Source organism: Halosimplex salinum (assembly GCF_003730195.1).
GTDB lineage: Archaea > Halobacteriota > Halobacteria > Halobacteriales > Haloarculaceae > Halosimplex > Halosimplex salinum.
Genome location: NZ_QWGG01000015.1, coordinates 1 through 56,224, shown reverse-complemented (window position 1 = coordinate 56,224; position 56,224 = coordinate 1). Strand labels below are relative to the sequence as shown.

The following is a 56,224-nucleotide window of genomic DNA, read 5'->3' as shown; positions in this document are numbered from 1 at the left end:
TGCACTTCTACGTCGAGGCGGCGTCGCTCGCCTTCCTCTTCAACGTCGCCGAACTGCTGGAGCGCTACTCCGTCGACAGGGCCAGAAACTCGCTCGAGGAACTGCTGACCCTCTCGCCGGACGTCGCGACAGTCCGCCGGGCGGACGAACGGGTCGAAGTCCCGGTCGAAGACGTGCGAGTCGGCGAGACAGTCCTCGTCGAACCGGGGGAGAAGATCCCGATGGACGGGACGGTCGTCGAGGGCGCGAGCGCGGTCAACCAGGCGCCGATCACCGGCGAGAGCGTCCCCGTCGACAAGGCCGTCGGCGACGAAGTGTTCGCGGGGACGATCAACGAACAGGGCTTTCTGGCAGTGGAGACGACGGCGCTGGCGGGCGACACGACCATCGACCGCATCGTCGAACTCGTCGAGGACGCCCAGGCGAACAAGACCGAACGCGAGCAGTTCGTCGAGCGCTTCGCGGACTACTACACGCCCGTCGTCGTGGCGGCGGCCCTGCTCGCCACGTTCGTCGCGCCGCTCGTGTTCGGCGGCGGGTGGGCGACGTGGTTCGTCCGCGGCATCTCCCTGCTCGTCATCGCCTGCCCCTGCGCGTTCGTCATCTCGACGCCCGTCACCGTCGTCTCCGGCGTGACCAGCGCGGCGAAGAACGGCGTCCTGATCAAGGGCGGCAACCACCTCGAGTCGATGGGCGCCGTCGACGCCGTCGCCTTCGACAAGACGGGGACGCTCACCACCGGCGACCTCTCGGTGACCGACGTGGTCGGCCTCGACGGCAACAGCGAGGCGGACGTCCTCCAGTGCGCGCGCAGCATCGAGCGCCGGAGCGAACACCCCATCGGCGACGCCATCGTCGCCCACGCCGACGAGCGCGGCGTCCCCGACCGCGAGGTGACCGGCTTCGAGTCTATCACCGGGAAGGGCGTCCGCGCCGACCTCGACGGCCGGACCCACTACGCCGGCAAACCCGACCTGTTCGCGGGTCTGGGCTTCGACCTCGACCACGTGCATCTGACGGCCGAGGAGACGATGACGGACGGGGGTGTCGCGGTCGAGACCGCGAAGTCGCCCTGCGACGACCGCGACGACTGCGTCGACCTCTGGGAGACTATCCCCCGCCTCCAGTCCGAGGGGAAGACGGTCGTGCTCGTCGGGACCGAAGACGAGATCGAGGGGCTGGTCGCCATCGCCGACGAGGTGCGCCCCGAGGCGCGCCGTACCGTCGAGCGCCTCCGCGAGCAGGGCGTCGAGCACCTCGTGATGCTCACCGGCGACAACGAACGGACCGCCCGTGCGGTGGCCGAACAGGTGGGTGTCGACGACTACGCCGCCGACCTTCTGCCCGACGAGAAGGTCGCACGCGTCGAGGCGCTCACCGAGGAGCACGGCAGTGTGGCGATGGTCGGCGACGGGATCAACGACGCGCCCGCGCTGGCGACGGCTACCGTGGGGGTCGCGATGGGCGCCGCGGGCACCGACACCGCCCTCGAGACCGCCGACGTGGCGCTGATGGGCGACGACCTCTCGAAACTCCCCTACCTCCACCGCCTGGCGCGCACCGGGAACGGGATCATCCGGCAGAACGTCTGGGGGAGCCTCCTCGTCAAGGCCGCGCTCGCCGTCGCCATCCCGCTCCCGTTCGTCGCCGTCCCCCTCTGGTTCGTCGTCCTCGCCGGCGACGTCGGCATGACCACCGCCGTCACCGGAAACGCGATGCGACTCGCCCGGCTTCGCCCGGACACCGACACCCAGTGACACGCGCCGGCGAACCGAGTTGCCCGACCGCGGGAAGACTCCATCAACCAGACGTTTTCCTGTAGCACTACGAAATATATCACTTCGCCGCGATTCGAGGTGAATTTCGCATTTTCGGCCCAGTAGCTCTCTATCCAGCCATATAGAGATATTCGAGCAGTGGCCGGCGAGAATCGGATTTCGAAACGGGAACAGATACTTCGCCGGTAAAACCGCTACAGAAGCGATTTTTGGGATGATTTCTCCAATCGGGGAATCTCCGCCTCGTCAGAACTAACAAAAATAAATTATATATTAAAATCTGGAACGTCTCGTCGTTCGACCGGTCTGCGGGGGTGTCGATAGCCCGTGACGTGCGGTCTCGTCGGTCGGAAATTCGGTCACGACGGGCCGTCTGCGGCCCCGACGAACGGAAGACCTATCAGCGAGTCCGTGGTAGCCCGGAGTACATGACGAACCGACAGGACGAGCAACCGGACAACAAGGTCGACCGGGTCGTCGACAAGTACGACCTCGGTGACCTCGGCCGGGAACTGGAGCGGCGGTGGACCGGTGACGGGCGTGAGCGCCAGAGTCTGCGGGACCTGGCCCACTACTTCAACCGCCGAGTGCTGGAAAGTGCGATGGACGAGGCCGGCGTCGTGACACTCCAGGGGGAACTGGAGAACATCTACGACCTGCTGACAGGGGACGACGTGACCGAGGGGGCGCGGACGCAGGCCCGCAACAGGTTAGAGCGCGAGGGCATCGACGTCGACGACCTCCAGAACGACTTCGTGAGCCACTACGCGGTCCACACGTACCTCCGGGACCACCGGGACGCCGAGTACGAGGCGGGCGACGACGACAACCAGCGCGAGAAGTCCGTGGAGACGATCCAGCGGCTCACCAGCCGACTGAGCGCCGTCACGCGGCGCAACGTGGAGAACCTCCGCTCGACCGACCGGCTCGACATCGGCCCGGTCGACGTCATCGCCGACGTACAGGTCGTCTGCCAGGAGTGCGGCCGGCAGGAGGACCCGCTGGAACTCATCGAGCGAGGCGGCTGTCGGTGTCGCGTCGAAGAGTGAATCGCCTTACACTCGTATGTGTGTAATCGGGGAACTGGGTCTGTTCCGACTAGCGAAACGGTCGTCTAAGAACGGCGAACGAACGGATATATCGGGCGGTGACCGGAACATCATTGCAGTACATTTATGCATCGGAGACGGCCACGCATAGACATGGGAGCGACTGATAGTAAGGCGAAGCCTGTAGAGGTCGCCGTGGAGAACGTGGGGGGGATCGACAGGACCTCGGTCTCGTTCACCGCCGGAGTGACGATCCTGACCGGACGGAACGCGACCAACCGGACCTCGCTGTTACAGGCCATCATGGCTGGACTGGGTAGTGACAACGTCTCGCTGAAAGGCGACGCCGACGAGGGCCACGTCGAACTGACCGTGGGCGACGAGACGTACACGCGGACGCTCGAACGACAGAACGGGACTGTCGTCACGAGTGGGGACCCGTATCTGGACGACCCGGAGATCGCGGACCTGTTCGTCTTTCTACTGGAGTCCAACGAGGCTCGCCGTGCCGTCGAACTGACGGAGAACCTGCGAGACCTCATCATGCGGCCCGTCGACACGGGCGCCATCGAAGCGGAGATAGACGAGTTACAGAACGAACGCGACGAGATCGAGCAGCGCCTCGACGACCTGCAGTCGCTCCGGCACACCCTGCCGGACCTGGAGCAGCGTCGCCGGGAGCTCGAGGACGAGATCGAGGCGAAGCGCGAGGAACTCGCCGAGAAGAAAGAACAGATCGAGGAGGCCGACCAGGACGTGGGGACCACCCGCGACCAGAAGGCCGAACTGGAGGACGCCCTGCAGTCGTTCCGCGAGGCCCGCTCGGACCTGGAGGACGTCCGCTACAACCTCGAGAGCGAGCGCGAGAGCATCTCGGCGCTCGAATCGGAGATCGAAGAGACGGAGGGAGAGCTCGACGAGCTCCCCGAGGAAGTGACGGGCGACGTGACCGAGGTCGAGGACCACATCGAACGCCTGCGCGACCAGCGCCAGGCGCTGGACTCGACGGTCAACGAGCTCCAGAAGGTGATCCAGTTCAACGAGGAGATGCTCGAGGGCACGAGTTCCGACGTCGTCGCCGCCCTCCGTGGCGACGACCCGGACCAGGTCACGGACCGCCTCGTCGACGACCAGGTGGTCTGCTGGACCTGCGGGAGCGAGGTCGACCAGTCCGACATCGAGTCGACGCTCGACAGCATCCGCGAACTCCGTCAGGAGAAACTCGCCGAGCGTCAGGACCTCCAGTCTGAGATAGACGAGCTGAAGACCGAGAAGGCGACCTACCAGGAACAGCAGCGCCAGCGCTCGCAGCTCCGGGACCGTCGCAGTCGAGCGGAGTCCGAACTCGAGCGCCGACGCGATCGCGTCGGGGACCTCGAGCGAGAGCGCGACCGGCTCGAAGAGCGCATCGACGACCTCGAGAGCGAGGTCGAACAGCTCCAGGACGAGACCCAGAGCGACCTGCTCGACCTCCACCGCGAGGCCAACGAACTGGAGTTCGAGATCAGTCGCCGCCAGGACGACCTCGAGGACGTCTCCGACGAGATCGAACACATCGAGTCCGAACTCGACCGGCGCGAGGAACTCCAGGACGAACGCGAGGAACTTCAGGAGGAGATCGAAGACCTGCGCACCCGCATCGACCGGATCGAGGTCGAGGCCGTCGAGCAGTTCAACGAACACATGGAGACGGTGCTCGAGATGCTCGGCTACGAGAACCTGGAGCGCGTCTGGATCGAGCGCAAACAGCAGCGCGTCAAGGAAGGGCGCCGCCGCGTCGAGAAGTCCGTCTTCGACCTCCACGTCGTCCGTAGCACCGAGGACGGCACGACGTACGAGGACTCGATCGACCACCTCTCCGAGTCCGAACGGGAGGTCACCGGACTCATCTTCGCGCTCGCGGGGTATCTCACCCACGACGTGTACGAGGTGTGCCCGTTCCTCCTGCTCGACTCCATCGAGGCGATCGACTCGGACCGGATCGCCCGCCTCGTCGACTACGTCTCCGAGTACGCCGAGTACGTGGTCGTCGCCCTCCTCGAAGAGGACGCACAGGCCCTGGACGACGCCTACCAGCGCGTCACCGAAGTCTGAGCGGCTCCGACGCCTCCGTACCGGCCCCTTTTTTCGCCGCCGCCTCTCGGTGACCACCCGGACGCTCGTCGCACCGCATCACCGCCGAGACCGGGACGCCGATCCGCGCCGACAGGCCGATGTTCCGAGCCGCGACCCACATATTTACTCGCTCCGTAGTAAATGTTTGACATTGGAGACCTCGAAGATAGTATAACAGTACTGTTAATTTATGGGAAACGCGAGGCCTCGACCTCCCCGCGAGGTCGGGAGGCCCCGATATCCGCCGTTTCAGCGATTGAACCGTCTACTTTCTGCCATACGGTTCCGGATCGCACGCTCGGTCGGTGGACCGCGCGAACGGGCCGGCGACATACCGGTTCGAACGGCGTTTCCGCATATGTCCCCACTAACGCCGCTTTCGCGCTCACGAATGGGTTGTTTCCCTCGCCGAGCAGATGCGTACGATCGTATTTAATACCAGAATAATAACTATATATACAATCAGACAATATCTCGGGGTCGCGTCCGGAGCGGAGGCTCCGCTGTGTGGGCAGAGAACGGAGACAGGCGGCCGCTGACTCAGGGCGACCGGAGTCCGCGGAGGATCGAGCGCGCCCGACGGACGGGTGCGTAGGCGGACCAGTGTAGTTCGACGCTGGCCCAGGAGAGGGCCGTCAGGAGGGCGAGCGCGCCGAAGGCGAGGTCGGTGAAGCGAACCCAGGACGGGGCCGCGTACAGCAGTCCGTTGACGACGATGCTCGGCGCGAGCCGTTTCAACGGCGCCCAGACGGCCTCCGCGGGGCCGCGGTCGGGGTGTGTGATCCGACCGGCCGGCGGCACCGCGCCGGCGTCGCCGGCGTCGTTCGCCGGCTGGAAGAGCGGGACGCCGACGCCGGAACGGGACCCCGAGCCGTCGGTCGTTCCACGCGTCGCCCGGATCGAGCGCATGCTCGACCCGCCGGCGCTCTCGTCGCCGGTGGCGAGTCGCTCGACGTCGTACGGCATGCCGACGGTGACGCTCCAGTTCACGGCCCCGTCGGGCGCGACCTCGGCGATGCGGTCGCCGTGCGTGTCGACGACGAGCGTGTTCCCGCTGGGCAACCGGTCGGCGTCACGGGGCCACTGGATGCGGCTATCGCGCCACCCCCAGGAGCGGCGCCACTCGCCGTCCGCCGCGGTCGTGGTGTTGCCCGTGTCCGGGTCGACGCGCTGGTACTCCAGGACGCGCCCGTTCTCGGAGTCGGCGACGGTGATCGCCGGTCCCCCCTGTTCGGGCGGGATGTAGTCGGGATTGTGCTGTTCGTAGAGGATATCGTAGTCGTCCTCCGCACCCAGCGTCCAGTCCGCGTCGACGCCCTCGCCGGGGTCGACGAACACCACACGGTCCATGTTTCGGACGCTGACCATGAACCGGCCGTCGTCGAGCACTTCGACGTCGTTGATGTGCGTCCAGTCGCCGTCGGCGCCGCCGACCTCGCTCGGGAAGTGGCTGGTCGCGTTCCACTCCCAGACGGTCTCGTCGGTCGTCGTGTTCACGACGCGGACGCTGTCGCGCAGGATGTCCGCGACGGCGACGTGCGTGTCGTTGATCCGGTCGATGTCGTGCCAGCGCGCGGAGTAGATGCGCGGCGTCACCTCGCCGTACACCTCGCGCTCCTCGCCGGTCGTGAGGTTCACTCGATTGAACACGTTGTACGTGCACCGTTCGGTGCTGACGTTCGCACAGGCCTCGCCGTCGAGGTGTTTCGACGCCAGGTACTCGACGGTGTAGTCGGTCCCCTCGACGGGGTCGACGTCGAAGTACACACGGTAGCTGTCGTCGTAGTACGCCACGTCTCCCGACCGGTCGAAGGCGACCAGTTCCGCTCGCTCGTCGGACGCGTAGAACCCCTGCGTCCCGACGACGGTGAGGTTCTCGGGGTCGTGCTCGGCGGGGTCGACGAGCACGCGCCCGTCGGTCTCGCTCGCAGCGCCATCGGGCCGGCCGTCGCCCGTGTCGGTCAGGCGAGCGCCGTCCCCACCGGCGGCGGAGATCGCGCCGTCCGGGCGGTCGCTCGGGGCCGCGACGCCGGTCTGACCGGGCGATGCGGAACCGTCGGTCGCGTCCAGCGAGCCGTACGTCTGTGCGACGTTGGGCTCGGCCGTGGCGTAGCTGCTCGCGACCGCTCCCGCCGCCAGGACCAGGACGACGGTGAACAGCGCGCGAGCCGTTCGTTTGGAGGGCCCGTCCATACCGAACTACTGCGCGAGCGCTCGTTAAGTTTCTTTAGATCCGCCGAGGAGTCGCGGCGGTCGGTGAGGTACTGTCCGTGACCCGGTCCGTGGGGTACTGTCCGTGACCCGGTCCGTGGGGTACTGTCCGTGACCCGGTCGTCGGGGACGGCGTTACTCCGGCGTGACGAACACGTCGCTGTCGAGTCGGTCGGTGACGTGGTCCGCGAGGGCGCGCAGGTTCTCCGTGTCGTCGCGGTTGTACGAGACGAGCGTCTCGAGCGCGCGCTCGTCGCCGCGCTCGTACTCCCGCCAGAGGCGGACGGCGTCCTCGCCCGAGAGGTCCGGCCGGTCGCGGTCGATCCCGGTCTCTTTCTCGATCGCTTTCAGCCCGCCCGTGAGGTCGAGTCGGCGACACGGGTACATCAGGTCGACGTGGGGCATCTCGACGTCGACGTCGAAGGCAGTCTCGAGGAAGGGCACGTCGAAGCGCTTGCCGTTGAACGTCACGAGGAGCTTCGCGTCGTCGAGGCGCCGCTGGAGGCGCTCGGCCGTCAGGTCCCGTCCGGCGACGAGGACCTCCGTCTCACCCGGGGAGTGGACGCCCACGACGGTCACGTCGTGGCGGTGCTGGTCCAGCCCGGTGGTCTCGATGTCGAGGAAACAGGCGTCCTCGCGGAAGTTCTCGTAACACCGCCAGTGGCTCCCCGAGGGGAACTGCTCGCGGAAGAAGGCGGCGTCGCCGTCGTCCAGGTGCTCGGCCGCGCGAGCGACGAACGACTCGATGTTCTCGGCCTGCCTGGCACCGACGGCCGACGGGTCGAACGCGTCCCAGTGGGTCACGCCCGACTCCCAGAGGGACCGCTCGGTCCGTTCGCCCACGCCGTCGGCCGGTATGAAGCTGTTCTCGATGCGCACACTGGCTGATTCGCCCCCGCGGTCTTGGCCTTTTCGTTCACTCCGCGACCGACCTCGCCCGAGCCGATCGGACCCCGCCACGTCGCTTATGTGGGGCTCGTCCCTACTCCCGACAATGGTCCGACGGATCGCGGTCGTCGTGGCGCTCGCGGTGGTGCTGGCCGGCTGTAACGCTATCGGACCGTCAGCCGACGGCGATCCACAGTCCACGCAGACGGTGACGCCCCTCCCCGTTCTGACCGACACCGACGGTCCCGACGAGACGCGGTCGCTCCCACCGGGCGTCGCCGCCAACGGGTCGCTCGATCCGGGGCCGCTGGTCGACGCGCACTACCGCGCGCTCGACGGGCGGTCGTTCACCTGGACGTACGACTACGAGCGCACGGTGTCCGCCGGGAACGGCTCCGTCGCCGCCGTCCGGAAACGCATGTCCGCCGCGGCCGATGGGTCGTATCGCCTCGATCAGAACCTGTCCACGGGGCAGCGTGCGACGCTGTACGCCGACGAGACGGGGCGATACCTCCGGAGTTCCTTCGACGACGCGTCCGAGCGCCGGTCGCTCGGCGGGCCGGTCGACTACAGCCACTACCTGTCGGTCCGTGAGACGGTCGGTCGATTCCTCTCGGTGAACAACGCCAGCGTCTCGGTGGTCGAGCGCTCCGGTCAGACGTACGTCCGGGTCCACGTCACGCACCCGCCGACGACGCTCCGGAACGGGCACGTGAAACAGAGTATCGGCAACTACACCGCGACGGCGTACGTGACGCCCGAGGGCCTGATCCGGACGATGGTCGTCGAGTACGACTACACGCTCCGGGGCGAGCACGTGCGCGTGTCACTCCGGAGCGGTTTCGACGCCCTCGACGCGACGACGGTCGAGCGCCCCGCGTGGGTCGACACACTCGCGGAGAACGGCACGGCGACGCCCGCCGCGACCGACGGGACGCCGTCGACGGAGTCGCCGACCGACTCGACCCCCGAGTCGGGGGTGACCGACCGATGAGTTCGCGCGGCGGTCGGCTTCTGATCGTCGTCGCGGCCCTCGCGCTCCTCGCCGGCTGTAGCGCCTTCGCGGTTGGCGAGGAGTCCACGCCACGCGAGACGCTGACCCCCGCCCCGGTGCCGGACGACGGAGTCGGCGAGACCGCCACGCCGTCGTCGACTACCGACGCGTTCGGGGCCTACTCGTCGATCTCGGCCACCGGTTCCGTCGACGCCGACAGACTGTACGCATCGCACATCAACTACCTGTCGAGCAGGTCGTACACGGTCGGGTGGGAGCGACGGACCGCCGGCGGCTCCGGCCCGATCACCCGCGAGTATCGGCGCCACGTCGCGGTTCAGGACGACGAGACCTACCTCCGCCGGGCCGAAGGATCGGCGTCCGACAACGAGACACTCACCTACGCCACGCCGGAGGGGACGTATCGTCGCGTCCTCGGACCCGACGGGACCACCGTCTCGCGAGTGGTACCCCGGAACACGGGCCCGGCGCGCGAGCGATTCGCCAAGACGATCACGTTCGAGGCCCTCGCGTTTCTGCGGAGCGGCTACGACGAGATCGACGTCGTCGAACGCGACGGACGGCACTACGCGCGGGTGATCTCGGAACACCCGCCGACGCAGATTGTCGAGACGTACGCCGCGTACGCGGTCCACGACTTCACTGCGACAGTGTGGATCGCACCGGAGGGGTACGTCCGTGCTATCCACTACGAGTTCGACCTGATCAACGTCGACGAACGCATCGCCGTCGAGTGGCGCTACGACTACACCGACGTTGGCAAGACGACGGTCGAGCGCCCGGCGTGGGTACCCGGTACCGCCACGGACGCCGGACCGGCCGGGACGAACGGAACGGCGGCGCCCTCTGAGCGCGCTCCCGGGACGGCGACCCCCACAGCCGATCCGTCGCGCGTCCCGCCGCCCACGGCCGTGAACGTGACTACCGCTGATTGACGCCGCTACCTCCCTTCCTGCACCACCACCGTTCTCCCCGGCACCGCCACCGTTCTCCTCGGCACCGTCCCCTCTGCCACCGCCACCGTTCCCCCCGGCACTGCGACCGTTCCCCCCGGCAACGTCCCCTCCTCTACCGCCACTGTTCTCCCCAGCACCGCGACCGTTCCCACCGGCACCGCTACCGTTCCCACCGGCACCGCGACCGTTCCCCCCGACACCGTCTCCTCCGCCACCGCCACCGACCTCGCCGTCACCACTACCGCCACTGTCGTCGCTCCGGGCAGACTGGACAGAACCAGGCCACGCCCCCTGATCGGGGTCATCCCTTCGCCCCGTGGTACTCCGTGACATTCCCAGCGTCAGCCCCTCACGTGGCGGAACTTCTTTTTCGGTTGTGAGTTAATTTCTCGAAAAATATCGTGAAAAGAATTATAGCCGTTCCCGGAGAACGGGTAGACATGCTCAAGGTCGGCGTCAACGGGTACGGAACAATCGGGAAGCGCGTCGCGGACGCGATACGCGCCCAGCCGGACATGTCGGTCGCCGGCGTCGCCAAGACGAGCCCGAACTTCGAGGCGAAAGTCGCACTCGAGCGGGGTTACCCGCTCTACGTGGTCGGCGAGGACGGGACCGACGCGTTCGGGGCCGCCGGGTTCGACCTCGCTGGAACCGTCGACGAACTCGTCGCGGAGAGCGACGTTGTGGTCGACGCCACGCCCGCCGGCATCGGCGCCGAGAACGCCGAGCTCTACCGCGAGCACGACACGCCCGCCATCTTCCAGGGCGGCGAGGACGCCGACGTGGCCGAGGTGAGCTTCAACGCTCGCTCCAACTACGAGGCCGCGCGCGGCGCCGAGTACGTCCGCGTCGTCTCGTGTAACACGACGGGCCTCTCGCGCCTGTTCGCGCCCATCCTCGAGGAGTACGGCGTCGAGAAGGCCCGCGTCACGCTCGTCCGCCGGGGCGGCGACCCGGGCCAGACGAACCGCGGCCCGATCAACGACACCATCCCGGACCCCGTCGAGATCCCCTCCCACCACGGGCCGGACCTGAACACCGTCTTCCCGGACATCGAGGTGGACACGATGGGGATGAAGGTGCCCGCGACGCTGATGCACACCCACGCGGTCAACGTGACCCTCGAGTCCGAGGCCGACGCGGAGTCGGTCCGGGAACTGCTCGACGCCGAGTCGCGCCTCTACGTCCTGCCGCCCGAACTCGACATCGACGGCGCGGGCAAGCTCAAGGAGTTCGCGCAGGACGCCGGACGGCCGCGCGGCGACTGCTGGGAAAACTGCATCTGGGGCGACTCCGTCACCGTCGAGGGCCGTGATCTGTACCTGTTCCAGGCGATCCACCAGGAGGCCGACGTGGTGCCCGAGAACGTCGATGCCATCCGCGCCATCGCCGGCACCGCCGACCGGGCCGAGAGCATGACGCTCACGGAGGACGCGCTCGGCCTCGACGGCCAGATCGGCCGGTCGATGCGCGACCCCGTCCCCCAGCCGCCCACCGTCACCGACGGCGGTCGCGACGACGCGGAATAGAGCGGCCGAGACGACAGTTCCTCCGACCGACCTGTCAGGGCAGTTCGTACCGTTCGAACGCGCCGGTTTCCGTCTCGAGGACGACCGCGTAGTGGGCGCCCGGCGCGCCCTCGAACGGGATGCCACCGGGGTTGATCCGCACGGTGTTCTCGCGCTCCTCGTGAGCGAACTCGTGGGTGTGGCCGTGGAGCACGTAGTCGTAGCGCCCGCAGTCCACGAGCGCGTCGACGATCGGAGCGGCGGTGCCGTGGTACACCGCGAACTCGCGCCCGTCGAGCGTCAGTTCGCCCAGTTCGCCGTGGTAGGTGCCGAAGTCGTCGACGGTCGACCCGAGCGCCCACTCGCCGTCGTTGTTGCCGCGGACGGCGTGGAAGTCGAACGAAGCGTCGAACGGCGTCGCCGAGAACGGGGCGACGAAGTCGCCGCAGTGGACGACGGCATCGCACCCCTCGCGTTCGAAGACCGCGACCGCTCGTTCGACCGCGTCCAGGTCGTCGTGCGTGTCCGAGACGATTCCCAGTTGCATGGCTCGACGTTCGACCACTCGCTCAATCAAGGCTTCCCCTCGCGCGGACGATCCGGGTGACGGGTTCGAGGGGGCTCCCCGGACGGGGTGACGGGTCCGAGGGGACTCCCCGGACGGGGTGACGGGTCCGAGGGGACTCCCCGGGCAGGGTGACGGGTTCAAGGGGGTTCACGCCGAATCGGTCGCATGGACGTACTCATCACGGGCGGCGCGGGCACGATCGGGACGGCGATCACCGACCACCTCGGCGGCGGGGACCACTCGTTCACGAGTCTCGACGTCGAGGAACACCCCGACGAATCGGTCGAGTCGGTCGTCGCCGACGCCACGGACGAGGCGCTCGTCCGCGAGCACGTCGCCGACGCCGACGCCGTGGTCCACCTCGCGCGGGTCCAGATGGAGACGGGCGGCACCGACGACCAGACCGTCGTCTGGAGCGAGGAACACCTCGAGAACCTCCGGCTCCACGCCTCGGTGTACAACGCCGCCATCGAGACGGGGCTGGACACCTTCGTCTACGCCTCCTCGAACCACGCCGTCGGGATGTACGAGGTCGAGAACGCGCCGGACATCTACTACGGCTCCAACGTCGAGGTCGACCACACCGTCCAGCCCCGGCCCGACTCGATGTACGGCGTCGAGAAGGTGTACGGCGAGGGACTGGGCAGACTCGCCGCCGAGTCCTCGGAGATGTCCGTGTACGCCCTCCGGATCTGCGCCGTCCGCGACGCCGAGTACGACCACCCCTACGGCGACGCGGAACGCGGCGTCGACCACGGCTGGTTCGAGCGCGACTCCGACGACTATCACGAACAGATCGCGCGCATGCACTGCATGTGGCAGTCCCGCCGCGATATCGCCCAGCTGGTCGAGCGCTGCCTCGACGACGGGACCGTCGAGTTCGGCGTCTTCTACGGCGTCAGCGACAACGAGAATCGCTGGTTCGACATCGACCACGCCCGCGACGTGCTCGGCTACGAGCCCCACGACTCCGCCGACGAGTGGGACGCCCCGCCGTCCTGATCCGCCGGCCACGGCCACGCTCCCCCGCCAGCCGAGAGATTAACTCGCCGCCGAGTTACTTTATTTCAGAACCCAGAGAAAGAAATTTAGTCACAGCCGCCTAACCGTGGGTATGGGAGACACCGACGGCGACTGGACGCGGCGGCACGCGCGGATCGCGGAGGACGGGGGCGTCGACACCGCGGCGGCCGACGAAGGGGAGAAGAGCGGGCGGGTCGTCCGGGCGGACCCGCCCGCCGACGACTGGCACGCGAGACACGCCTGGTGCGAGCGGTCGTAACGCTGCGTTTCGGCTAGCGCTGGTCCTGTAGCACTTCGACGCCGACGAGTCGCTCGCCGGTGAGCGCGCGGATGTACGCGCCGCCGGCGATGGAGACGTGGCCGAAGTCGTCCTCGCTCATCCCGTACAGCTCGATGGCGCGGGACGTGTCGCCGCCGCCGACCACGGAGAAGCAGTCCGTCTCGGAGATTGCTTCGAGGACACCGACCGTCCCGTCCGCGAAGCGCTCGTCCTCGAACAGGCCCAGCGCCCCCTTCACGAAGACGGCGTCGGAGTCCTCGATGTAAGCCGCGTACTCGGAGACCGTGTTCGACCCCACGTCGAGGAACGCGCGGTCTTTCTCCTCGATGTCGCCGACTTCGATCTCCGCGCGCTCGTCGTCCTCGTCCTCGTAGGCCAGGTCGAGCGCGAGCGTGATCTGGTCGCGGCGCTCGTCGAGCAGGCTCTCGATGGTCTCGCGGTTCGCCGCCCACTGGTCGTCGAACAGGTCCATCCCCTCGAGGTCGCGACCGACGGGGACGCCGTCGGCTCGCAGGAACAGCTCGCCGGCGATCCCACCCAGCAGGAAGTCGTCGACTTTGTCGCCGAGGGCGGTCATCACGTCGATCACGTCGGTCGCTTTCGTCCCGCCGACGACCATCGTCACCGGGCCGTCGAACTCCCGCTCGGCGATGGCGCTGTTGGCTTCGTACTCGGTCTCCATGACCCGCCCGGCGTAGGCGGGGAGCGCGAGCGGGAACCCGACCAGCGAGGCGTGCGAGCGGTGGGCCGCCGAGTAGGCGTCGTTGACGTAGGCGTCGAACTCCGGTGCGAGCGTCGTCACGAACTCGGTGTCGGCCTTGACGGACGGCTCCTCCTCGGGGAGTTCCTCGTCGCACATCCGGGTGTTCTCCAGCAGGAGGACGTCACCGCCGTCGAGGTCGTCGATCGCCGACAGCGCCGCCTCGCCGAACGTGTCGGCGACGAACTCGACCGGGTGGTCGACGTGGTCACTCAGAATCTCGGCGTGCTGTTCGAGCGAGACGAAGTCGTCGCCGCCCGGTCGCCCCTGATGCGCCATGAGCGCGACGGCGAAGTCGCGGTCGGCGAGTTCGCGAACGGTCTCGGCGTGGCGGTCGAACCGGCGATTGTCCTGGACGACGCCGTCTTCGACCGGGGAGTTCAGGTCGAGGCGGACCAGGACGCGCTGTCCGTCGTCGAGGTCGTCGAGTGTCTTGAACGAAGGCATGAGTCTCGTCTGAACGCTCGCCCGGCGGCGAGAAAAAACCGCGTGGTCCGGTCGTGATCCGACCCGCTCGCGTCGACTCACCGCACGCCGACCGCGTCGCGCAACCGGTCGCGACGACGGACCCCGAGACTCACCGCGAGGGCCGCCACGAGGACGAACGCCGCCTCGACCGGCCACGGGAGCACGTAGAGTTCGTTCACCGCCATCGCGAGGAGCGCGGTCACCCCACCTGCGATCCCCGCCCGACGCGCCTCGGGATCCGCGAAGACCCCTTCTCGCCACCCAGCGACCACCGACCCGACCAGTAGCACCCCGATTCCCCCGGCTGCGAGGAGTTCGACGAGTGACTCCATAGGGGAAGAGGTTGGATTATCTACACAAAAACGTGTCGACAGTTCATCGGCGGACGCCGAGGGGCCGCGGAGTCTCGTCTACTGCTCGGTGACGTACTCGGCGACGTCGAGCATCCGGTTCGAGAAGCCGTACTCGTTGTCGTACCAGGTGAGGATCTTCGTCATCCCGCCGACGACGTTGGTCGACTGCAGGTCGACGTACGAGGAGTAGGGGGTCCCCTGGATGTCCGTCGAGACGACCTCGTCGTCGGTGACCCCGAGCACGCCCTCGAGTTCGCCCGACGCGGCCTCGCGGAACGCCGCGTTCACGTCCTCCTCGGTCACGTCATCGCCGAGGTTGGCGACGAACTCGGTGACCGAGCCGTTCGGGACCGGCACGCGGATGGCCATCCCGTCGAGTTTGCCCTCGAGTTCGGGCAGGACCTCCGTGGCGGCCTGTGCGGCGCCAGTCGAGGTCGGGACGATGTTCTCGGCGGCCGACCGGCCGCGACGGGTCTTGGCCTTCGGGCCGTCGACGAGGTTCTGCGAGCCCGTGTACGCGTGGACCGTCGTCAGCTGGCCCGCCTCGATGCCGAACTGCTCGTCGAGCACCTTCGCGACCGGCGTGATGGAGTTCGTCGTACAGGAGGCGTTCGAGACCACGTCCTCCCCGTCGTACTCGTCGTGGTTGACGCCGTAGACGATCTGTTTGACCGGCTTCTCGCCCTTCGGCGGCGCGGAGATGACGACCTTGTCCGCGCCCGCCTCCAGGTGCTTGGCCGCGTCGTCGTAGTTCCGGAAGATCCCGGTACACTCGAAGGCGACGTCGACGTCGAGGTCGTCCCACGGGAGCGCGGCCGGGTCGGTCTCCTCGTGGACGGAGGCGCCGAAGTCGGTGCCGGCGACGGTGAGGACGCCCTCGTCGAGCGTGACCCCCTCGAGCCGACCCATGACGGTGTCGTACTTCGCGAGGTACTCCATGTCGTCGTCGTCCATCACGTCGTTGATGCCGACGACTTCCACGCGCGGGTCGCCCAGCGACGCGCGGAAGACGTTCCGCCCGATGCGACCGAAGCCGTTGAGACCGATACGTACCGTCTCCTCGGAAGATTCACTCATGATCGAACCGTCTCCCGAGGCGAGTATAGGGTTTTCGAATACGAAACGCGCGCGCCTCGCGTTCAGCGATGTGGGACCGGAGGATCCGGCGAACCGGAGCCGGTAGCGACAGTTCACCGACCGATTCGGCGGCCTACGGACGGCCCTGGCGGACCGGGACGCGGCGGTCCCGTTCGGCCCGCGCCCGGAGGCGTTCGACCCGCTCGTCGGTCGCCGGATGGGTCGCCAGCAGCCGCGTGATCGACTCCTCCGCCCGGCCGTCGACGTACAGCGACGAGAGGAGCGACCACGGCGACTCGCTCACCCGCTCTATCTTTCGCAGCGCCCGCGCCAGCGCCAGCGGGTCGCCCGTCACCTCGGCGGCCCGGTCGTCGGCCGCGAACTCCCGTCGACGCGAGTGGGCCAGCAACGCCAGCGTCAGCGCGAAGAAGGTCAGCGACACCGCCCCACCGACGGCCCGCTGGAGCTTTCCCGGGAGCGTCTGTCCCCACGCCTCCGGCCGCCCGCGGATCAACGCCACGCCCCTGGCGACCCCGGCCGCGACGGCCAGCACCGGCGCGAGCACCAGGAACACGACGCCCGAGAGCGTCTGCAGGACGCTGTACCCGAACGTCTGGACCAGGCTGTCCTTGCGCTCGATGTGTGCCAGTTCGTGGGCGCAGATGGCCGACAGTTCCTCCAGCGTCAGGAGTCCGAACAGCCGCCGGTCGACGACGACGTGGCCCCGCCCGAACCCGCCGCCGAGCGCCAGCGCGTTCGGCCGCCCCATCTCGGCGACGAGCACGCCGGGCCGGTCGACGCCCATCTCCTCGCTGTAGGCCGTGAGCCGCCGATACAGCGCCGGCGCACGCTCCTCGGGCAGCTCCCACACCTGCAGGTCCCGCAGGATCTGGGCCGTCCCGACCCGGTAGCTGACGAACGCGAACACGACGGTGAGGACCGCCAGATACAGCCCGAGCGTCGACAGCGGCGGCCGGATCGCCCACACCGCCCGCGCGAACAGGTACACCAGATACGCGCCGGTCAGGTACACCGCCAGCGTGAGCACGCCGACGACGACCATCAGCCCACGGAGCACCCAGCGCATATCTCACTCTGCGTCTCCGACCCTGAAAACGCTTACCGGCGACCCGTCGAAGCGCGACCGGTGGTCATCGGCCGCGGACACGCCGAGCCAGCACGCTCATTTGGCTCCGGCAGAGACACGTACGCAATGGACGGGGACACGATGCTGAACCTGGTCGGTGCGGGGCTGGTAGCGGCGCTCCTCGTCGGACTCCTCGTGGTCGGACTGAACTTCGCCGGCGGGGCCTCGGAGAACGAGGCGCCCGACGTCGAGTGGTCGGTCGAACGGATCAACGACACCGCGGTCCGAGTGAGCCACGCGGGCGGTGAGCCCGTCCGGGCCGAAGAGGTCAGAGTCACCGTCGACAGCGTCGCGGGACAGACCGACTGGCCCGACCCGATAACGGAGGGCGACAGCGCGGTCGTCCAGGCCAGCGAGGGGTCGCTCGTTCGCGTCGTCTGGAACGGCGGCCGCGGCGACCGCGATATCATGCACAGCGAACGGCCCTGAGTGGAGAAAACGGCGGTCGTCTCAGTCGCCGCTGGTGAGGTTCGCCACCGTCTCGACGCCGTCCGGCGTGACGCGGTAGCGGGCGTTCGCGTCCACCTCGAAGGACGCCTCCTCGCCGTCGGGCCAGGTCACCGAGAGCGTCACCGTCTCGGCGTCGCCGGTGCCGACGTGCGTGACGGGCGACTCCTGCGAGAGGAAGCCGGTGCGGGCGTTCTGCCAGACGCTGGTCTCCGTGCCGTCGGCCTCGACGGTGGCGGTCGCGCCGAGCGCGGTGGCGCCGTTCCCGTCGACGACTTCGAACTGGACGGCGTCGGCGGCCTCGGCCGTGTTCTCGTAGACGGCGAAGTCGCCGTGGTAGCTGGCGATCACGACGTCCTGGTCGCCGTCGCGGTCGTAGTCCATCGTCACCATCCCGCGGCCGTCGTGCTCCTCGAACCCGCGCGCCGAGGCGTTCAGGCGGTCGAAGTCGTCGCCCTCGCGTTCCCAGATCATCGGGAGCGTGTAGACGGGGTTGTCCATGTCGAGGCGAACGACGATCTGCGTGGTGTGGAGCAGGTCGCGATCGCCGTCGTTGTCGAAGTCGGCGAAGCTGGCGGCCCAGCCCCACCCGCCCTGTCGGACGCCGTACGCGGGCGCCTGATCGTCGAACCGCCCGTCGCCCTCGTTGACGAGCATCGTGTTCCCCTTCGTCCGCCCGGAGTGGATCACGAAGTCGAGGAACCGCTTGAGGCGGTCGAAGCGCTCGGCGGACATGTTCTCGCGGGAGACGGGGATGTCGATGTTGGTGACGAACACGTCCGGTCGACCGTCGCCGTTCACGTCCCCGATCTCGGAGGCCATCCCGTTGCGGGCCGTCGGACCGCCGAGCTGGCGCTGTTCGAAGGTGCCGTCACCCCGGTTCAGGTAGACGGTGTCGTTGTTGTAGTCGTTGGCGACGTGGACGTCGGGGGTGCCGTCGCCGGTCAGGTCGACGAAGCTCGCGGCCAGACTCCAGCGGTCGCCCTCGATGCCGGGGGCGTCAGCGCGCTCGAACCCGTCGCCGGTGTTCTCGTAGAGGACGTTCGGGTTGCCGTTGTCGTCGGCGATCGACCTGTTGGTGCTGAAGTAGCCGTCCGGCCGCTCGTCGGCCCAGTCGCCCGACTGGTAGACGAACAGGTCCCGGTCGCCGTCGCCGTCGTAGTCCGCGACGGTGGCGCCCAGCGGGTACGTGAGGTCGTCGAGACCGACGTCGTCGCGCTCGAAGGTCCCCTCGTCGTTGTGGAGCGCGACCGCTTCGCCGTCGTGGGCGAACAGGAGCAGGTCGCGCCAGCCGTCGCCGTCGTAGTCGACGAACGTCGCGCTCTTGAACGGGCGCTCGAGCGACGGGAGCGCGCCCGAACGGTCGAACTCGCCGCCGGTGTTGCGGTACAGCACGGGCCGCTCGCCGCCGATCGCGAGCAGGTCTTCCCAGCCGTCGTTGTCCACGTCGGCCGTGTAGACGCCGGAGTTCCCGTTGCCGGCACCGGTGCCCGTCCCCTCGTAGTCGAGGCCCGCCTCCCGCGTGACGTTCTCGAAGCCGAGTTCGGCGCTGTCGTCGGACTCCGAAGTGCCGCCGAAGGCGCCGGTACACCCCGAGACGACGAGGAGCGCGGCGACGGCGACGGTCATCGCCGCCCGACGCCCCGTCGGTGTGCCGGTCATGCGTCCACACCGGTCGGCAGCGCTCGTTCGTCACGGGGCGGGATCAGGAAGGTTCCGCGGTGCCTGGTCTCGAGGTAGTCGATGATACCGTGGTTCTCGGCGGGGACGTCGTCGTCGTACTCGTCGGTGTTCATCGCCTTGCGCGTCTCGACGAAGTCGTCGACGTGGCGCTGATGGCTGGTGAAGTTGAAGTCCGTCCCGCCGTCGAGGTCGGAGACGTCCGTCGCGATGCCCTCCGACCGCCGGAGGATCGTCGGCACGAACTCGTCGTCGCGGGCGGCCGCGACCTTCTGGGTGTGTCCCACGCGCCCGTACTCCTCCGCGTACGCCTCCACGTTCTCGGCGTTCTCCTCCGTGATCCTGCTCTCGGCGCCGAGCCGCTCGCCGATCTCGCCGATCTCGTCGGTGTCGTGGGCCGGACAGAACATCTCCGCGGCTCGCTCCTCGTGGGGCTGGTCGTACCAGCGTTCGAGGTCGATGTGGAGCCGGGACGCCGCCTGGGTCGTCCCACCGGCGAAGGGCCCCTCCTGGATAGTGACCCGGTCTTCGGAGGGCTGACTGTCTCTGAAGCCGGACTTGAACCCCATCGACAGCGGGGCGTCCTCCGGGATCGACTCGTTGTCGAGTTCCTCGGCGGGATTCCCCTTCCCGACGATCCCGGTCCGGCGTTCGGCCAGCGAGAACACGCCCTCCAGCGATTCGGATACTTCGACCCCGTTGACGACGGCGGCTTCGCCGAACAGCGCTTGCTCGGCGGCCATCACGACGGACCCGATATCGCTCGTCAGCAACAGGAGCGCGTCGAAGTCGTCGGCGTTCGACGGGTCTTCACCGACGGCCTCGAGGACTGCCTCGGGCGGTCTGAGCTGATCGGGAACGTCGCCGGTCCGCTCGAAATACTGCGGCGCGTACCCCAGTGTGAACAGCAGCCCGCGCGTGAACGACGCGGTCGGGTCCCCACCGGTCCCCCACTGGAAGGCGCGTTCGAGGGTCTGCAGCGCCGATTCGACCTGCTCGCGTTCCGCCTCGGTCGGCGGGACAGAGCCCTCGTAGGTGAGCCCGAGTAACACTTGCTGCTGGGGGATCACCGTGTTGTCGTGGGCGTCGTGGACGATGTACTCGTTCCAGGCGTGCTGACGCGCCGGGACCGCGTCCGGATCCCCCGACGGGACCGAGCGGTCCGCGAGCGCGTCTTCGGACTCGGTCGCCGTCGGGGACTCGGGCCCGTCACGGCCGTCGAGAAGCGACCCCTCGCGGTCGAGACACGCGGAGAGAGCGCTCGACCCACCGATAGCGACCGCCGCAGCGACGAAGTCCCTGCGGCTCAGGCCGCGGTCTCTGTCCGGTAGCATTCTCTGAGAGTTGTCGACTGCCACCCAAAACTCTTTCTACCGGGAGAATTCGGGCGGTCGGCGTGACCGATCGGTTCGGCTCAGCGAAACGGACGAAACGTTCTCCTTTCGAACAATAACTATCTTTCCAAACTTTTATGAACCCCCGCTAATAACCTATCAGAAGCATGTCTGACAGCACAAAAGAGTACAGCGACGTCATCGACCGGCGGAAGTTCCTGACACTGGCGGGAGCATCCGGCGCCGCTGCGCTCGCAGGGTGTGGTGGAGATGGCGGGGAGACAGATAACGAAGACGGCGGGTCCGACGGCAGCGACGGGTCCGACGGGTCCGACGGCAGTGACGGGTCCGACGGCGGCGACGGGTCCGACGGCGGTAGCACGACCGTCGTCGACCAGACTCACTCGAGTGGCCTCCAGGCCGACCCGACCAACCGGACGCTCAACAACCACAACACGCAGATCGCCTCCGAGCCGGCACGACGGCTGGCGTTCGACCGTTACGCAGCGTACTCCTTCGAGACCAACGAGTTCCAGCTCGCGGCGCTGGACGACTGGGAGTTCGAGAACGAGACGGTCACGCTAACCTTCCGCGAGGACCTCTCGTGGTCCGACGGCAGCGACGTGACCACCCAGGACATCGACACCCAGTTCCAGATCCTCGAGAAGACCGGCAGCGCCATCTGGGGCTACGTCGAGAGCACCGAGGTCGTCGACGACTACACGTTCCAGATGAACCTCACTGGCCCGACCAACCCCGTGATGGTCAAACACCAGCTGGGTAACATGTGGATCGACACGCCCCACGCGGCGTTCGAGCAGTTCCTCGACGCCGACGCCTCCGAAGTCCAGCAGTGGAACTGGGAGGACAGCGACACCGACGTCGTCACGAGCGGCGCCTGGCGCTACGTCGACAAGAACCAGCAGCAGTGGAACTTCGAGCGCAACGAGGAGTTCCACAGCATCGAGAACGTCAACTTCTCGGACTACCAGTTCGACGCCTATCAGGAAGCGTCGACGCCCCAGCAGGACTTCACGACCGGCGGCGGCCGGTTCGACAGCGTCTGGAGCATGTTCGCCGGCCCCGAGACGGTGGACGCGTTCCAGGACTACGTGATGGAGGTCCAGACCATCCCGGCCAAGTGGGGCTACGGGATGATCTTCAACCACGACGACCCGATCTTCGGCGACCGGGCCGTCCGACACGCCATCGCCTACGTCGTCAACCGACAGGAACTGGTCGACAACGCGGGCCCGCGCACGAAGTTCCCGGCCGAGATCCCCTGTGGGATCGCGCCGCGTAACATCGACGAGTGGCTCGGCGACACCAAGGGCCAGTTCAACGACTACGGCGTCGACGAGTCCGACCAGGAGACGGCGACCCAGATCCTCGAGGACGCCGGCTACTCGAAGGAAGGCGACACCTGGATGACTCCCGACGGCGAGGAGATCAGCGTCGAGTACCTCACGCCCGGTGGCTGGACCGACTGGACGGCGATGACCGAGACGGTCGTCGACCGCCTCAACGACTTCGGGTTCGACGTCTCCATTGCGACGCGCCCGACCAGCGACCTGTTCGGCGAGTACATCGAGGGTAACTTCCAGTTCGGCGGGTTCTTCTGGCTGCCCGGCCAGGCCCGTTCGACCTTCCCGTACTTCCCGCTGCGCCACCAGCTGGTGCTGGACGCGCTGGACGGCGGACACAGCTACGACACCGAGTCCGACCAGACCATCCCGGCGATGAGCGGCGACGGCGAGATGACGCTCAACCCGCTCGAGAAGGTCGAGGAGATCGGGACGGTCGCGACCACCGAGGAGGCCCAGCCCATCGTGCAGGAGGCCGCCTGGCACAACAACTACGACCTGCCGATGCTGTCGCTGGTCTCCAAGTTCGAGCAGTCCTGGGTGACCACCGACGACTGGAACGTCGACATCCAGGAGGGCGACCCCGAGCGCGGTATCAAGTGGCCGCCGTTCTGGCTGCCCCGCGCGGGCAAGCTGACCGCCAAGGAGTAACGGACTCCACGGCGGTCCGATCGTCCAGTTGAACAGACCGGTTTCGAACCGAACCGTTTCTGCCGACGCGAGTCGTCAAAGCTTAAAGTGCTGACGGAGAACATCGTCAACAGGACGCATGGTTAATTATTACGTGCGGCGGACAGCCAGGGTGTTCGTCACCATCTTTGCGGTGATGTCGCTCACCTTCGGCCTGATCCGTCTGCTTCCGGGAGGACCGTTCACGCAGTTGCGAGTCCAGTTGCTGAGACAGGGGTTACCGCCGGAGGAGGTCAACAAGCAGATCGCAAACCTGCAGAACGTCCAGCCGGACGCGCCGTTGTGGGTACAGTACTTCGACTACATGAGCGCGGCGCTCCAGCTCGACCTGGGTCAGTCGATCCACTACAGCCGTCCGGTCGTCGACATCGTCGCACGAGCGGCACCGTGGACTATCTTCATCGTCGTCGTCTCGACGGTGCTCATGTTCGCGGGGGGGATCGTGCTCGGGGCAATCCAAGCCTACTGGGAGGGGTCGAGGTTCGACACGGCCGTCTCTTCGGTCTCGATCGCGGGGATGTCGATCCCGTTCTACGTGCTCGCGATCCTGCTCCTGCTGTTTTTCTCGTACCGGTGGTCGCTGTTCCCCCCCTCGGGGACGGCCGACCCCAGTATCGAGAACCAGTGGAGTCTCGAGTACGTGATCAGCGTGATTCGCCACGGAGCGCTCCCCATCCTGTCGTACACTATCGTCGGGGTCGGCGCGCAGGCGCTGGCGATGCGTGGCAACAGCATCCAGGTGCTCGGTGAGGACTTCGTCGAGGTCGCACGACTTCGCGGCCTCTCCGACGGGCGGATCGCGACCCGCTACGTGGCGCGCAACGCCATCCTGCCGATGTACACCGGGTTCCTGCTGCTGCTCGGGTTCCGGCTGGGAGGGACGATCATCCTCGAACAGATCTTCAACTACCCCGGTCTGGGCCTCGAACTACTCAACGCCGTCAACAGGAACGACTACCCGATGATGATGGGCACCTTCCTCGTCATCACGGTGGCGCTGGTCGTCGGCGTGTACATCGCTGACCTGACCTACGGGAAGATAGACCCGCGCATCAGCAAAGGTGATTCCAGTGAAGCATACTGAATCGGACGCCCCGGCAGAGGGGCTCGACTGGCAGAGTGAGAGTTCGGGCGCGAACATGACTCGGGGGGACCGCCTCCGCGAGTTCTACGAGCGAAGCATCTACGAGCCCGGGGTCGTCGCGTGGTCGGACATGCGGACCCGGCTGGGCCTCCTGTTGCTCGGCGTCTACGTCGCGGTGGCGCTGGTGGCCGTCCTCGGGCTCTGGCGAGCGCCGAGTTCGAGTCAGGCGCCCCGGCTCCTCGGGATGTTCGAGAACTGGGCCTACCCGCTCGGGACGACGAACTCGGGTGTCGACCTGGCCGCCTCGATCATCCACGCGACGCCCGACGTCCTGCTCATGGTGCTTGCCGGCGGCGTCTGGGCGACCGGCGTCGCGGTCATCGTCGGGACCCTCGCCGGCTACAAGGGTGGGACCGTCGACACCGTCCTGATGTCCATCTCGGACTTCTTCATGGCGATCCCCGGCCTCCCGCTGGTGATCATCCTCGCAATCACGTTCAGTCCGGAGAATCCGATCTTCGTCGGGGTCATCCTGACGATCAACTACTGGGCGGGGCTGGGTCGGTCGCTGCGCTCGCAGGTGCTGACCATCCGCGAAGACAGTTACGTCGAGGCCTCCCGGACGATGGGGACCTCCACGGTCCGGATCCTCTGGAAGGACGTCATCCCGAACCTGATGCCGTACGTGACGGTGAACTTCGTGTTCGCCGCACGCTACACGATCTTCGCGTCGGTCGGGCTGTTCTTCCTGGGTGTGTTGCCCTACTCGGATCCGACCTGGGGCGTGACGATGTCGCGGGCCTACGAGAACGGGGCGCTGTTCGTCCCCGCGGCCGCCCACTGGATCATCGCGCCGATGATCGCCGTGGTCGGCCTCTCGCTGTCGATGATCCTGCTCGGGCAGGGCCTCGACCGGGTGTTCAACCCGCGGGTCCGTACCCGACTCGCCGGCGAGTCAGAATCGACTGCAGAGGAAGGCGAAGAGACGACGTCGAAGGGGATGGTCTAAATGGCAACCGATCAGCGAACGACGGCGGACGCGACGGTTCACTCCACGGTCGAGGACCCCGTCGTCGAGGTCAACAACGCGAAAGTGACCTTCGACGACGGCGAGACGTACGTCCTCGACGACGTGAGCATCGACATCGAACGCGACGAGGTGCTGGGGATCGTCGGCGAGTCCGGGTCGGGCAAGTCGATGTTCGCATCGGCACTGCTCGACTCGATCCCGGACCCCGGCAGACTCACCGGCGAGATCCTGTATCACCCGGAGAGCGGCGGGACGGTCGACGTCCTCGAACAGAGCGACGAGGAACTCCGGAAGTTCCGCTGGGAGGAGATCTCGATGGTGTTCCAGGGCGCGATGTCCTCGTTCAACCCGACGATGAAGGTCGGGGCCCACTTCCGGGACACCCTGAAGGCCCACGACAAGAACGTCGAGGAGGGGATGGTCTTCGCCCGGGAACTGCTCGAGAACCTGTACCTCGAGCCCGAGCGCGTCCTCGACGCGTACCCCCACGAGCTCTCCGGCGGGATGCAACAGCGCGCGCTCATCGCGCTGTCGCTCGTGCTGGAACCGGAGGTGCTGGTGATGGACGAGCCGACGGCGGCGCTCGACCTGCTGATGCAGCGGTCGATCCTGATGCTGCTGAACGACCTCCAGAAGACCTACGACCTGACGCTGGCGTTCATCACGCACGACCTGCCGCTGATCACGGCGCTGGCCGACCGGATGAGCATCATCTACGCGTTCCAGTTCGTCGAGGTCGGCTCCCGCGACAAGATCATCGCGGACGCGGGTCACCCGTACACGCGGAAGCTGCTGAACGCGACGCCGAACCTCGACGCGCCCCTCTCGGAGATGCAGCCCATCGAGGGCGAGGGGCCGGCTCCGGTGAACGTTCCGGAAGGGTGTAGCTTCCACCCCCGCTGTCCGCTCGCGACCGAGGAGTGTGTCAGCGACGACCCGCCCCTCGAGACCATCGACGACGACGGTCATCGGACGGCCTGTCACCACTGGGAACAGGCCCGCGAGGAGATCGCCCTCAACTACGGCGAGGACGCGGCGACCGCGCAGCGCGACCAGGAAGCGTTCGACCGCGACGTGTCGCCCGAACGCGGCGAAGAGGCCGTCCTCTCGCTCGACGACGTCGAGGTCCACTTCGAGGAGGAGCAGGGACTGTTCGACATCTTCGGCGACGACCCGGACATCGTCAAGGCCGTCGACGGCATCGACCTCGACATCTACGAGAACGACGTCGTCGCCCTGCTGGGCGAGTCCGGATGCGGGAAGACGACGCTGGGCAAGACCGCCATCGGGCTCCAGCGCCCGACCGGTGGGAGCGTCAAGTTCCGCGGGACGGACATCTGGGAGGCCAAGGCCGGCAACACGGAGCGGTCGTACGACGAGGTCCGGCAGGCCATGCAGATCATCCACCAGGACCCCGGCGCGTCGCTCAATCCGAACCGCCGGATCGTCGACATCCTGTCGGAACCGCTCCGGCACACCCACCCGAACATCAGCCGGAACGAACGCCGAGACCGGATCTACTCGCTGCTCGACCGCGTCGGGATGAACCCGCCGGCCGATTTCGCCGACCGGTACCCGCACCAGCTCTCGGGCGGCGAGAAACAGCGCGTCGCGCTGACGCGCGCGCTGCTCATGAACCCGGACGCGATCCTCGCGGACGAGGCCATCAGCGCCGTCGACGTGAGTCTGCGCGTCGAGCTGATGGACCTGATGCTCGAACTGCAGGACGTGTTCGACACCTCGTTCCTCTTCATCTCCCACGACCTCTCGAACGCGCGGTACTTCACGGAGCACGGCGACGGCCGTATCGCCGTGATGTATCTCGGCGAGATCGTGGAGATCGGCACCGCGGAGCGACTCATCCAGGACCCGCGCCACCCCTACACGAAGGTGCTGCGCTGGGCGACGCCGACGCTCGACCTCGACGCCGTCGAGGCCGGCGAACCGCCGATGCGGTCCATCGACGTGCCCGACCCGGTCGACCCGCCGTCGGGCTGTCGTTTCCACACCCGGTGTCCCGTCGCTCGGGAGGCCTGTACGGAGCAGAAGCCGCCGCTGTACGACGTGGAGGGCGGCGAAGGCAACGGTGCCGCCTGCTTCCGTGAGGACCCGGACCACGAGTACTGGCAGAGCGAACCCCTCGAGGGCGCCGAACTCGTCGGCCCCGACGAGGAGTTCCAGACCGACCAGGCCGCCGGGGACTGACGGCCCGGCGACCGGGAGACCGACTACCGCTTCGTTTTGTCGCGTCGCTCGGCCGGTAGCCGCGCGTTCGAGTCGCGGCTCACTGGACGGCGGAACCGGGGACTTCAATACCGGCGGCCGACAGGTCAGAACGTGCCCGGTGGAACAAGCGCCGTCGACCTCGTCTGCGCCCAGCGCGACAACATCCCGATGGTGCTGGCCGTCATGGCCACGATGGGGGTCCTGCTGGCGCTCTCGGCGCTGTTCGTCTCGCCCGGCGACGACGCCTTCCCGATCCTCGTCTTCGACGCGGTCCTGATCGTCGGGTCGCTCGTCGTGTTTAGCTTCACCTACTGGTACTGCACGAACCGCGCGATGGACGAGTAGACGGGGCTACGCCTCCGGGACGGGATCGACGGAAAACTGACGGCTGTCGCGATATCCTTTCGAGACTACTGCTCGTCGAGGAACTCGGCGGTCTCGGCGGCCAGATCGGCGATCTCTTCCTCCGGTTCGGCCTCGGCGAGGTCGTTCAGGGGGCCGACGGCGCGGTCGTCGCCGAGGAGGCCGAGGCCGCGGACGCCGCGGGCGCGGACCCGCGAGTCGTCGTGGCCGAGGCAGCCGATCAGTCCGTCGTAGGCCGGCGCGGCGGCCTCGGGGTCCTCACCGGCGAGTTCGGAGAGCACGTCGGCGCCCGCGGCGACGATCGTCGTGTCCGGGCTGTCCAGCAGTGCGATGACCTCGTCGACGCTGTCCGCGTACGCTTCGGGAACGCCCTCCGCGATGGCGATGACGACGTTCGAGAGCACCACCTGCGTCTGGAGGCGCATCTCGTGTTCCTCCTTGTCCTGTTCGCGGAGGGCCTGTTCGATGTTGGGATCGTCGAACTGCTCGGCGCCTTCGCTCTTGTCGAAGGAGACGGACCGGTCCTGCAGGACGGCGAGGAGTCGGTCGACCTCGTCGGAACAGTACTCGGGGTGATCGACGACGATCTGGGCGAGTATCTGGGCGCCCAGGAGCTCGATGCCGGCCAGATCGCGTTCGGTCAGCGAGACGGCCTCCGAGACGCCGTCGGCGAACAGGCCGGGTGACTCGTTCGCGACGCGGAGCACGACCGTGCCGGCGGCCTGTGCGACGGAGACGCGCTCGTCTTCCAGGAGCGCGAGCAGGTCGTCGAGGAACGGCTCGACCGCAGAGACGTCCTCGACGGCGAGCGCGTCGAGCACTCGCACGCCCTTCTGGCGGACGAAGGACTTCTCGGACGCGAGCGCCTCCCGGACGACCGCCGACTCGTCTTCCGAGAGTTCGCCCGATTCGACGTCGACCCCCTCTACCCGTTCAGACACGTCTTCCACCATGGAGCGATCCAGCCCGCCGAGGCCCAAATACGTGTGGATTTCGACACCAACTCGCCCCGCGTTCGGCTGAACCGGACGCGAACGCGGGAGATTCACCTCGCAATGTTTATGTGGGCAACGGAAATCCATCCGAACATGCCATCGAGTGACGCGGATCCCGAGTATCAACGCCCGGATCTTCCGGTCTCGCGGCGGGTCTCGGATCTCCTCGACAGGATGACAGTGGCGGAGAAGGCCGGTCAGCTAGTCGGAACGTGGGCCGGCGAGATGCACCGGGACGTCGACGTGGACGAGGTGAAAGGCCTCGTCCGCGAGAAACACCTCGGCTGTGCGGCGCCGTTCGGGTGGGGCGGCTCCGCGGGCACCGAGGTGGGCGAGATCGTCGACATCGTCAACGAACTCCAGGAGACGGCGACCGAGGAGACGCGCCTCGGGATCCCGCTCTTCCTCAACGTGGACGCGGTCCACGGGCACGCGTACGTCGCGGACGCGACGGTGTTCCCGAACGGACTCGGCGCCGCGGCGACGTGGGACCCCGAGACTATCGAGGCCGGCGCCCGGATCACCGCGACCGAGGTCACGGCGACGGGCGCTCACCAGAACTACTCGCCGACCTGCGACGTGGGTCGTGACCCCCGCTGGGGCCGCGTCTTCGAAACGTTCGGCGAGAGCCCGCGGCTCGTCGCCGAGATGGCGGCCGCGAAGGTCCGCGGCTACCAGGGCGACGGACTCGAAGCCGAGGCCACCGTCGTCTCGACGGCCAAGCACTTCCCCGCCTACAGCGAGCCCGAACGCGGCGAGGACGCGGCGCCGGTCGACGTCTCGGAGTACAAGCTCCGCAACACGTTCGTCCCGCCGTTCGAGGCCGCGCTGGACGCCGGCGTCGAGTCGGTGATGCCGTGTTACAACTCCATCAACGGCGAGCCCGTCCACGGGTCCGAGCGCTGGCTCACCGACCTGCTCCGGGGCGATCTGGGCTTCGACGGCACCATCGTCTCCGACTGGGGCGGCGTCCGCCACCTCACCGACGACCACAAGACCGCCGCGGATCTGCGCGAAGCGACCTACGACGCCCGCACGGCGGGTCTCGACGTGGCCTCCGTCGGCAACGACATCGAGGTCGACGAACTCGTCGACCTCGTCGAGTCCGGCGACCTCGACGAGTCCGTCCTCGACGCGAGCGTCGAGCGCGTCCTCGAACGCAAGTTCCGCATGGGACTGTTCGAGGACCCCTACGTCGACAGGGACGAAGCGCTCGAGACGGTCGGCGCCGACGAGCACCAGCGAGTGGCCCTCGACGTCGCCCGCGACTCGCTGACCCTCCTGAAGAACGACGACTTCCTGCCGATCTCCGGCGAGGAGGACGTCTTCGTCGGCGGGCCGAACGCCGACGACCTCGTCCACCAGGTCGGCGGCTGGTCCGTCGAGGAGGAAGAACACGTCGACGGGACGACCATCCTCGAGGAGATCCGGAATCACGTCGACGGCGAGGTCAGCTACGAGCAGGGCGCGGGGCTCCACGACACGCTCGACGTCGACGCGGCCGCCGAGAAGGCCGCCGACGCGGACGTGGCCGTGCTGGCGCTCGGTGAGGGGTGGTACCTCCACGAGTTCGGCGCCGGCTCCCCGCGCACCGAGACCGGCGAGTTCCCGACGCGCGAGCAGCTCGACATCGCCGAGGAACAGCAGGCGCTCGTCGACGCCGTCGTCGAGACGGGGACGCCCGTCGTCGGCGTCCTCGTCACCGGTCGCCCCCTCGCGGTCGAGAAACTCAGCGAGCAGGCCGACGCCCTCCTGATGGCCTACTTCCCCGGGACGATGGGCGGCAAGGCCGTCGCCGAGACGCTCGTCGGCGAGAACGACCCGAGCGGCCGTCTCGCGGTCACGATGCCGCGTTCGGGCGCGCAGGTCGACCTCCACCACGACCACCTCCACCAGCCCCGCCCCATCGGCGACCACGAGCACCCCGACTCCTACGACCCGCTCTACCCGTTCGGTCACGGCCTGACCTACACCGAGTTCGAGACGGGCGACCTCTCGGTCGACGAGTCGGTCGTCGGACCGGGCGACACCGTCGAACTCGACGTGACGGTTCAGAACGTCGGCGACCGCGCCGGCACCGAGGTCGTCCAGGTGTACAGCACGACGGAGTCGAAGACGCTCGTCATGCCGGAGCGACGCCTCCAGGCGTTCGAGCGCGTGGATCTTGACGCCGGCGAGGAAGCGACGGTGACCGTCGAGGTGCCCGCCGAACGGTTCGGCGTCTACGCCCCCGGCGACGGCCACCGCGTGGAGGCCGGCGACTACGACCTCCTCGTCGACGGCGAGTCCGTCACCGTGACCGTCGACGGCGACTACCTGTAACGCCGCTCACGGTTCCGAACCCCCTGTTTTTCGGCCGTGGAGCTACTGGCCGCGTCGACCGACCAGCGCCGCGGCCACGAGCAGGACCCCGAGAGCGGCGAGCGCCCCACCGAAGCCGGGACCCGATCCGACGGTGGTATCGAGGGCTGTCGGCTCGTCGTCGGTCGGCTCGCGGGTCGAGTCTTCGGTCGGCGCGGACGCAGACGGGTCCTCGGCGATCGCGGTCGCGGATCCCGACGACGCGTCGGGCGTCGCAGTCGCCGACGGCGTGTTGATCAGCGGTTCGTCGGTGCCGTCGGAGTGTTCCTCGGGCGCGACGCTGAGGTAGGTCCCGACGGGGTCGCCGCCCGCGGTGATCGGCGGGTCGTCCGGGCCGAAGGTCCCGTCGCCGTCGTCGCGGTGGGCGACCACCCGGACGCGGAAGTCCCGCTCCTGCTCGGCGAGGAACGACTCGTCCAGCGAGACGGTGACGTTCCGATGGGTCCCGGCGTCGAGCGAGCGCGAGCCGACGGTCTCGTTCTGACCCACCGGTCGGACGGCGACGTGGCCCGCGACCGGCAGGTCGACCCGGCGGAGCGTGACGGCCCCGTCGGTGACCGGCAGCGGATCGAACGCGGCGGCGAGGACGCGCGCCTCGGTCGAGTCGCCCTTCCCGACCGTGAACCGCGTACTCGCCGCGGGATTGATGTCCGTCATCGCGAGGTCCGCGCCGTAGTCGAACGCCTCGTTGCCGTTCGCGTCGCCGTGCAGGACGGCCCAGATCGTTCGGTTCCCCGCCCACTCGTCCCACGTCGAGGGGTCGATCCGGATCGGGACGTCCGCCAGGAACGTCTGGTTCGGCGTCCGGCCGACGTACTCGTTCCCGAGCGGGTCGCCGGGGCGACCGCCGTCGTCGGCGCGGAGCACCACGAACCCCGGCGTCGGCGATGAGACCGTCTCAACGACGACGGTCCCGTCGCTCGTCACCTGCGAGTCGACGGCGACGTGGTTGCCGTGGGCCCCAGCGGTCGCGACGGCCAGCGGCGCGGCCAGCAGGAGCGCGAGCGTGAGCGCGACGACCGGTCGGGAGGGGTGGGGCAGGCGGTCGACCATCTCAGACGGTGATCGTCGCCGGGTCCATCTGGAGGAAGGCCCGCTCGTACCCCTCGTGGCGGGCGAGCTGGGGCGGCGTCCCGACGGAGAGGGTTATCTCGTCGCCCGACTCGACGGGCTCGGGCAGGGCTGTGCCGTAGTGGTGGCCGAGCGCGGGGTCGAGCGTCGACCGGAGCGAGCCCTCGAACACCGTCTCGCCGTCCCGCGAGACCGTCGCCGAGAGGCTCATCGCCGGCAGCACGAGCCTGTTGTACGGCGTCCGCGCCGACACCGCGAGGTACGGGTCGTCGTCGGTCAGGCGTTCCGCGTCCGCGGCGGGCACCTGCGTCGTGACGAGTTTCGCGTCGTCGCTCCGGCCCGTCCCGAGGACCGTTCCCGGAAGGTCCTCGGGCGTCGGTGCGCGGGCCTGGGGCAACTCGCCCATCTCCATGGGGCGGAGCGCACCGCGCTCGCCCGCCTCGTCGATCGATTCGGTCTTCAACTGTTCGCGCACCTGCTTCGACCACTCGAACTCGACGTCGGCGGTGGCGGGGTCCTCGAACCGGCCGTCGAACTCGCCGGTCGTGCGGCCGCCCAGGCCGCCGACGCTGAGCCGCGCCGCGTACGTGCCGTCGCCGTCGAGGCCGAAGTTCGCGCCGTAGTGAAACCCCATCCGCTGGGAGAGCATCGGGTAGATGACCTCCTGGGAGACCAGGTCGCCGTCGCGAGTGATCTCGACGGAGAGGTCCGAGTCCGGGAGGACCGTCCCCGTCTCGGGGTCCCAGACGACGGCCATCAGGTGCACGTCGTCGCCGTCCTCGCCGTCTTCGATTGGCGTCACTGACCGCTCGTCGAGCGTGACGGTCCAGAATCGATGCGGGACCGCGACCAGCAGCGCGAAGCGGTAGTCGCCGGCCGTCGCCGTTCCGGGCATCACCATCGTCTCGCGGAACGACTGGACGTAGACGCCGGACGGGCCGTCGGGCGTCGCCGTTCGTTCGGGCGGGGACGCTGTCGGTTCGACTGTCGTCGACCGCGCCGTCTCGGTCGGCGTACTCCCGTCGCTGTCACCGAGACAGCCGGCGAGCCCGACCGCGGCGGCGCCGGTCGCGGAGTGGAGGAAGCTCCGTCGATTCATCGCACGAGCGTTGGGCCAACGCGTGGTTAACCGTTCTGGTCTCTCCGCCGACAGATCGGGTCGGTCGGTTAAATCGCTGTTTCACCTTCAGGTGCGATTATATCACGGCCACCCCTCTGTTCGGATGCGGTGGGCGCGCCCTCCACCCGGCGCTTGCCGACCGCTACCCGAAACCCCACCCGCGACCCGACACCGATCACGGCAGTCGCCCGCTGCCTGTGCCAGGCTGTCCCGTCGCCCGCGGGACGGCCGCCTTTACCGGACGGACCCGCGGCCGTGCGGGTCCGTACGCCTATTTCGTCCGTCTACCGCTCCCCGAGTCGCTCGCGCATCACCGCCAGCCCCGCCGCCGGGTCGACGTCCGCGCCCTGCGCTTCGAGCGCCTCCGCCAGCGCCGGCACGAGGAGCGTCACGTTCTCCGGTCTCGCCGAGTGACCCATACAGCCGATCCGGAAGATATCGCCCTCGAGAGCGCCGAGCCCGGTCGCTATCTCGAGGTCGTAACGGTCGAGCAGGTACTCGCAGACGGCGCCGTCGTCGACGCCCGCCGGGACTTCCATCGCGTTGAGGCTCGGGAGCCAGTGGGCCTCGTCGGGGTTCAGGGCGAGCCCCATCGCGTCGAGCGCGTCTTTCAACACCCCGGCGATGCGCCGGTGGCGCGCCCACCGCTCCTCGATGCCCTCCTCGGCGACGAGACGGAGCGCCTCGCGGAGCGCGTAGACGTTCGTGACCGGCGCGGTGTGGTGGTACGCTCGCTCCTCGCCCCAGTACCCCTCCAGCAGCGAGAGGTCGAGATACCACGACCGCGCCGGCTCCTCGCGGGAGAGGACCTTCTCCATGGCGCGGTCGTTCAGGGTGAGCGGGCTCGCGCCCGGCGGACAGGAGAGGCACTTCTGTGGCCCCGAGTAGGCGGCGTCGATGCCCCACTCGTCGACGCGCAGTTCGACCCCGCCGAGCGAGGTGACGCAGTCGGCGATCACGTACGCGTCGTGTTCGTGGGCGATACTCGTCAGTTCGGGCACGTCGGGCTGTCTGACGCCCGTCGAGGTCTCGGCGTGGACGAAGCCGAACACGTCGGGCTGGTGTTCGTCGAAGGCGGCCGCCACGTCGGCAGGGTCGAGCGGTTCGCCCCAGGGGGCATCGACGCGGACGACGTCGCCGCCGGCGCGTTCGGCCATCGACGCCATCCGGTCGCCGAAGTAGCCGTTCGTCGGGACGAGGGCGGTGTCGCCGGGTTCGACGAGGTTGCCGACGGCCGCCTCCATCGACGCCGACCCCGTGCCGGAGACGGGGATCGTCCACTCGTTGTCCGTCCGGAACGCGTACCGGAGCAGCTCCTGGACCTCGTCCATGATCTCGACGAACGACGGGTCGAGGTGCCCGACGAGCGGGGTGCTCATCGCGCGGAGCACCCGGGGGTGGACGTCGCTCGGACCGGGGCCCATCAGCGTGCGATCCGGGACCGTGAGTTCGCCGACCTCGGGTCGTGACATGCCTGAAGCCACCGCGTGCGACGACAAAAAGTATCGGGACGGGAGCCAGCGTATCGAACCGCGAGACGGGCCACTCCGGCATCGCTCGCAGAACTTATGCGAGTCTACCCGCGAGGTTCGGGCGATGAACGAACAGCGGACCGTCGTCGCGTCGGTCATCGTGAGTACGTTCTTCGTCGGGTTCGGCGGCGGCGTCGTCTTCCCCATCCTCCCGAACCTCGGCGCCGTGCTCGGTATCTCGCCGTTTCTCGTCGGGCTCATCCTCAGCGCAAACCGCTTCACGCGGATCCTGGCGAACGCGCCCGCGGGGTCGCTGGTCGACCGCGTCGGCACCCGGACGCCGTTCGTCGTCGGCCTCTTCGTCGAGGGGGTGGCGACGCTGGGGTACGTCGTCGCGTTGGAAGCGCCACTGCCCGAGGCGTGGTTCCTCCTCGCGCGCGTGCTCTGGGGGATCGGGAGCGCGCTCGTGTTCGCCACCGCCTACACCATCGCCGCCGACGTGAGCGACGGCGGCGACCGCGGCACGAACATGGGCGTCGTCCGCGGCGGCATCACCCTCGGGTTCCCCGCCGGACTCGTCATGGGCGGCGTCGTCAGCGACGCCTACTCCGTGTTGACCGCGTTCGTCGTCGCCGCCGCCTTCGCCCTGCTCGCGAGCCTCTTCGCGTACTTCACCATCCCCGAGACCCACGTCGAAGGCGAGCGGACCGCGGTCAAACCCTGGGAGGTCGACACCGCCCTCCCGACGCTGACGGTCGGACTCGTCAACTTCGGCCTCTTCTTCGCGTACCTCGGCGCGCTGTTCGCGACGCTCGTCCTCTTCGTGGACGAGAAGGGTATCAGCGTCTGGGGGTACGGCCCGCAGGGAATGTCCGGCCTGCTCATGGCCGTGACCGTCCTCGCCGCCGCCGTGTTCACGCTCGGCGGCGGCAAGCTGAGCGACGACCTCGGCGGCCGGGTCCCCACCCTGCTGGGCTTCCTCGTCGTCTCCTTCGCCGGATTCGTCCTCCTCGCGCTCGCCGGGTCGCTGGAGACGCTGGTCGCCGCCTGCGCCCTCATCGGCACCGGGCAGGGCGGTACCAGCGGCCCGCTGATCGCCCTGCTCGCCGACCTCACTCCCGACGAACGCACCGGCCGCGCCATGGCCACCAACAACGTCTTCGGCGACCTCGGCGGCGGTCTCGGTCCCATGGTCTCGCTCCCCGTCGTCGAATCGATCGGCTTCGCCCCCGTCTACGCCGCGTGCGCCCTGATACCACTGATCGCCGGCCTGCTGCTGGTCGCCGGCGTCTACTCTCAGACCGGACGGCTCAACCCGCAGACGGCGAGCCTCTCGACCGATTCGTGACGGACGAACATAACGTATTTCGGATTGTTTAGTCAGGAGTTGTATAGAAGTTACTACCTTTCGAGAGGGGCCTCAGCCTTCGAACCGCAGAATCCGTTCGAAAGAAGCTGCTCCTCCATTTATCCGGTATTTCGGAATTCGTTCGCTGTTTTCTCGTTGGTCCGTAATTCGTTCTCTCAACAGCCGACATAGAAGGCATGAGCACCCATTACGCGCCTTTATCCAATATCGCCGGGTTGCGGCGGATCGAAAATATATCTTCTTCACATACATACAAGAATCCGAATATATCTATCGATCTCGACCAATTGATCGAGATCGAGGTGGTTAACCGTGGCCGTCGGTGAGGGTGGGTGTGACCTCCACTGACACCGAGGATCCGGAGACGCTGGATCCGCTGACGACATCTGCCTATCACGTCACCGTCGACGACGGCCGTGACTCCTTCTACGCCCTCAGTATCGAGCGCGAGGACAGCGACACCGCGTACCTGATGTCCGACACCGTCGTCGCGCTCGACCAGATGCGGTAGCTGTTCGACCGAAACTTCCCCGGACAGAGCGACGTCCGTTCGACCGAGGGACTCAGATCCGCGAGAAGTTCTCGTCGGGGTACACCTTTCCGTCCGCGATATCGACCACGTCGAGTCGCTCCAGTCTCGCGAGTCGCTGCTCGGCGTCGCGCTCCTCGATCCCGAGCTCGACAGCGCGCCCGATCACCCGGTCGCGCGTCGGCACCGCCGAGATCAGCCCGTCGTCGTCGACGGTCGTCTCCTCGGCGACGATGGCTTTCAGCACCGCGCCGTGTTCGCGCTTCGACGGCGTCTCCCGCTCGCCCGTCCACTCGACGCTCAGCGACCCGTCGTCGTTGACGTGCGACACCACGAACCCGCTCGGGAGCGACTCCGTCAGCGCCGCCACGAGCGCCGCTCTGTCGAGTCGCGCCGTGAACCGATGGCGACGCCCGTCCCCGGACCGGTCGACCGCCTCGACGTTCACGCCCGTCTCCGTGACCGCCTCGGAGATGGACTCCGCCAGTCGGTCGCCGACCGCCGCGCCCACCTCGTCCCGCTCGCTCGCCCGCTCGGCCGCCTCCCTCGCCAGCGTCTCGTACTCCGCCATCCGCTCGTGGAGTGGGTCGTCGGTCATACAGTCGTACTCGGCGCCAGTGGATTACGTGTTTGGGGCGACTCGCAGGGGAGATGCTACGGCGTCGAGGTGCAGACCGCTCTCGCGAGGTAGCGCCCTCAGAAGTGGGTTGGCCAGGAGTTGAACCTGGGGCCTGCTCCGTGTGAAGGAGCCGTCATAACCGGACTAGACCACCAACCCGGGTACTCCTGGCTAATCCGCCCCAGCCCTTAAGAATTGCTTTCCGTCGAGACGCCTACTGCGTCCCGCCGGTCCGACCGCGGACCGAACCGACGGTCTCGCGGACCGCCGAGAGGAGCGCTTTGGCCTCGCTCTCGGCCCGCTCCCGCACGGACTCGAAGCGTCCCGGTTCGGGCTCGTCCTCCCGACCGGTCAGCTCCTTGACCTTCCGCTCGACGGGTTCGGCCTCCTTCGTCACGCCCTTCTTTGCCGTCGTGAGCGCTCTCTTCAGGTAGTACAGGGTGTCTTCGAAGTGCCTGTTCATATCTGACCGTACGAAAGCAACAGATATATGCTTTGCGTCCCCACCGGAAGGTTGATAATGTTTTAGGCAGACCTAAATAACGTCGGCGCGTGGTCGATACCCGAGGCCCGCGTCGTCTGTCTGTCCCACGACGCTGTCACATGCGCACACGACGGTGGGCATCGGCGTGTGCACTCGAGTGGGTGGACCGCCGGTGACTCGTCCACCACACACTTACTGTATCAACCGGTACCGGGAGGTATGTTCGAACAGGTGCCCGTCCCGACGCCGTTCCAGGTCGGCCCCGTCAACGCCTATCTCGCCGACCGGACGCTCGTCGACCCCGGACCCGACAGCGAGGAAGCCTGGTCACACCTCCGCGACGCGCTCGCCGACCGCGGGCTGGCGCCCGAGGACGTCGAACGGGTCCTCGTCACCCACCCGCATCCCGACCACTTCGGCCTCGCCAAGCGGTTCCAGGAGCGCGGTGCGACCGTCGTCGCCCACTCCGACGCCGCGGTGGTCACCGCCGACTTCCCCGGCCGACTCGACGCCGAACAGGCGTACTTCTCGGAGTTCTTCGAGCGCTGTGGCATGGCGACCTCGACGGCCGAGACCGTCACCGAACTCCCGGAGGCGTTCGTCCACTACGCCCCCAGCGTCGCCGTCGACCGACAGGTCGAAGCGGGCGACACCGTCACCGTCGACGGCTGCGAGTTGCGCGTCGACGACCTCGTCGGCCACGCCACCGGCGAGATACTGTTCGCCTTCGACGGCTCGAAGGGCCACGAGGCCATCGTCGGCGACAACGTCCTCGCGGAGATCACGCCGAACCCGTTCCTCCAGCCACCGCCTCGCCCCGACGCCGACCGCCCCCGGATCCTCCCGGCGTACAACGACTCCCTCGCGGTGTTGCGCGACGCGGGCTACGACCGCTTCCATCCGGGCCACCGTGGCCTCGTCGACGACCCCACCGACCGCATCGACGCCATCCTCGACGAACACGACGAGCGCACCGAGCGCGTCGCCGGCTTCCTCGACGAACCGACCACGCCGGTCGAGGTGATGACCGAACTGTTCGGCGACCTCCCCGTCACCGAGCAGTTCCCCGGGATGAGCGAAGCCGTCGGCCACCTCGACGTGCTCGAAGCGGCCGGTCGCGTCGATGTCCGGGAGATCGACGGGACGATCCACTACGAACGCGCGACGTGAGACGGTCGGGACGGCGCTTCCTCAGTACGTCGGCTCTTCCTCGCGGACGCCCTCGCGCTTGTTCACCACGCGAGCGAGCGTGAAGAGGAGGTCCGAGAGGCGGTTGAGGTAGACGATGCCCGTCTCGTTGACGCCCGCCTCGGCCTCCGCGAACGCGACAGCGCGCCGCTCGGCGCGCCGGCAGACCGCTCGCGCCTGGTGGAGTTTTGCACCCGGCTCGGAGCCGCTCGGGAGGATGAAGCTCTCCAGCGGGTCGAGTTCCTCGTCGAAGGCGTCGATGCTGTCTTCGAGGTGGTCGACGTGCTCCTCGCGGACGCTGGGGTCGCCCTCGTCCGGGTCGGGGTTGGCGAAGTCCGCCTGCGTGACGTGGAGGTGGTTCTGCACCTCGCGCAGGAGGTCGTCGACGTCGTCGTGACCGGTCGGGCGGACGACGCCGACGGCGGCGTTCAGTTCGTCGACGGTCCCGTAGGCCTCGATGCGCGGACTGGTCTTCGAGACGCGGGACATGTCCCGCAGGTCCGTCAGCCCCTCGTCGCCGCGGCCGGTGTAGATCTTCATACACCCCGCTCGGGGGGCCAGTGACTTAACTCCGGATCCGAACGCCGCGGCGAGGATCAGCACGTTAAATTACCGCCGTGCTGAAGGCGAGTGTATGAGCGAGGTCATGGAACACGAGTGTCCGTCCTGTGAGACCGAACGCGAGTTCTACCAGGCGGCGAGCATGAAAGTCCACATCGGCACGAAGGTCAAGTGGCACTGCCCCGAGTGCGACTACGGGTTCGTCCGCATCGACGGGACCGTCGACACGAGCGCGGCCTCCGTGTAACGGCGCCGTCGCGACTCACACCGTTTTCCGAGCGGTCGACCGGCCAGCCGCGCCGCTCACTCGTCGGCCGGAGTCAGCGAGAGGACGACCGCCGTCCCGCCCAGGTCGCTCTCCTCGAAGCGCAGGCGACCGCCGCAGGAGTCACACACCCAGCGGACGATCCAGAGGCCGAGGCCGCTGCCGTGTTCGAGCTGGGTGATCTCGCTCGACTCGTCGACGGCCTCGCGCTCCGTCTCGGGGATGCCGGGGCCGTCGTCCGCGACGCGGACGTCGACCCGTCCCGCTTCGCGGTGGGTCTCGACGCGGATCCGGTCGCCGCCGTACTCGACGCTGTTCTCGAGGGGCTCCGAGAGCGCGAGTTCGATCCGGCCGTCGCCGACGACCGTCAGGTCGTCGACGTCGGTCTCGATCTGCGCGTCGGCGTGTTCGCGGCGGTACTCCGCCACGACGCTGTCGATCACGCCAGCGAGCCCGACGGTTCGGTCGCGAAGCGACCCCTCGCGCATCGTGCGGTCGAGCGAGCGCGCGCGGTCGCTGAGCGAGGCGACCTCCGAGGCCGTCTCGACGAGCGTCTCCGTCCACTCGTCGACGCGCTCGTCCTCGACGCGGTCGGCGATCATCTCGGCGTACCCGAGGACCACGTTGAGGTCGTTTCTGAGGTTGTGCCGGAGGACGCGGTTGAGCACCTGGAGGCGACGCTCGCGTTCCTTCTGTTCGGAGATGTCGGTGTAGATGCCGAAGCTCCGCGTGCCGTCGTTCTCCGTATCGTACGGGATCCCGCGAAAGAGGAAGTCGCGGTACCCGTCGGCGGTCTCCCGGCGGACCTCCCGCTGGACGACGTCGCCGGCCGCGGCCAGTCGGTTGAGTTCGCCACCGTTCTCGCGCTCGTCGGCCGGCAGGACGAACTCGTCGATCGATTCCCCCGCGATCGCCGCCGCCTCGTACCCGAACACGTCCGTGAACGCGTCGTTGACGGACCTGACGATCGGCCTCCCGTCCTCGTGTGACGCCTCGACGACCGCGTCCGGGAGGTTGTCGAAGAGGTAGGTGAAGCGGTCGCGCTGGCTCTCCAGTCGCTCGCGCGTCTCGAGGAGTTCGCTCCGGTCGCGGACGACGCCGACGGTCCCGGCGAACCCCTCGTCGGCCGGGAGCAGCGACACCTCGACCTCGCCGGGGAGGGGGTCACCGTCCTCGCGCTCGAACGTCGTCTCCACCGTCCTGCTGGTTACGCCGCCGTCTCTGACCCCCTCGACGGCCGCCGACAGCGCCGACTCGTCTCCGAGCACCGAGGCCACCGGCGCGCCGACGAGCGCGGCGCGCTCGCGGCCGAGCCACGTCGCCAGCGGTTCGGTCACCAGCGAGAACCGACCCGTCTCGTCGGCGACGTACACCATGTCCTGGACGTTCTCCAGCACCGTCCGGTACTGGACGAGTTCGTCCTCGTAGTCGACGCGGTCGAGCGCCACCGCCGCGTTCGAGGCCAGGATCGCCGCCAGCGACCGGTCCTGCTCGTCGAAGGCCCCCGATTCGGTCGCACCGATACTGATCGTCCCCTGGTCGCCGAGTGGGACGTACAGCGTCTCGGCGATATCCGGGGGCAGGTCCTCGTCCGCCACGTCGATGTCCGTCGGATTGTGACGGGCCGCTCCGGTCTCGAACGCGATGCCCGGTCCGCCCTCGCCGGGAGCGTACACGGGCCGTCCCGACGCGGTGAACGTGCCCTCGTCGGAGCCCGCGACCGGTCGTAGTGTCTCCGTCTCCGGGTCGTAGAGGCGAACCACGTTCAGGTCGTATCCGAGCGCGTCTTCGACGGCGGCGACGACGATCTCGGCGATGCGTTCGCGGCTATGCGCGCCCAGCAGCCCCCGCGACGTGTCGAGCAGTTCGGCGAACCGCTCCCGGGCCTCGCGGAGTTCGCGCTCGCGTTCCTTCCGGTCCGTGATGTCTCGGATGACGCCCGCGACGCCGACCACCTCGCCGTCCTCGGTGACCGCCGTCACGCGGTCTTCGGCGGGGAACGTGTCGCCGTCCGCCGGAGCGATCGTCGTCGTCACCGTCGTCGACTCCGTCTCGCCCCGGATCACGCGACGAATCTCAGGGAAGACGTCGTCGGACGCCGCTTCCGTCGTGATAGCCGAGACGTGTTCGCCGACGAGGTCGTCGACCTCGTACCCGGTCATCTCGGCCAGCGAGTCGTTGACGACGACGAAGTGCCCCTGCCTGTCGAGGACGTACAGCCCGTCGTCGACCGCGTCCAGCGCCCTGACCGTGTCCCGGGCGCCCGCGGTCGACGACGACTCGTCCGGTTCGCCGTGACGCGCGCTCGCAGTGTCCGAGGGCGCCGTTTCCGCCGGCGCCGGGCCGCCGCCGGAGATCTGGGCCTGCACGCGGTCCGGTAGCGATTCGTCCGCCGCCTCACGGGGGTAGTACTCCGTGACTCCGAGCCGCGTGGCCGCCGCCGCGAGTTTCCCGTCGGGCCGCTCCGAGACGAGGAGTACCGGTTCGCGGTACCCGAACTCGCGGACGCCGGTGACGACGTCGAGCCCGTCCACCGCGTCGCAGTGCTCGACGACCACGCAGTCGACGTCGCTCGTCGCCAGCACCGACAGCGCCCCTCTCGTCGAACCGACCGCGTCGACCACCCACCCGTCCGCGTCGAGTTCGTCCGTCCACCCGCGTCCCCCCGCCGGACCGACAGCGAGAACCCTCCGTCCCATGTAGGCCAACCGAACGAATCCTGATATTTAGCGACTTCCCTCCGATTATCGAAACTGAATCGCGACTCAGTCGTCGAGCGCCTGCCAGGAGAGGCGAGGCTCCCGGGCGGCGCTCACCTGGTCGATCCGACGGGCGGCCGTCCGCTCGGGCGCCGCCTCCAGCGTCGCGTCGTCCTCGGCCGAGACGGCGTTGAACGCCGCAGCGAGGTCGTCGAGCGAGCCGCGGGTCTCGGCCTCCGTGGGCTCGGTCATCAGCGCCTCGTCGACGATCTCGGGCCACTTCGTCGTCGGCGGGTGGACGCCGTAGTCGAGCATCCGTTTGGCCGCGTCGGCCGCGTCCTGGTCGCCCGCGCTCGCGACGAACTCGTGGTGGAACGGTCCGTACGGCACCTCGTAGTCGATCCGCTCGGCGAGGTAGTTCGCGTTCAGCACCGCCTTCGCGCTCGCGTCCGCGAGCCCCTCGTCGCCGAGCCGAGCGATGTACGCCCAGGCCCGCACCAGCACGAGCCAGTTGCCCGAGAAGCCGTGGACCTTGCCGATGGACTGGTCTGGTTCGTACCGCTCGTAGCCACTGCCGTCGGGCTGTTCCCTGACGTGTGGCGTCGGGAGGAACGGTGCGAGCTCCTCGACGACGCCGACCGGTCCCGCGCCGGGGCCGCCCCCGCCGTGGGGCGTCGCGAACGTCTTGTGGACGTTGTAGTGCATCACGTCGAAGCCCATGTCGCCCGGTCGCGCCCGGCCGAGCAGGGCGTTCAGGTTCGCGCCGTCGTAGTACAGCAGCCCGCCCGCGTCGTGGACGAGCGCGGCGATCTCCTCGATGTCGCGCTCGAACAGGCCGAGCGTGTTCGGGTTCGTGAGCATCAGCGCCGCGGTGTCGTCGCCGACGGCCGCCTCCAGTGCCTCGAGGTCGACGCGGCCGTCCTCGGCGCTCGGGAGCTCGACCACGTCGAAGCCCGCCATCGCCGCCGTCGCGAAGTTCGTCCCGTGTGCGCTGTCCGGGATGATGACTTCCGAGCGGTCCTCGCCGTTGGCCTCGTGGTAGGCGCTGGCGATCCGGATGCCCGTGAACTCGCCCGCCGCGCCCGCCGGCGGCTGGAGCGTCACCGCGTCCATCCCGCCGATGCGCCCGAGGTAGTCCTGCAGTTGTGCCTGCACCTCCAGCGTCCCCTGAACGCTCCCGGCCGAGCGGTCGGGATGGACCGCCGCGTTCGGGTCGGCCGCCGCCTGCTCGGTGAACTTCGGGTTGTACTTCATCGTACACGACCCCAGCGGGAACGGCCCGCTGTCGACCCCGTAGTTCATCTGCGACAGTCTGGTGTAGTGGCGCGCCAGTTCGGGTTCGGCCAGCCCGGGCAGCTCCAGCGAGTCTCGCGTCAGGTCGTCCGGCAGCGGCGAGTCCTCGCCGATCGCCACTTCGGTCGCGTCCTTCTCGGAGAGCAGCGGTTCGTACTCCCCGTCGTCCGTCCAGCGTGCCTGGTCGTACAGCGTCCCCGCCTCGGGGGCGTGTTCGTCGGCGTCGAGGGAATCTCCACCGTCCGCCGATCCGTCGGTCATCTCAGGCCACCTCCGCGACAGCGTCGACGAAGCGGTCCATCTCGGGCTCGTTCGCGTCCGTCACGCAGACCTGGATGCGGTGGTCGCCGACGACGTGGACGGCGAACCCCTCCGCCTCCAGGTCGCTCGCGACCGCCGCCGCGGGCTGGTCCGTCTTCGCCTGGAACTCCCGGAAGTGATAGCGGTCGTGGACCGGCGCAATGACCCCCGAGACGTCGTCGAGGCGGTCGGCGAGGTCCGCGGCCAGCCGAACGCAGTCCTCGGCGAGGTCCACGAGACCGTCCGGGCCGAGCGTCGCGACGTGGATCGCGGTTCGAAGCGCCACCCACGCCTGGTTCGTGCAGATGTTGCTCGTCGCCCGCTCCTTCCGAATGTGCTGTTCGCGCGTCTGGAGCGTCAGCGTGAACGCCCGCCGACCCGTGGCGTCGCCGCTGACGCCCACGAGCCGGCCGGGAACCTGCCGGAGGTACTCCTCGCGCGTCGCGAAGATACCCATGCCCATCCCGTAGGCGCTGCCGACACCGAGCGCGCTCGCCTCGCCGACGACCACGTCGGCGCCGACGTCCGCCGGCCGCTCCAGCAGCGCCAGCGCGACCGGGTCCGACCCGAGGACGAACAGTGCGTCGTGGTCGTCGGCCAGTTCGCCCACTGCGTCGAGGGACTCCTCGACGGCGCCGCACACCGTGGGATTCTCCGCGTACACCATCGCGGCGTCGTCGTCGAGGGCCGCCGCGAGGCCGTCCACGTCGACGGTCCCCGCCGCCGTCGGATAGCTCTCGACTCGCAGGTCCGGGCCCGCGGCGTACTGTTCGAGCACCTCGCGCTTGCCGTCGCGCAACTGGTCGGGGACGAGGATGCGGTCGCCCGACACCGAGCGGACGCGCTGGGACAGCGTCGCGGCCTCGCCGAGCGCCGACGCGGCGTCGTACATCGAGCAGTTCGCGACGCCCAGCCCCGTCAGCTCGACCAGCATCGACTGGTACTCGAAGAGCGCCTGCAGGAACCCCTGTGCGACCTCCGGCTGGTACTGCGTGTAGGAGGTGAGAAACTCCTGGCGGCTGGACAGGTCGTCGACCAGCGCCGGGACGTAGTGGTCGTAGTGGCCCCGGCCCATGAACTCGGTCAGGTCGTCGTTGCGCCCGAGCGTGCGCTCGACCTGGCGTCGGACCGCGCGCTCGCTCCGCGCGTCGATGTCGAACGCGCCGTCGAAGCGCACCGACTCGGGGATGTCGAACAGGTCTTCCTCGCTGTCGGCGCCCACGGCCGCGAGCATCGCCTCGGTGTCGGCCGCGTCCTGTGGCGCGTACGGACTGCCCCGCGTCCGCCGTGTCATGAGTGTCCCTCGCGTGTCATAGCTGATAGCCTCCCCGTCGGGAGTGATGGCCGACCCTATCGGACGCTCGCACATGAGCCTCCCGTTTCGGTGGCTGTCGGGGAGTGCGAGTTCCGGACCGAGGTGCGACAGCAGAAAACGGATCACAGACGGATTCGTATCCTCGGATATGAGCCGGCGGAAGCCGACGGTGGATGGGGACGGCCGGTCCCATAGACGGGCGGCGACAGCGTTCGCCCGACGGATCGAGGAGCGCGTCGACGGGGTCGAGCGGCTCCTCCTTTTCGGATCGACCGTTCGCGGTGACGCGTCAGGGCGGTCCAGCGACGTGGACTTCCTCGCCGTAGTCGCGGACGAGGCCGACCGCACGGCCGTCGAAGAACGACTCCGTGAGGTCGCGTACGACGTGATGCTCGAATTCGGACCCGTGGTCGAGGTACACGTCCTCTCCCGACAGGAGTTCGAACGGCGACGCGACCGACCCTTCGTCCGGCGCGTGGTCCGCGACGGTGAATCGTATGTCTGACGCCGACGCAGTCGAGAATCAACTCAGACAGGCCAGACAGGCGCTCGACGATGCGAGCGGTGCTCGCGAAGCCGATCTGTCGGACGCTGTCGTCGTGAATCGGCTCTACTACGCGTGTTTCCACGCCGCGCAGGCGGTGCTGTACGACCGGGGGCACGAACCGGAGTCCTACGGCGGTGTGCTCTCTCTGTTCGGATCCGAAGTGGTTGCGGCGGGCGACGCGGACCGTGACCGTGGCCGCTTTCTGAACGACCTCTCCACGCTCCGAAAACAGGCAGAGTACGGATACGCGCAGGTCGACGAGGACGTCGACGCGTTGCTGGCCGAGACCGAGCCGTTCGTCGAAACGATGGAGCGCCTCACAGAGTAGTATCGACCTTCACACCCACTGTGCGGTCGTCCACACGAGCAGAAAGATCCCGAGACCGAACGAGCAGACGCTGACGACTCGAAACAGCCACTCGCGGCCGCTCCCGGGCGACCGGACCGGCTCGCGGAAGTTCGTCGCGGCCGCCAGCCGCATCGTCCGGGCCGGCCACCGATAGCCCGCGTATCCGAGCGCCAGCAGGAACAGGCCGCCGCCGTAGCCGTGGAGGATCACCTTCTGGAACAGTGTCGGGCCGAACCGCGGGAGGAGTCCGAGGAAGGACGCGACGGCGACCACGGCGCCCACCGCCGTGGCGACGACGACGGCCACCGCCGCGACCAGCACCCGGACGTTCATACCGCGAATCTGCGAGCGGACTGACAAAACAATTTCGTCGCCCGAGCCGCGAGGCGACCGGCCGCCCCGGCCGTGGAGCGGCCGGCCTCACGCAGTCGTCAGGCGTCCCGCAGTCGCTCCAGCGCCTCGATACACTCCAGCAGGGCGCGGCCGTTGTGGTAGGCGCCCTTGTACATCGCGCCCTTGCGGCCGACGGGTTCCAGATCCTCGGTGACCCCGGAGTGCCACTCGCCGACCTCCCTGTCGACGTGGTACTCGTCGATAAACTCGTAGGTCTCGGCGAACACGTCGGCGTACTCGTCGTCGTCGGTGAGTTCGTACATGCGGAGCGCGCTCGTCAGCGCCTCGGCCTGCACCCACCACGCCTTGATGCGACTCGAGGCGGGTTCCTCGAACGGGCCGTAGAAGTAGAACCCGCCGTGCTCGTCGTCGTAGCCGTATTCGAGCGAGTAGTCCCACAGCGTCTCGTAGAGGTCGCGGTAGTAGTTGAGCGAGGAGTCCAGCGCGTCGGCCGCGTCCATCGTCAGCCAGACGTTCTCCACGTCGTGGCCGTAGGAGACGATGCGGTACGCCTCGTCGTCGAGCAGGGGTCGCCAGTCTGGGGCGTACTTGTCGGTACAGGCGCCCAGCCCCTTTCGGACGACGGTGTTGGTGTTGATCGTGAGAAGCTCGGAGAGCCGCTTGCCGCCCAGGTCGTGCCCGGTGGCCTCGTAGAAGGTAGTGAACGCCTCCATCAGGTGGAGGTGGGTGTTCATCAGCTTCGTCGTCGGGTCGAGTTCGGCGTCGACCTCCTCTTTGGGCGACCAGTCGGGCTCGATGTTGTCGAGGTAGGTGCCGCCGTCGGTGATGGGCGTCCAGTCCGGTTCGAAGTACTCGACGTACCCCCCGTTCTCGTCGTCGTACGCTTCCGCCTCGAACAGTTCGAAGAGGTCGACGGCGGCCTCGCGGGCGGCCTCGTCGTCGCTGGCGCGGTAGTACTCCGAGAGCCCGTAGAGGACGAACGACTGGCCGTACATGTGCTTGTTCGGCTTCGTCACGGTGCCGTCGCGCTCGACCTCCCAGTAGTAGCCGCCGTGCTCGTGGTCGCGCATCTCCTCGGTGAGGAAGTCGAAGCCGCGCTCGGCGGCGTCGAGCAGTTCGTCGCCGTAGCCGGCGCGGTACAGCCGGGCGGAGAACCACACCATCCGCGCCTGCGTGACGATCATCTTGCGGTCGTTGCCCGCGAACTCGCCGTCGGCGTCGTAGCTGGTGATGAAGCCGCCGTGGTCGCTGTCGATGGCACGGGGGTACCAGAAGTCGATCACCGTCTCGCGCAGGTTCTCCTTCAGTCGCGGCAGGTACTCCTCGGCGAGCGAGTCGGCGTCGCGTGTCATGACTCGGCGTTCACCCGGCCGGTACTTCAACGCTCGTGAGTCGCTACGGCCGCTGTTTGCCACAGTCAACCGCTGGCGGCGACGACGCCGGTGCAATCGGCCGGCTGCCCGTCGGGTGAGAACCGGCGTTCGCATTTATCCCCGACCGGTCCCGAGACCCCCCATGGACGTTGTCGTGAGCGACGATCCGATGATCGACGCCGAGGCACTGGCCGACAGGCTCGGTGCGGACGTGACCGTCACCGTCGCCGAGACGGACACCGAGCGAGCGGTGCGCGAAGCCGCGAGCGGTGCGGCGGGGCTGGTCGTCGACGTGTCCACGCCGGTCACCGCCGACGTGCTGGCGGCCTGTCCCGACCTCGAAATCGTCGCGCGCGCCGGCGTCGGCATCGACAGAGTCGACGTGGGCGCCGCGGCCGAACGCGGCGTCGCCGTCACGAACGTCCCCGAGTACTGCACCGACGAGGTGGCCACCCACACCGTGTCGCTGCTGCTGGCCTGCCTGCGGAAACTGGGGCTCTACGACACCGACGTGAAGGCCGGCGGGTGGGACTGGCGCGTCGGCGGGGAGACGCACCGTCTCTCCGGCCTCACGATGGGGTTTCTCTCCTACGGTCCGATCGCGCGCCGCGTCCGCGAGCAGACGAGCGGGTTCGACCTGGCGTACGTGGCCTACGACCCCTACGTCGACGCCGAGGAGATGGCAGAGGACGGCGTCGAGGCGGTCGAGTACGAGGAACTGCTGGGTCGGACCGACCTGCTGTCGATCAACGCGCCGCTGACCGAGGAGACCCGGCACATGGTCGACGGGGACGCGTTCGAACGACTGCCCGACCGCGCCGTCGTCGTCAACACTGGTCGCGGCGGCGTCGTGGACGAGGCCGCGCTGGCCGACGCACTCGAAGCGGGGGCGGTCGCGGGCGCTGGACTCGACGTGTTCGCCCGGGAGCCCCCGGAGGACTCGCCGCTGTTCGACCGCGACGACGCGACCCTGACGCCCCACGCCGCCTGGTACTCCGAAGAGGCCCGCGCCGACCTCGTCGAGACGGTCGCGGTCAACGTCCGGGCCGCGCTCGACGGCGAGACGCCGCCCGACCGGATCGACCCCGACCTCGACTGGGTGTGACCGGGACCGTCCCGAGTTCCGGTCGGCCGCGGCCGTCGTCTACTCGCTGACCTCGATGCGCGTGCCGGGCCGTGATTCGTCAGCGGAGATGGGGAGTCGCACGTGCAACACGCCGTCGCTGTAGGTCGCCGATATCTCGTCGGCCTCGATCCGGCGCGGCACCGAGACGTGACGGTTGTAGACGCGCGTCTCGCCCTCCGCGTCGCGCTGCTCCGCGGTGACGCGGAGCCGCCCGTCGTGCCAGCGCAGGTCGAAGTCCCCGCGGTCGTAGCCGGGCACGTCGACGTACACCTCGTACGCCCCCTCGTCTCTGTACAGTTCGACCTCGTGGTCCGGGTGGTGGGTCATGAGTCGCTCCCGTTCTGATCGACGCGCTCGACGCATTTGAACCGTGCAGCCGATTCCCGACCGTCGAGAGAGGGCTTGCGCGCTCGCGTCCGATGCCCCGACCGTGTCACGCTCTGACTAACCGGTCAGTCAGTTCGAAACTGTTTTGACTGACCAGTCAGTTAACTCCGGTAATGAGTGGAGAGACGGAGAGCGCCGCGGGGGCCGGCTCGGACACGCCGGAGGCCATCATGGAGGCCACCTACCGCGCGCTCTGTCGACACGGGTACGCGGATCTGACGATGCAGGACATCGCGGACGAATCGGACAAGAGCAAGGCGTCGCTGCACTACCACTACGACACGAAAGAGGACCTCTTGCTCGCCTTCCTCGACCACCTCTACGACTCCTTCACCGAGAAGTTCGCGGAGACAGAGGGCGACCACGCCGTCGACCGACTGGTCACGTTCGTCGACGAGGTGCTCTGTCAGTCCGACGTCGAGGGCGCGGAAGAGTTCCAGACGGCCTATCTGGAGATCAAGGCCCAGGCCCCGTACGTGGAGGCGTATCGGGACCAACTGGAGCGAGTGGACGCGTTCGTCCGCGACAGAGTCCGGGAGATCGTCGCCGACGGGATCGACGAGGGGGTCGTCCGCTCGGACGTCGACCCCCGGGACACCGCGGCGTTCGTCGCCACGCTCATCGACGGCGTGAACACCCGCCGCGTCGCCATCGGCGAGACCGACGGGAGCACCCGCAACACCTTCCTCGCGTACGTCCGCGAGAACCTCGTCGCGCCCGACGCGGACGTCGTCGTCGACGTCGGCGATGACACCGCCGGACGCGATGCGGAGGCGGAAGCGGAATCGACCGAGACGCCCGCGGAGGCCGAGAACTGATGGCGGACTCCGGCATCGACCGCCTCGTCGCGGGCGTTCGCAGGCGGGTGAACATGGTGTTCAAGGACCGCGAGGAGTTCGACCTGACCTCCGGCGGGATCGCCAGACCGCTGTTCTACCTCTCGATCCCCATCGTGATCACGAACCTCCTCCAGACGATGTACAACCTGGTCGACACCATCTGGCTCGGCCGGTACAGCACGGAGGCGCTGGCGGCCATCAGCTTCGCCTTCCCCGTCGTCTTCTTCCTCATCTCGCTGGGGCTGGGCATCTCTATCGCGGGGAGCATCCTCGTCGCCCAGAACATCGGCGCCGACGACGAACGACAGGCGGAGTTCGCCGCCTCCCAGACCGTCACGTTCGCTATCATCGCCTCGCTGATCCTCGGGACCGTCGGGTACTTCATCGTCGGCGACCTCCTCCAGTTGCTCGGCGCGTCCGACGACGTGCTCCCCGGCGCGACCGCCTACCTCGAGATCATCTCGCTCGGGATGGTGTTCATGTTCGCCTTCTTCGTGTTCATGTCGCTGATGCGCGGCTACGGCGACACGATCACCCCGATGCTCGTCATGTTCGTCACCGTCCTCGTCAACATGGTGCTGGACCCGTTCCTCATCTTCGGGTGGGGCCCGTTCCCCCGCCTCGGCGTCGAGGGCGCCGCCTACGCGACTATCGCCTCGCGAGCGCTCGCGACCGCCATCGGCCTCGGGATCATGTTCCAGGGCACTCGCGGCGTCAAGATACGTCTCGCGGACATGAAACCCGACCTGGCGTACCTGCGGAAACTCCTCCGTATCGGCGTCCCCGCCTCCATCGAGGGCACCGGCAACGCCATCGCCGTGAACCTGATGCTCGTCATCGTCAGCGCGTTCCCGACCGTCGTCGTCGCCGCCTACGGCGTCGGCGTCCGCATGTTCTCGGTCATTTTCCTCCCCGCCATCGCGGTCGGCCGGGGCGTCGAGACGATGGCCGGCCAGAACATCGGCGCCCAGGAGGAGGACCGCGCGGCCTCGGCCAGCCACTTCGCCGCCCGCGCGATGTTCGTCGTCCTCGCCGCCGTCGGCGTGCTCACCTGGCTCGGCGCCGGCAACATCGTCGCCATCTTCTCCGACGACCCCGAAGTGGTCGAGGTCGGCCGGCTCTTCCTCCGCTACGTCGCGCCCACCTTCGGGTTCACCGGCATCTTCCACTCCTACAAGGGCGGGTTCCGCGGCGCCGGCAAGACGATGACCGCCGCCCTCATCTCCATCGGGATGCTCGGTGCCATCCGCCTCCCCGTCGCCCTCTTCGCCTCCCAGACGTTCGCCTACGAGGGGTCCTGGATCGCCGGGATCGTCGGCGCCGTCCCGTTCGACCCGCTCGCGGCCCTCCTCGCCGCCCCCATCGAAGCGGTCGCCGCCTTCGACCTCGGCTACGAGGGCATCTGGCTCGCCTTCGCCGTCTCGAACATCTCCGGCGCCGCCATCGCCTTCGCCTGGTACAGGCGCGGTACCTGGCGCGACGCCGACCTCACCGACGACGCCCCCGGCGTCGGCCCCGCTCCCGACACCGACCCCGACGCCGAACCCACGACCGACGACTGAGGCGTCGACCCGCGGTTTTGCCGCCCGAAGTCCCCGACTGACCCCGAGCGGTGCGCGAGAAGTTAAAAGGGATCCCGCCCTATCACCCGGTGAGGCGACTCTATGACGGCGCGTGACCCCACGTTCGCCATCCCCGGCCGGCCCGAACGGAACTATCCGCGGAGCGGCGGCGTCGAGTACGAGGGCGAGACGGTGTTCGAGTTGACCCCCGACGACGACCGCCCGAACGACGACCTCGAAACGCTCGTCGCGTCCGTCCTCGACTCCGGCCCCTACCGCTCGGGCGACTTCATGGAGCTCCCGATGCTGCTGTACCTCGTCCGCGACGACGAGACGGGCGACGTGTTCCGCGTGACCGTCCGGAACCGCGCCGTCCAGTTGCACGTCCTCCCCGAGACCGACTCCGAGGGACTGCGCCGCTTCTACGACCGACTGGTCGACGATTCAACGTGTGGCTGGTCGGTGGCCTGTCGGACCGATTTCGCGTAATGTGATCGCGAAGATGGAACTTCGCGACGTGAGTTCGCGAGAAGAGCCTCGGCCGGGGTTTGAACCCGACTGCGAGACGGTCGCTCACTTCGTTCGCGCTGGGACTCGCGTGTTCGAATCCCGGGAACGGCTTCGCGGCACAGGCGTCGCTCGGCGATGAAACGCCTCGCAGAAGCGTGCCGCAAGAAGCCTAGGCCGGGATTTGAACCGGAGGAAGACGTTCCGGGCGTGCGGCCTCGCTCTCGCTCGGCCGTTCCGGGTCTGCGACTTCCAGGGTTCAAATCCCGGTATCGGCACTCACGCTCACGAGAGTCGCGAAGATGGAACTTCGCGACGTGAGTTCGCGAGAAGAGCCTAGGCCGGGATTTGAACCCGGGCTCTCGTCCTTACCAAGGACGCGCTTTACCCCGCCGCTTTCAGCGGCGGAAAGAGGCTACCTTTGCCGGCTTTCGCCCACTTCTGACTCTCTATGTCAGAAAACACTACACACAGTTTTAAATAGTTAACGGGTACTCCCCGGCGTGTCGCGCCAGTATCACCGGAAAACGCTACACGGCTTCCGTCTCGAATCCCTCCCACGTCCCTCACTTTCCCGTTCGTACTCTGCGTTTATTTATAAGTGTACTTCGGACTAATGAGCGAATCCCGACTCTTGCCTAAGGATGCGTGATTCCGGTGGTCGTCTTGAGCGGCCCACCGCATCGAGGGGTCTGGAACCAACGCCGTGAATCGGGGCTAACCGCTACACGTAAGACCGGCTACGGGAGAAGGTCAAATGGATGGCAGGAGACATTCACGACGAACTTGACGCGCTTGCGCTCCGAATCGAACGCAGTATCATCGAGAACGAGCGAACGCTTGACGAACTCCGGCAGGCCGAACGGGAGGCCGAACCCTTCGAGGTGGCTTCAACCACCACGGAGGTCAACGCCGAAGAACTGTTTGGCTGAACTGCCGTCCAGCGGTTTTCTTTGCCGGCGAGTAGTCCCCATACGCCCCGTTTTCCGGGATTCTGAAACCCTCGAAATCGGCGGGTTCGGCAACCTGTATTCCTGACCTCAGACGGGAAAATTCTCGGAGCGACTTACTAACACTCACGCACGGAACTCGGATGAATGTTCTAACCGGGGTGTTTGTTTCGACAACTGTCGTTTATTTTGTGGTGGTTGTGCCAATCTTACGCTGATTATTCGTGCGGCTTCTCTCGCGCTTTCTCCGCCAGTCTTTTCTCCGAGATGATGATTCCCCTTCGGTCGAAAAAAGAATCCCGTAGCGAGCTTGCTGTGGCGTCTGGTGGGAAACGGGTGGGGTGTCGCTGGTCGGGTTCGGCGGGGTGGCCGTCTGCCGGTGGGAACAGGGGGCCTCCTACTATGTATATACAGTAGGTGTCTCACCACTTCCGGTCTAACTACTGTGTTCTAACGCATCGAGGGGTTGTAGTAAACCGATACACTACCTCAGTAGAACACTCAGTAGTTCCCCTACAGTATGTCTCCTATGTAGGTGGCATAGAGGAGACACAGTAGGAGAGACAACTTCGAGAAACCGCAGTAGGTACGTCGATTGTCGAACTATTTGGAGTCGTCGGAACAGACGGCGTCCTGTAGTTCGGCGTAGAGTTCCGGGTGGTGTTCCCGTAGTATCTCCGCGTCGGTCGTTAGTTCGTCCTCTATCTTCCGACGAACTCGGGAGACTGCCTGATACCGGAGGTCGTCGGCGTCGTCGTCTCCCTCGATGAGTTCGCGTTCTCGTTTCGTCATCAGGGCGCGGCGAAAGACCATATAGTGTCTCCTGCGTGCGAGGGGTTAGTAGTTCCTATGCCTTACAACGTTGTAGTATTTGGGAACCTTTAATAGACTGCCCGATAGACTACTGAGTACGAAGCGCGGTGTCGCCGTCGCAGAAATGGCCGGTGCTGGAACACCGACCGCGCTTCGGGCCAACCGAAGCAATGAACACTAATGCCCCTGCGGAAGATAAGCGCAACGCTGTTGAATACCTGAACTTCGGCGCGAAAACGTCGAAGCGCGTCTCGTGGGAGTCGTGGGAGTTCGCGGTCGAAGCCCCGCATCTGGTTCGCGTCACCAACGCATCCTACGGCTTCGAGAAGGCCGACCACTCGTATCTTGTCGGCGTCGAAGACCGCGACGGCGTCCTCGTTCCGGCGGAGTGTGAGTGTCCGGCGGACAAGTACAACGAGGAGTACGACTGTAAGCACAAAGTCGCTCTCGCTACGGTCGGCGGCCCGGTCGTCCTCGAAGCGTCGGTGAATTGTCCGACGCCGAGCGGGAATCCCGAGCGGTCGAACGCATCGACGTTGTCGGACAAGCTCCGGGCAGACGGTGGGGCAACGACCGAGGGAGTCGGCGGGGAGTCCAAACCCCTCGATGCGGCAGAACACGACGAGTGTGACTGTGCGGGGTTATCCGACGGCTTCCCCTGCTGGCCGTGCGTGAGAGACGGGAAGCGGGAACTGCCGAACAGGTAGGAACTACTCGATTTCTCGCGGTTCGAGCGGATTTTCAGGTCGGGCAACGCGGTCGCGGATGAGTTCTTTCGTGTCCTCGTCCAAATCGTAGAGGTCGTACACGACTTCGTTGTACTCGCGTTCGAGGTCTTTCGCTTCCTCCGGAGCTTCCTCTACGGTGTTGCGTGCGTCCTCGTAACGCTCGTACACCGCCACGAGGTCTTCTTTGAGGGCGGGGAGTTCGAGGCTTCGGAGTTCGTCGCCCGTAGTGACTTCGAGAGCCTGTAACAGCTCGTACACGATTTCAGCGGCTCGTTCATCGTTGAACTCGATGCTTGCCCCGGTCACTCCGAACCGGATAGTCTCCGCATCGAGGCTTGGGTGTAGTTCTCCCTCCAAGTCCTGAAAGCCAAGCCGGTCGATGTAGCCGGCGTAGGACAGGGACTTCGTCTCGAACTCGTCCAGTAGCTCCGCCGGGTTCTCCCGAAGTTGTTTGGCTTCGACGTAGTCCTCACGGAGGTCGGAAAGTTCCTCGGCGGCATCTTTGACCTTCTCGACTAATTCGGTGGGCACGTCAGACGGGTCGGGTAGGGGAACCTTCTTCGTATAGTCCCATTGATACCTCAGGTAGTCGCTCCCGTAGCTCGAAGCGATACGCCGAATGAAGAACTGCGCGACGTTGCTGTTGAAGACGCCAAGCTGGTAGTAGGGGTCAAACCCATCGATGATGTACAGCACATAGATGGAGTTCAACCCGTACACGTCTCCGGTCGGTTCGTACCAGAAGTTGCTGTAGTAGCTAACGTCCGGCGTAAAGATGAGTTCCTTACCGAACGTGTCCGGTCGGTTCCGGGCTAAGTCAAACCAACGTCTGTGTTCATCGGTGACACAGTAGCGGTCTTCGAGACTGTCTTTGTTGTCGAACAGGTACTCTTTCGCTCCGGGGTAATCTTCGAGTTCGTCGTCGTTTGCGATATAGAGGAGCTTCGGATAGTCCGGAACGTCGGTATGCCATCGGTGTACGTCCTCACCGCTGACCAATTCCTTCACGAGTTCGTCTTCGAGGTCGTAGTCTCTCAGGGTGTCCTCGGTGAGTTTAAATATCGGGTTTGCTCCCGTCTGAACACCGTTTTTCGATAGTTCCTCACCATTCGCGTATTCTTGGAACTGCGTTCCTCCGGCTTCGATGTTCCCGAGGGCTTCTTCTTCATCGGCGGGGACGAACCGCCAGTCTTCACCAGCAATCATCGAGGCGGGTACGGAGAACGCACGGATGGGCGAACTCTCGAAGTCGTTACCCGAGATTATCTCTCTCAACCGGCCTTCGACTGTCTCCCAACCCGGCGGTTCTTCGTCGGGCATTTCGGGGAGACAAGCCCCAATAATATCCGCAATACGTCCTTCGGGTGGGTCTTCCCCAACCTCCCGGTCAGGGTCGGTGAGTGTTGAGTCCTCGCCCTCCTCCTCCTCCGAGTCGGAGTCTTCGTTACCGTCAGCACGAATCGCAGTTTGGGAGATACTTGGAAGTGCGTCGGTCGCTTCGGCAAAGGGTATGTGTTTACCCCGAGGATTCGACGGCAGGCACAGCGTGAGTCTGTGAGACCATCTCGTTGTTTTCGACGACGCGCTTGAGTTCCGCGTAGGGATTCCGTCCCTGCTGGCGCCACGTCGCCAGC

General features: G+C 67.4%; 52 protein-coding genes and 1 tRNA gene (1 of these 53 cut by a window edge). 27 read left to right on the top strand and 26 right to left on the bottom strand.

Annotated elements, in window-relative coordinates; translation table 11 throughout:
- The 3 genes from D1409_RS23255 to D1409_RS23245 all read left to right on the top strand — a co-directional run.
- A protein-coding gene (locus tag D1409_RS23255; protein ID WP_123539352.1) for a heavy metal translocating P-type ATPase crosses the window boundary here: on the top strand, positions 1–1,757 show its 3' portion. Its footprint begins 634 nt before the window's first position; only the last 1,757 of its 2,391 coding nucleotides appear in the window; its start codon lies beyond the left edge, outside the window; it ends in the stop codon at positions 1,755–1,757.
- 449 nt (positions 1,758–2,206) lie between these two features.
- On the top strand, positions 2,207–2,827 hold the full coding sequence (gene rdfA / locus D1409_RS23250) for a rod-determining factor RdfA (protein WP_123539351.1): 621 nt from the start codon (positions 2,207–2,209) through the stop codon (positions 2,825–2,827).
- Between the two features lie 153 nt (positions 2,828–2,980).
- Complete coding sequence (locus D1409_RS23245; protein WP_123539350.1) at positions 2,981–4,921, top strand: archaea-specific SMC-related protein; 1,941 nt, start codon at positions 2,981–2,983, stop codon at positions 4,919–4,921.
- Between the two features lie 561 nt (positions 4,922–5,482).
- Here D1409_RS23245 and D1409_RS23240 read toward each other — a convergent pair.
- Both D1409_RS23240 and D1409_RS23235 read right to left on the bottom strand, forming a co-directional pair.
- Entirely contained in the window at positions 5,483–7,135 is a 1,653-nt protein-coding gene (locus D1409_RS23240) for an aryl-sulfate sulfotransferase (RefSeq protein ID WP_123539349.1), read from the bottom strand.
- Positions 7,136–7,288: 153 nt separating this feature from the next.
- The gene (locus D1409_RS23235; protein WP_123539348.1) at positions 7,289–8,032 is read right to left on the bottom strand and encodes a ribonuclease H-like domain-containing protein; all 744 of its coding nucleotides are present in this window, start codon (positions 8,030–8,032) and stop codon (positions 7,289–7,291) included.
- Between the two features lie 115 nt (positions 8,033–8,147).
- Here D1409_RS23235 and D1409_RS23230 point away from each other — a divergent pair, with 115 nt between their 5' ends.
- Positions 8,148–9,035 carry a hypothetical protein gene (locus tag D1409_RS23230; RefSeq protein WP_123539347.1) on the top strand — a complete coding sequence of 296 codons (888 nt, stop codon included), beginning with the start codon at positions 8,148–8,150 and terminating at the stop codon, positions 9,033–9,035.
- On the top strand, positions 9,032–9,991 hold the full coding sequence (locus D1409_RS23225) for a DUF7537 family lipoprotein (RefSeq protein ID WP_123539346.1): 960 nt from the start codon (positions 9,032–9,034) through the stop codon (positions 9,989–9,991). Before D1409_RS23230 ends, D1409_RS23225 begins: the two co-directional genes overlap by 4 nt.
- Before the next feature lie 5 nt (positions 9,992–9,996).
- Here D1409_RS23225 and D1409_RS23220 read toward each other — a convergent pair whose 3' ends face one another.
- The gene (locus tag D1409_RS23220) at positions 9,997–10,227 is read right to left on the bottom strand and encodes a hypothetical protein (RefSeq protein WP_164471868.1); all 231 of its coding nucleotides are present in this window, start codon (positions 10,225–10,227) and stop codon (positions 9,997–9,999) included.
- A gap of 225 nt (positions 10,228–10,452) precedes the next feature.
- Between D1409_RS23220 and D1409_RS23215 the strand changes: the two genes are divergently transcribed.
- Positions 10,453–11,541, top strand: coding sequence for a type II glyceraldehyde-3-phosphate dehydrogenase (locus D1409_RS23215; protein ID WP_123539344.1), 1,089 nt, complete (start codon positions 10,453–10,455; stop codon positions 11,539–11,541).
- Between the two features lie 34 nt (positions 11,542–11,575).
- Here D1409_RS23215 and D1409_RS23210 read toward each other — a convergent pair whose 3' ends face one another.
- Positions 11,576–12,067 (bottom strand): metallophosphoesterase, encoded by a 492-nt coding sequence (locus D1409_RS23210; protein ID WP_123539343.1) that lies wholly within the window; start codon positions 12,065–12,067, stop codon positions 11,576–11,578.
- Between the two features lie 186 nt (positions 12,068–12,253).
- Between D1409_RS23210 and D1409_RS23205 the strand changes: the two genes are divergently transcribed.
- Both D1409_RS23205 and D1409_RS24980 read left to right on the top strand, forming a co-directional pair.
- Positions 12,254–13,090, top strand: coding sequence for an NAD-dependent epimerase/dehydratase family protein (locus D1409_RS23205; protein ID WP_123539342.1), 837 nt, complete (start codon positions 12,254–12,256; stop codon positions 13,088–13,090).
- A 112-nt stretch (positions 13,091–13,202) separates the two neighbouring features.
- Positions 13,203–13,370, top strand: coding sequence for a hypothetical protein (locus D1409_RS24980; protein WP_164471867.1), 168 nt, complete (start codon positions 13,203–13,205; stop codon positions 13,368–13,370).
- 13 nt (positions 13,371–13,383) lie between these two features.
- On the opposite strand, the gene D1409_RS23200 is transcribed toward D1409_RS24980, so the two are convergent.
- The 4 genes from D1409_RS23200 to D1409_RS23185 form a co-directional block, all read right to left on the bottom strand.
- Positions 13,384–14,598: a phosphoglycerate kinase gene (locus tag D1409_RS23200; protein WP_123539341.1), complete on the bottom strand. Its 1,215-nt coding sequence runs from the start codon at positions 14,596–14,598 to the stop codon at positions 13,384–13,386.
- A 77-nt stretch (positions 14,599–14,675) separates the two neighbouring features.
- The gene (locus D1409_RS23195) at positions 14,676–14,951 is read right to left on the bottom strand and encodes a hypothetical protein (RefSeq protein ID WP_123539340.1); all 276 of its coding nucleotides are present in this window, start codon (positions 14,949–14,951) and stop codon (positions 14,676–14,678) included.
- A gap of 78 nt (positions 14,952–15,029) precedes the next feature.
- The gene (gap, locus tag D1409_RS23190) at positions 15,030–16,049 is read right to left on the bottom strand and encodes a type I glyceraldehyde-3-phosphate dehydrogenase (RefSeq protein WP_123539339.1); all 1,020 of its coding nucleotides are present in this window, start codon (positions 16,047–16,049) and stop codon (positions 15,030–15,032) included.
- Positions 16,050–16,182: 133 nt separating this feature from the next.
- Complete coding sequence (locus D1409_RS23185) at positions 16,183–17,136, bottom strand: M48 family metallopeptidase (RefSeq protein ID WP_123539338.1); 954 nt, start codon at positions 17,134–17,136, stop codon at positions 16,183–16,185.
- Between the two features lie 126 nt (positions 17,137–17,262).
- On the opposite strand from D1409_RS23185, the gene D1409_RS23180 reads away from it, so the two are divergent.
- Positions 17,263–17,625 (top strand): hypothetical protein, encoded by a 363-nt coding sequence (locus D1409_RS23180; RefSeq protein WP_123539337.1) that lies wholly within the window; start codon positions 17,263–17,265, stop codon positions 17,623–17,625.
- Between the two features lie 21 nt (positions 17,626–17,646).
- Here the strand turns inward: D1409_RS23180 and D1409_RS23175 are convergent, their stop codons facing one another.
- Together D1409_RS23175 and D1409_RS23170 are read right to left on the bottom strand one after the other, a co-directional pair.
- Entirely contained in the window at positions 17,647–19,305 is a 1,659-nt protein-coding gene (locus tag D1409_RS23175; protein ID WP_123539336.1) for a CRTAC1 family protein, read from the bottom strand.
- Positions 19,302–20,657 carry a DUF7405 family protein gene (locus D1409_RS23170; RefSeq protein WP_123539335.1) on the bottom strand — a complete coding sequence of 452 codons (1,356 nt, stop codon included), beginning with the start codon at positions 20,655–20,657 and terminating at the stop codon, positions 19,302–19,304. The genes D1409_RS23175 and D1409_RS23170 overlap by 4 nt, the downstream gene beginning before the upstream one ends.
- Before the next feature lie 167 nt (positions 20,658–20,824).
- Here D1409_RS23170 and D1409_RS23165 point away from each other — a divergent pair, with 167 nt between their 5' ends.
- The 5 genes from D1409_RS23165 to D1409_RS23145 all read left to right on the top strand — a co-directional run bounded on the left by D1409_RS23165 (position 20,825) and on the right by D1409_RS23145 (position 27,396).
- Positions 20,825–22,672: an ABC transporter substrate-binding protein gene (locus tag D1409_RS23165; RefSeq protein ID WP_235853715.1), complete on the top strand. Its 1,848-nt coding sequence runs from the start codon at positions 20,825–20,827 to the stop codon at positions 22,670–22,672.
- A gap of 118 nt (positions 22,673–22,790) precedes the next feature.
- Positions 22,791–23,795, top strand: coding sequence for an ABC transporter permease (locus tag D1409_RS23160; protein ID WP_123539334.1), 1,005 nt, complete (start codon positions 22,791–22,793; stop codon positions 23,793–23,795).
- Entirely contained in the window at positions 23,773–24,804 is a 1,032-nt protein-coding gene (locus D1409_RS23155) for an ABC transporter permease (protein WP_123539333.1), read from the top strand. Before D1409_RS23160 ends, D1409_RS23155 begins: the two co-directional genes overlap by 23 nt.
- On the top strand, positions 24,805–27,030 hold the full coding sequence (locus D1409_RS23150) for an ABC transporter ATP-binding protein (RefSeq protein WP_123539332.1): 2,226 nt from the start codon (positions 24,805–24,807) through the stop codon (positions 27,028–27,030). It begins immediately after the preceding gene.
- Positions 27,031–27,162: 132 nt separating this feature from the next.
- Positions 27,163–27,396 (top strand): hypothetical protein, encoded by a 234-nt coding sequence (locus D1409_RS23145; protein WP_123539331.1) that lies wholly within the window; start codon positions 27,163–27,165, stop codon positions 27,394–27,396.
- 65 nt (positions 27,397–27,461) lie between these two features.
- On the opposite strand, the gene D1409_RS23140 is transcribed toward D1409_RS23145, so the two are convergent.
- Positions 27,462–28,367: a HEAT repeat domain-containing protein gene (locus tag D1409_RS23140; RefSeq protein WP_123539330.1), complete on the bottom strand. Its 906-nt coding sequence runs from the start codon at positions 28,365–28,367 to the stop codon at positions 27,462–27,464.
- A gap of 135 nt (positions 28,368–28,502) precedes the next feature.
- Between D1409_RS23140 and D1409_RS23135 the strand changes: the two genes are divergently transcribed.
- Positions 28,503–30,731: a glycoside hydrolase family 3 N-terminal domain-containing protein gene (locus D1409_RS23135; protein WP_123539329.1), complete on the top strand. Its 2,229-nt coding sequence runs from the start codon at positions 28,503–28,505 to the stop codon at positions 30,729–30,731.
- 42 nt (positions 30,732–30,773) lie between these two features.
- Here the strand turns inward: D1409_RS23135 and D1409_RS23130 are convergent, their stop codons facing one another.
- From D1409_RS23130 to D1409_RS23120, 3 genes are all read right to left on the bottom strand, one after another.
- Positions 30,774–31,823 carry a DUF7282 domain-containing protein gene (locus D1409_RS23130; RefSeq protein WP_123539328.1) on the bottom strand — a complete coding sequence of 350 codons (1,050 nt, stop codon included), beginning with the start codon at positions 31,821–31,823 and terminating at the stop codon, positions 30,774–30,776.
- 1 nt (position 31,824) lies between these two features.
- Positions 31,825–32,940 carry a DUF7350 domain-containing protein gene (locus D1409_RS23125; protein WP_123539327.1) on the bottom strand — a complete coding sequence of 372 codons (1,116 nt, stop codon included), beginning with the start codon at positions 32,938–32,940 and terminating at the stop codon, positions 31,825–31,827.
- A gap of 305 nt (positions 32,941–33,245) precedes the next feature.
- Entirely contained in the window at positions 33,246–34,385 is a 1,140-nt protein-coding gene (locus D1409_RS23120) for a pyridoxal-phosphate-dependent aminotransferase family protein (protein WP_123539358.1), read from the bottom strand.
- Positions 34,386–34,557: 172 nt separating this feature from the next.
- Between D1409_RS23120 and D1409_RS23115 the strand changes: the two genes are divergently transcribed.
- Together D1409_RS23115 and D1409_RS24975 are read left to right on the top strand one after the other, a co-directional pair.
- Positions 34,558–35,781 (top strand): MFS transporter, encoded by a 1,224-nt coding sequence (locus D1409_RS23115; protein ID WP_123539326.1) that lies wholly within the window; start codon positions 34,558–34,560, stop codon positions 35,779–35,781.
- A 355-nt stretch (positions 35,782–36,136) separates the two neighbouring features.
- Entirely contained in the window at positions 36,137–36,313 is a 177-nt protein-coding gene (locus D1409_RS24975; RefSeq protein WP_164471866.1) for a hypothetical protein, read from the top strand.
- 52 nt (positions 36,314–36,365) lie between these two features.
- On the opposite strand, the gene D1409_RS23110 is transcribed toward D1409_RS24975, so the two are convergent.
- From D1409_RS23110 to D1409_RS23100, 3 genes are all read right to left on the bottom strand, one after another.
- On the bottom strand, positions 36,366–36,929 hold the full coding sequence (locus tag D1409_RS23110) for a hypothetical protein (protein WP_123539325.1): 564 nt from the start codon (positions 36,927–36,929) through the stop codon (positions 36,366–36,368).
- Between the two features lie 105 nt (positions 36,930–37,034).
- Positions 37,035–37,109 (bottom strand) — tRNA-Val (locus D1409_RS23105).
- A gap of 55 nt (positions 37,110–37,164) precedes the next feature.
- Entirely contained in the window at positions 37,165–37,413 is a 249-nt protein-coding gene (locus tag D1409_RS23100; protein WP_123539324.1) for a DUF7553 family protein, read from the bottom strand.
- A gap of 240 nt (positions 37,414–37,653) precedes the next feature.
- Here D1409_RS23100 and D1409_RS23095 point away from each other — a divergent pair, with 240 nt between their 5' ends.
- The gene (locus D1409_RS23095) at positions 37,654–38,604 is read left to right on the top strand and encodes an MBL fold metallo-hydrolase (protein ID WP_123539323.1); all 951 of its coding nucleotides are present in this window, start codon (positions 37,654–37,656) and stop codon (positions 38,602–38,604) included.
- A gap of 21 nt (positions 38,605–38,625) precedes the next feature.
- Here D1409_RS23095 and D1409_RS23090 read toward each other — a convergent pair whose 3' ends face one another.
- On the bottom strand, positions 38,626–39,162 hold the full coding sequence (locus D1409_RS23090; protein ID WP_123539322.1) for a cob(I)yrinic acid a,c-diamide adenosyltransferase: 537 nt from the start codon (positions 39,160–39,162) through the stop codon (positions 38,626–38,628).
- Positions 39,163–39,256: 94 nt separating this feature from the next.
- On the opposite strand from D1409_RS23090, the gene D1409_RS24970 reads away from it, so the two are divergent.
- Positions 39,257–39,430, top strand: a complete 174-nt coding sequence (locus tag D1409_RS24970) for a DUF7838 family putative zinc beta-ribbon protein (RefSeq protein WP_164471865.1) — start codon at positions 39,257–39,259, stop codon at positions 39,428–39,430.
- 56 nt (positions 39,431–39,486) lie between these two features.
- Here the strand turns inward: D1409_RS24970 and D1409_RS23085 are convergent, their stop codons facing one another.
- The 3 genes from D1409_RS23085 to gcvPA form a co-directional block, all read right to left on the bottom strand.
- Positions 39,487–42,147, bottom strand: a complete 2,661-nt coding sequence (locus D1409_RS23085) for a PAS domain S-box protein (protein ID WP_123539321.1) — start codon at positions 42,145–42,147, stop codon at positions 39,487–39,489.
- 66 nt (positions 42,148–42,213) lie between these two features.
- Positions 42,214–43,701: an aminomethyl-transferring glycine dehydrogenase subunit GcvPB gene (gene gcvPB, locus D1409_RS23080; RefSeq protein ID WP_235853711.1), complete on the bottom strand. Its 1,488-nt coding sequence runs from the start codon at positions 43,699–43,701 to the stop codon at positions 42,214–42,216.
- Position 43,702: 1 nt separating this feature from the next.
- On the bottom strand, positions 43,703–45,034 hold the full coding sequence (gene gcvPA / locus D1409_RS23075) for an aminomethyl-transferring glycine dehydrogenase subunit GcvPA (RefSeq protein ID WP_123539320.1): 1,332 nt from the start codon (positions 45,032–45,034) through the stop codon (positions 43,703–43,705).
- 169 nt (positions 45,035–45,203) lie between these two features.
- On the opposite strand from gcvPA, the gene D1409_RS23070 reads away from it, so the two are divergent.
- Positions 45,204–45,560, top strand: a complete 357-nt coding sequence (locus D1409_RS23070) for a nucleotidyltransferase domain-containing protein (RefSeq protein ID WP_123539319.1) — start codon at positions 45,204–45,206, stop codon at positions 45,558–45,560.
- Positions 45,553–45,930 (top strand): HEPN domain-containing protein, encoded by a 378-nt coding sequence (locus tag D1409_RS23065; protein WP_123539318.1) that lies wholly within the window; start codon positions 45,553–45,555, stop codon positions 45,928–45,930. Before D1409_RS23070 ends, D1409_RS23065 begins: the two co-directional genes overlap by 8 nt.
- A 9-nt stretch (positions 45,931–45,939) precedes the next feature.
- Here the strand turns inward: D1409_RS23065 and D1409_RS23060 are convergent, their stop codons facing one another.
- Both D1409_RS23060 and D1409_RS23055 read right to left on the bottom strand, forming a co-directional pair.
- Complete coding sequence (locus tag D1409_RS23060) at positions 45,940–46,284, bottom strand: hypothetical protein (protein WP_123539317.1); 345 nt, start codon at positions 46,282–46,284, stop codon at positions 45,940–45,942.
- A gap of 98 nt (positions 46,285–46,382) precedes the next feature.
- Positions 46,383–47,657 (bottom strand): AGE family epimerase/isomerase, encoded by a 1,275-nt coding sequence (locus D1409_RS23055; protein ID WP_123539316.1) that lies wholly within the window; start codon positions 47,655–47,657, stop codon positions 46,383–46,385.
- A gap of 163 nt (positions 47,658–47,820) precedes the next feature.
- On the opposite strand from D1409_RS23055, the gene D1409_RS23050 reads away from it, so the two are divergent.
- Positions 47,821–48,783 (top strand): C-terminal binding protein, encoded by a 963-nt coding sequence (locus D1409_RS23050; RefSeq protein WP_123539315.1) that lies wholly within the window; start codon positions 47,821–47,823, stop codon positions 48,781–48,783.
- Positions 48,784–48,822: 39 nt separating this feature from the next.
- Here D1409_RS23050 and D1409_RS23045 read toward each other — a convergent pair whose 3' ends face one another.
- On the bottom strand, positions 48,823–49,131 hold the full coding sequence (locus D1409_RS23045; RefSeq protein ID WP_123539314.1) for an Hsp20/alpha crystallin family protein: 309 nt from the start codon (positions 49,129–49,131) through the stop codon (positions 48,823–48,825).
- Positions 49,132–49,304: 173 nt separating this feature from the next.
- On the opposite strand from D1409_RS23045, the gene D1409_RS23040 reads away from it, so the two are divergent.
- The 4 genes from D1409_RS23040 (at position 49,305) to D1409_RS24965 (ending at position 53,031) form a co-directional block, all read left to right on the top strand.
- Positions 49,305–50,009 (top strand): TetR/AcrR family transcriptional regulator, encoded by a 705-nt coding sequence (locus tag D1409_RS23040; protein ID WP_123539313.1) that lies wholly within the window; start codon positions 49,305–49,307, stop codon positions 50,007–50,009.
- The gene (locus D1409_RS23035; protein ID WP_206425168.1) at positions 50,009–51,592 is read left to right on the top strand and encodes an MATE family efflux transporter; all 1,584 of its coding nucleotides are present in this window, start codon (positions 50,009–50,011) and stop codon (positions 51,590–51,592) included. The genes D1409_RS23040 and D1409_RS23035 overlap by 1 nt, the downstream gene beginning before the upstream one ends.
- 102 nt (positions 51,593–51,694) lie before the next feature.
- Entirely contained in the window at positions 51,695–52,081 is a 387-nt protein-coding gene (locus D1409_RS23025; RefSeq protein ID WP_123539312.1) for a hypothetical protein, read from the top strand.
- A 779-nt stretch (positions 52,082–52,860) separates the two neighbouring features.
- Positions 52,861–53,031 (top strand): hypothetical protein, encoded by a 171-nt coding sequence (locus D1409_RS24965; RefSeq protein ID WP_164471864.1) that lies wholly within the window; start codon positions 52,861–52,863, stop codon positions 53,029–53,031.
- A gap of 621 nt (positions 53,032–53,652) precedes the next feature.
- Here D1409_RS24965 and D1409_RS23015 read toward each other — a convergent pair.
- The gene (locus tag D1409_RS23015) at positions 53,653–53,841 is read right to left on the bottom strand and encodes a hypothetical protein (RefSeq protein WP_235853709.1); all 189 of its coding nucleotides are present in this window, start codon (positions 53,839–53,841) and stop codon (positions 53,653–53,655) included.
- 191 nt (positions 53,842–54,032) lie between these two features.
- On the opposite strand from D1409_RS23015, the gene D1409_RS23010 reads away from it, so the two are divergent.
- Positions 54,033–54,569 carry an SWIM zinc finger family protein gene (locus D1409_RS23010; protein ID WP_123539310.1) on the top strand — a complete coding sequence of 179 codons (537 nt, stop codon included), beginning with the start codon at positions 54,033–54,035 and terminating at the stop codon, positions 54,567–54,569.
- 3 nt (positions 54,570–54,572) lie between these two features.
- Here the strand turns inward: D1409_RS23010 and D1409_RS23005 are convergent, their stop codons facing one another.
- The gene (locus D1409_RS23005; protein WP_123539309.1) at positions 54,573–55,910 is read right to left on the bottom strand and encodes a TaqI-like C-terminal specificity domain-containing protein; all 1,338 of its coding nucleotides are present in this window, start codon (positions 55,908–55,910) and stop codon (positions 54,573–54,575) included.
- Between the last annotated feature and the right edge of the window lie 314 nt (positions 55,911–56,224).

Excerpts from the sequence above, each read along its gene's own strand:
- rdfA (WP_123539351.1), top strand. The coding sequence starts at position 2,207 with ATGACGAACCGACAGGACGAGCAACCGGACAACAAGGTCGACCGGGTC.
- D1409_RS23245 (WP_123539350.1), top strand. The coding sequence starts at position 2,981 with ATGGGAGCGACTGATAGTAAGGCGAAGCCTGTAGAGGTCGCCGTGGAG.
- D1409_RS23240 (WP_123539349.1), bottom strand. The coding sequence starts at position 7,135 with ATGGACGGGCCCTCCAAACGAACGGCTCGCGCGCTGTTCACCGTCGTC.
- D1409_RS23230 (WP_123539347.1), top strand. The coding sequence starts at position 8,148 with ATGGTCCGACGGATCGCGGTCGTCGTGGCGCTCGCGGTGGTGCTGGCC.
- D1409_RS23225 (WP_123539346.1), top strand. The coding sequence starts at position 9,032 with ATGAGTTCGCGCGGCGGTCGGCTTCTGATCGTCGTCGCGGCCCTCGCG.
- D1409_RS23215 (WP_123539344.1), top strand. The coding sequence starts at position 10,453 with ATGCTCAAGGTCGGCGTCAACGGGTACGGAACAATCGGGAAGCGCGTC.
- D1409_RS23210 (WP_123539343.1), bottom strand. The coding sequence starts at position 12,067 with ATGCAACTGGGAATCGTCTCGGACACGCACGACGACCTGGACGCGGTC.
- D1409_RS23205 (WP_123539342.1), top strand. The coding sequence starts at position 12,254 with ATGGACGTACTCATCACGGGCGGCGCGGGCACGATCGGGACGGCGATC.
- D1409_RS24980 (WP_164471867.1), top strand. The coding sequence starts at position 13,203 with ATGGGAGACACCGACGGCGACTGGACGCGGCGGCACGCGCGGATCGCG.
- D1409_RS23200 (WP_123539341.1), bottom strand. The coding sequence starts at position 14,598 with ATGCCTTCGTTCAAGACACTCGACGACCTCGACGACGGACAGCGCGTC.
- D1409_RS23195 (WP_123539340.1), bottom strand. The coding sequence starts at position 14,951 with ATGGAGTCACTCGTCGAACTCCTCGCAGCCGGGGGAATCGGGGTGCTA.
- gap (WP_123539339.1), bottom strand. The coding sequence starts at position 16,049 with ATGAGTGAATCTTCCGAGGAGACGGTACGTATCGGTCTCAACGGCTTC.
- D1409_RS23185 (WP_123539338.1), bottom strand. The coding sequence starts at position 17,136 with ATGCGCTGGGTGCTCCGTGGGCTGATGGTCGTCGTCGGCGTGCTCACG.
- D1409_RS23180 (WP_123539337.1), top strand. The coding sequence starts at position 17,263 with ATGGACGGGGACACGATGCTGAACCTGGTCGGTGCGGGGCTGGTAGCG.
- D1409_RS23175 (WP_123539336.1), bottom strand. The coding sequence starts at position 19,305 with ATGACCGGCACACCGACGGGGCGTCGGGCGGCGATGACCGTCGCCGTC.
- D1409_RS23170 (WP_123539335.1), bottom strand. The coding sequence starts at position 20,657 with ATGCTACCGGACAGAGACCGCGGCCTGAGCCGCAGGGACTTCGTCGCT.
- D1409_RS23165 (WP_235853715.1), top strand. The coding sequence starts at position 20,825 with ATGTCTGACAGCACAAAAGAGTACAGCGACGTCATCGACCGGCGGAAG.
- D1409_RS23160 (WP_123539334.1), top strand. The coding sequence starts at position 22,791 with ATGGTTAATTATTACGTGCGGCGGACAGCCAGGGTGTTCGTCACCATC.
- D1409_RS23150 (WP_123539332.1), top strand. The coding sequence starts at position 24,805 with ATGGCAACCGATCAGCGAACGACGGCGGACGCGACGGTTCACTCCACG.
- D1409_RS23140 (WP_123539330.1), bottom strand. The coding sequence starts at position 28,367 with ATGGTGGAAGACGTGTCTGAACGGGTAGAGGGGGTCGACGTCGAATCG.
- D1409_RS23135 (WP_123539329.1), top strand. The coding sequence starts at position 28,503 with ATGCCATCGAGTGACGCGGATCCCGAGTATCAACGCCCGGATCTTCCG.
- D1409_RS23130 (WP_123539328.1), bottom strand. The coding sequence starts at position 31,823 with ATGGTCGACCGCCTGCCCCACCCCTCCCGACCGGTCGTCGCGCTCACG.
- D1409_RS23125 (WP_123539327.1), bottom strand. The coding sequence starts at position 32,940 with ATGAATCGACGGAGCTTCCTCCACTCCGCGACCGGCGCCGCCGCGGTC.
- D1409_RS23120 (WP_123539358.1), bottom strand. The coding sequence starts at position 34,385 with ATGGGCCCCGGTCCGAGCGACGTCCACCCCCGGGTGCTCCGCGCGATG.
- D1409_RS23115 (WP_123539326.1), top strand. The coding sequence starts at position 34,558 with ATGAACGAACAGCGGACCGTCGTCGCGTCGGTCATCGTGAGTACGTTC.
- D1409_RS23110 (WP_123539325.1), bottom strand. The coding sequence starts at position 36,929 with ATGACCGACGACCCACTCCACGAGCGGATGGCGGAGTACGAGACGCTG.
- D1409_RS23100 (WP_123539324.1), bottom strand. The coding sequence starts at position 37,413 with ATGAACAGGCACTTCGAAGACACCCTGTACTACCTGAAGAGAGCGCTC.
- D1409_RS23095 (WP_123539323.1), top strand. The coding sequence starts at position 37,654 with ATGTTCGAACAGGTGCCCGTCCCGACGCCGTTCCAGGTCGGCCCCGTC.
- D1409_RS23090 (WP_123539322.1), bottom strand. The coding sequence starts at position 39,162 with ATGAAGATCTACACCGGCCGCGGCGACGAGGGGCTGACGGACCTGCGG.
- D1409_RS24970 (WP_164471865.1), top strand. The coding sequence starts at position 39,257 with ATGAGCGAGGTCATGGAACACGAGTGTCCGTCCTGTGAGACCGAACGC.
- D1409_RS23085 (WP_123539321.1), bottom strand. The coding sequence starts at position 42,147 with ATGGGACGGAGGGTTCTCGCTGTCGGTCCGGCGGGGGGACGCGGGTGG.
- gcvPB (WP_235853711.1), bottom strand. The coding sequence starts at position 43,701 with ATGACCGACGGATCGGCGGACGGTGGAGATTCCCTCGACGCCGACGAA.
- gcvPA (WP_123539320.1), bottom strand. The coding sequence starts at position 45,034 with ATGACACGGCGGACGCGGGGCAGTCCGTACGCGCCACAGGACGCGGCC.
- D1409_RS23070 (WP_123539319.1), top strand. The coding sequence starts at position 45,204 with ATGAGCCGGCGGAAGCCGACGGTGGATGGGGACGGCCGGTCCCATAGA.
- D1409_RS23065 (WP_123539318.1), top strand. The coding sequence starts at position 45,553 with ATGTCTGACGCCGACGCAGTCGAGAATCAACTCAGACAGGCCAGACAG.
- D1409_RS23060 (WP_123539317.1), bottom strand. The coding sequence starts at position 46,284 with ATGAACGTCCGGGTGCTGGTCGCGGCGGTGGCCGTCGTCGTCGCCACG.
- D1409_RS23055 (WP_123539316.1), bottom strand. The coding sequence starts at position 47,657 with ATGACACGCGACGCCGACTCGCTCGCCGAGGAGTACCTGCCGCGACTG.
- D1409_RS23050 (WP_123539315.1), top strand. The coding sequence starts at position 47,821 with ATGGACGTTGTCGTGAGCGACGATCCGATGATCGACGCCGAGGCACTG.
- D1409_RS23045 (WP_123539314.1), bottom strand. The coding sequence starts at position 49,131 with ATGACCCACCACCCGGACCACGAGGTCGAACTGTACAGAGACGAGGGG.
- D1409_RS23040 (WP_123539313.1), top strand. The coding sequence starts at position 49,305 with ATGAGTGGAGAGACGGAGAGCGCCGCGGGGGCCGGCTCGGACACGCCG.
- D1409_RS23035 (WP_206425168.1), top strand. The coding sequence starts at position 50,009 with ATGGCGGACTCCGGCATCGACCGCCTCGTCGCGGGCGTTCGCAGGCGG.
- D1409_RS23025 (WP_123539312.1), top strand. The coding sequence starts at position 51,695 with ATGACGGCGCGTGACCCCACGTTCGCCATCCCCGGCCGGCCCGAACGG.
- D1409_RS24965 (WP_164471864.1), top strand. The coding sequence starts at position 52,861 with ATGGCAGGAGACATTCACGACGAACTTGACGCGCTTGCGCTCCGAATC.
- D1409_RS23015 (WP_235853709.1), bottom strand. The coding sequence starts at position 53,841 with ATGACGAAACGAGAACGCGAACTCATCGAGGGAGACGACGACGCCGAC.
- D1409_RS23010 (WP_123539310.1), top strand. The coding sequence starts at position 54,033 with ATGAACACTAATGCCCCTGCGGAAGATAAGCGCAACGCTGTTGAATAC.
- D1409_RS23005 (WP_123539309.1), bottom strand. The coding sequence starts at position 55,910 with ATGCCCGACGAAGAACCGCCGGGTTGGGAGACAGTCGAAGGCCGGTTG.